Source organism: uncultured Stenotrophomonas sp., assembly GCF_913778665.1.
GTDB lineage: Bacteria > Pseudomonadota > Gammaproteobacteria > Xanthomonadales > Xanthomonadaceae > Stenotrophomonas.
Map to the genome: position 1 here is coordinate 54,245 of NZ_CAJYVQ010000002.1, position 57,671 is coordinate 111,915.

The window sequence follows — 57,671 nt, forward strand, 5'->3', positions numbered from 1 at the left end:
GCAGTGACGCTTTTGACCTGACTGAACGCAGATGCGGTCGATCACAGTTCCTGATCTTCATTCGCGTCAACTATTGAATTCACACGACCCGCGCAGGCCATATGGCCAGACCCGGCAAACCCGGGCGTGCTGCATCAACGCTGTTCACATCATTCAAGGAGCGACGCAATGTTGTCCAGATCGATTGGCAAAGCGGCAGGTGGCCTGGTGTTGGGTTTGTCGGTGGCAGCGGCCGCGCACGCGGCACCGTTGTTCGAGCCGGTCACGGTGATCAGCCGGGCATCCGCTAACAGTGAGCCCGCACTCGGCAAGCTGCTGGCCACGCCGTCCACGGCGACGGTACAGGAAGTGCGTGTCGACGCCGCGGCTACGGCGCAACCGCAGCTGGAGTTCGAGCTGCTCGGCAAGCGCGTGCAGGCGGTGCGCAGCAAGGTCGAAGCTCTGCCCGATGGCGGCAGCATCTGGTACGGCCAGTTCCGCTCGCCGTCCGACCGGCTGACCGCGACCACCTCCAGCGGCCAGGACGATCCAGGCAATTCGCTGATCCTGGTGCGCTCGGGCGACACGATCACCGGTTCGATCCGCAAGGACGGCAAGCTGTATCGCCTGCGTCCGCTGGGCAACCGCCACGTACTGGTGGAAGTGGACGAATCGCGGATGCCGGCCGATCATCCGGCCGACTACAACCAGCTGCCGAAGATCCCGATGGGCGACAACGACCACATCGGCATCGCGCAGGCTTCGTCGGGCACGCCGGCGACCATCCGCGTGCTGGTGGTGGCGACCAACGCTGCGGTGTCAGCCTACGGCGGCAACATGCAGTCGCTGGTGCAGCTGGCGGTGGCTGAGTCCAACCAGGGCTACGTCAACAGCAACGTCGGCATCACCTTGCAGCTGGCCGGCTACGAGACCACCAGCTACAGCGAGTCGGGCAGCTTCGATACCGATCTGGCGCGCTTCCGTGGCACCAGTGATGGCTACATGGACAGCATCCATACCAGCCGCAACAGCACCGCAGCCGACGTCGGCGTACTGCTGATCAACAACGCCGCGTACTGCGGCCTGGCCTCTGGCATCGGCTCGAACGCCTCGACCGCGTTCGCTGCGGTGTACTGGGACTGCGCGACCGGCTATTACTCGTTCGCCCACGAGATCGGCCACCTGCAGAGCGCACGGCATGACATCGCCACCGACTCGAGCACGTCGCCCTACGCCTATGGCCATGGCTACCGCTATGAACCGGCCACCGGCACCGGCTGGCGCACGATCATGGCCTACAACTGCACCCGCAGCTGCCCGCGCCTGAACTACTGGTCCAACCCCAACATCAGCTACAACGGCATCCCGATGGGCAATGCCAGTACGGCCGACAACCAACGCGTGCTGGTCAACACCAAGGCCACCATCGCGGCATTCCGCTGAGGCCGGTTGCCGACGAGGGTCGGCGTCTGCCCGGGCACGTGTACCTGCCCGGGTAGATGCCAATCCTGGTTGGCACCCTGCGATCCATCATTCGCGGGCGAGGGCATCCAGTGACCAGCCGTTGGCGTCCACGCGCAGCACCGAGCCCTGTTCGTACCAGTCACCCAGCACGATGCGGGTGCAGGCGCGACCGCCGGCCTGCAGTGTGTGCACCGCCGGACGATGGGTGTGGCCGTGGATCATGGTGTCTACGCCGTGACGCACGAAGGTGGCGTCGACTTCGGCCGGGGCCACGTCGGTGACGGTCTCGAACTGCGCACGATCGCCCTGTTTCATTTCCGACTGGCGGGCCTGGCTGGCTTCGCGCGCCTTCTGTGCGAAGGCGATGCGCGCGGCCAGCGGCTGCGACAGGAACTGCGCCTGGAACACCGGGTCGCGCGTCTGCGCGCGGAACTGCTGGTAAGGAACATCGTCGGTGCACAGCAGGTCGCCGTGCTGCAGCAGCACCGGGCGGCCATACAGTTCGATCAGGCACGGGTCGGGCAGGATGCGCAGGCCGGCGCGGCGCGCGTAGTCCTCGCCGAGCAGGAAATCGCGGTTGCCACGGATGAAATACACCGGCACGCCGCTGTCGGACAGCACCTTCAATGCATCGGCCACCGCATCGGCGGCGGGCGAGGGCGTGTCATCGCCAATCCAGGCTTCGAACAGGTCGCCGAGGATGTACAGCGCATCGGCGCCGGGCGCCTGCTCACGCAGGAAGCGCAGGAACAGGTCGGTGATCTCCGGACGGCTGGGGTCCAGGTGCAGGTCGGAAATGAACAACGTGGTCATGCCTGCATTCTAGGGCATCAACGATGACGGTAGCGCCGCAGGAATCGCAGGGGTCAGGTCGCTCCGAAGGAAAAGGGATCTGACCCTGGGGGGCTACACCGGCAGCGGCAACCAGGCCAGGCTGGCCGACGCCAGACCGATGGCGATGCCGGTGGCGGCCAGCACGTCGCTGGGGTAATGCAGGCCCAACACGATACGCGACAGCGCCACGCCCACCGTGAACGGCACCAGCAGCGGCGCCAGCCACGGGTAGTACGCCAGCGCGACGATGGTGAACGACACCGCATGCAGGGTGTGGCCGGAGGGGAAGCTGAATTCATCCAGCGGTGCCACCCAGGCACGGATGCGCAGGTCGGCCGCATAGGGACGCGGGCGCCGGGCCCAGCGCTTGAGGCCCTTGTACAGCAGCAGCGCGGCCAAGCCGGTAGCGGCCATGTGCACGGAGGCGCGCAGGCCATCGAAGCCATCGAGCAGCACCAGCGCGCCCATCAGCACATACCAGAACACGCCATCACCGAGCCGGCTGATCACCGAGAACAGGCGGCGCACGCGGCGGCGGCGGCAGTAGTGGTTGGCGCGCCGGCACAGGCGCGCTTCGCGGTCGGCCAGCAGCTCAAGCCGCGTGGTGCGCATGGCCGCGCCTCCGCGACTGGGCCAGCTCGGCCAGCAGCGCATCGAACTGCGCCACCACCTGCTGCGGGTGCAGGCGTTTCATCGCGCGTGCGGCGTTGCTGCCCAGCAGGTGGCGCTGCGCGTCGTCGGCGGCCAGCTGCACGGCGGCGTCAATGAACTGCTCATCGGTATCCACGGCGGCGCCGTTTTCGCCGTTGCGCAGGTATTCGCGGGCAGCGCCGTAATCGAAGGCCACCGTGACCACACCGCTGGCCATGCTTTCCAGAGTCACGTTGCCGAACGTCTCGCTGCGGCTGGGGAACAGGAACAGATCGCCGCTGGCAAAGTGTCGGGCAAGTGCATCGCCGCGTTGGATGCCACAGAAGATGAAGTCGGGATTCTCATGCGCCAGCTTTTCGCGGGCCGGGCCATCGCCCACCCAGACGAAGCGTGCCTTCGGCCGGATCTGCTGCAGGCGCCGGAATGCCTTCACCGCCAGGCCGAGGTTCTTCTCGGCGGCGATGCGGCCGACGTAGATCGCGACCAGGCCATTGCCATCCACGCCCCATTCATCGCGCAGTGCGGGATCGCGCCGGTCCGGATCGAACTGCTGGCTGTCGACCGCCCGCGCCAGCAGGCGCACGCGCTCGAAGCCCTGCTCGCCGAGGAACTGTTGCAGCTCGCGGGTGGGAACCAGGGTTGCGTCGGCCTGGTTGTGGAAGCGGCGCATCCAGCGCATCGCCGCGGCCTGCAGCCAGGCCACGCCGTAGTCGGGCAGGTATTCGTCGAAGCGGGTGTGGAAACCACTGGCAACCGGAATGCCGAGGCGGCGCGCGGTGCGCAGCGCCGACCAGCCCAGCGGGCCTTCGGTGGCGACGTAGACCGCATCCGGGCGCTGCTGCTGCCAGTGGCGGCCAAGCCGGATCGGCGCTGGCAGGCCGAAACGCAGGCCGGGATAGCGCGGCAGGCCCGCGCCGGGCACCAGCAGGGTGCCGGGTGCCGACTCCAGTGCTTCGCTGGCCTGGCGTGGCCGGATCAGGTCGATCTCGTGGCCGGATGCACGCAGTCCCTGCTCCAGGCCCTGCACGGTGAGGGCAACGCCGTTCACTTCCGGCGGGTAGGTCTCGGTGACGATGGCATAGCGCATGGCGGGCCTCCCGGTTTCCGGCATGCTCGGCGCTGGCGATGTAGCCGATATGACCACTTTGCGACCGCCAGATGACGCAGGCCGGGCCGGGCCCCACCACCGCCCATAAGAGCGATGGCGGGGGCCTCGCGCCGCCTGCCTGGATCAGAAGCGCTACTGGTATTTCATGTAGATGAAACGGCCGATGTCGAAACCGCCGTAGCAGGCGAAGTTCGAACTCGGCTGGCTGTACATGACCGGCCCCTGGCGACCGAACACATTGTTGGCACCTATCGAAACCGTCGCGTCCCACGGCAGGTTGTAGCGCGCCTGCACATCGTGGAAGGTGACCGATCCGCGACGGTTGTAATCACGGGTACCGCTGAACCAGGGCGCATGCTAGCCCGGATGCGAGCATTCGTCCGGATAGTCGCCCGCATCGAGGCAGCGTTCCTTGAGCGCAGAAAAATAGCGCAGGTTCCAGCTCAGGCCGAAGTCGCCGCGCTCCCAGCCCACCGATGCGTTGGAGCGCACGCGGAAACCGATGCCGCCGTTGGTGGCGATGCCATTGCTCGGAATCGGCGGAACGTCGGCCTCATGGGTGGTCTTTTCTTCGGCGGCGACCACATAGGTGGTCTTCCAGTCGGCGCGATCGAGCGAATAGCTGCATCCACGGGCACTGCTGCAGCCGGGGCCCTTGAAGCCGACGATGCGCCCCCATTGGCCGACCGAGGTGGATGTTCGAACCTGGTGAAGGCCTGCCGGGAGATATATGGGAAAGGGCTGGCAACGCGTGCGGCGACTGTGACGCTTCTGCACAAAGCGGAGTCGAATCAATCGATTGTTCTTGCATGTGTGGCTGCGTCGCATGCGGAGTACCGGGCCGCCGCCTGGATTGGATGCGTCAGCGTGAACGTGAAAAGCGATAGCCAGCGCGAAAACAAAAAACCACGGCCCCGAAGGGCCGTGGTCGTGGCGCTTCAACAGCGCGGATGGATCAGAAGCGCTGGGTGTCAGCTCAGGCCACGAACGGGCGGAACTGGATGCCCAGGCCGGCGATGCCGTCGGTTTCGCCGATCAGGTCGGCACGCAGCAGCGGACGAGCGTCGATGAAAGTCTGCGGCACGATCAGCGACAGCCGGTTGTCGTCGGCGGTCAATTCCAGAGCCGGCAGCGGCGCGTCTTCGTGCGCGCGATTGAGCAGCACCGCCAGGCGCAGCAGCGCGGCCAGCCGGCGCGCGGTCAGCAGCAGGCGCTCGGGCAGGGCATCGAAGGCGGTCTTGGTGACGCTGCGGCGATGGCTGCGTACCAGCGCGGCCAGCATCTGCTGCTCCTGCCGCGAGAAGCCGGCGATGTCTGAATTCTCCAACACGTAGCTGCCGTGCACGTGGTAGCCACTGTGCGCGATCATCAGGCCGAGCTCGTGCAGGCGTGCGGCCCACCCCAGCATGCGGGCATCGTCGGCATCCAGCTTCCAGCGTTCCTGCACCTGCTCCAGCAGCGACAGCGCGGTGTCCTGCACGCGGTCGGCCTGCAGCGTGTCGATGCCATAGCGCTGGGTGAGCGCGGCCACCGATTCGTCGCGCAGGTCGTTCTCGCCGGCACGGCCGACGATGTCGTAGAGGATGCCTTCGCGCATCGCCGCCTTGCTGACCAGCAGCTTCTGCAGGCCCAGCGCCTGGAAGGCGGCCTCCAGCACCAGGATGCCGCCGGCGATGATCGGGCGGCGATCGCTGGACAGGCCCGGCAGCTGGATGTCGTCGATCTTCTTGGCTTTCAGGAGTTCGTCGCGCAGCTGCGGCAAGGCTTCGGCGGTGATCGCGCCCTTGCTCAGCTTCATCGTCGCGCAGATCTCGCTGATCGCCTTGTGCGTGCCCGATGAGCCGAGCGCTTCCTGCCAGCCCAGCGCACGGTACTTGCTGGCGAAGGGCTGGAACTCGCGGCCGATCTCGGCCAGCGCGTCCTTCCAGCGCTTCCTGCTCAGCTTGCCGCCCGGGAAGAAGCGCCGGGTGCTGGCGATGCAGCCGGCCTGCAGGCTCTCGCGCTCCAGGGTCTGCATGCCCATGCCGATGATGAACTCGGTCGAGCCGCCGCCGATATCGATCACCAGGCGGCGCTGGCCTGGCTTGGGCGGCTGCGCGTGGGCCACGCCGAGGTAGATCAGGCGCGCTTCTTCGCGGCCGCTGACCACTTCAATGGCATGCCCCAGCGCGGTCTCGGCCGGAACCAGGAACGACTGCGGCGAGCGCAGCTGGCGCACGGTATTGGTGGCCAGCGCACGTACCCGGTGCGGCGGCACGTTGCGGATGCGCTGGCCGAAACGGGCCAGGCACTCCAGCGCGCGCTGTCGGGCGGCGGAGGACAGGCCGCCTTTGCCGTCCAGGCCATCGGCCATGCGCACCGTCTCGCGCAGGCGGTCGATCACCCGCAGCTGGCCGAGCGTGTAGCGCGCGATGACCATGTGGAAGCTGTTGGAGCCAAGGTCGATGGCGGCCAGCAGGTCGCCATCCTGCAATGCGGGCGGAGTCGTGGTGGTATGCGGCATGGGCGAATGTTAGCCGAAGGGGCGGTGTGCTCGTCACCGCGTGGCCTTCACATTTTGGAAGAGGGGAGTGCGCCAGGGCTGCGCCCTGCACCTGCCGAATCAACGGCAACGGCAAAAGCGGGCTATCCGTAGGATGGCGGGGTGGGTCCGGGTTCGGGAGACGCCGTGAATCCGCCCAGGGAGGCTTGGTCGCGCTTGCTCGTATGCGCTGTCCTGCGCACACGGCAAGACCGGGGTTGGGCGTCCTGCCCAACCCGCCCGAGGGATGCCTCGGGCCCATGGTGCTCACCCCCCGCAACCGGACCCACTCCGCTTTCGACAGATTTCTGCGATCTGATGGTGGGTGCCGACCGTTGGTCGGCACTGATCCAATCCCGACCAGAATCGGTGCCTGCTGCTCTTGGTAGGTGCCGACCCTGGTCGACACACCCGGTCACAGTCCCTGCATCAATGCCATCTGCGCGGAATGCGGCGCTTCGTCGTGGGCCGGTGTGCGCTTGTGGTACACGCCGTCGGCATCCAGTTCCCAGGCGTTGAGGTTGTCGTCCAGGTAGTTCTGCAGCACCTCGCGGTAGACCCGCTTGGCCAGTTCCGGATCGAGGATCGGGAAGCAGGTCTCGACCCGGCGCAGCAGGTTGCGCTCCAGCCAGTCGGCGCTGGCGCAGTACATCTCCGGCGCGCCGTCGTTGCCGAACCAGTAGACGCGGCTGTGTTCCAGGAAGCGGCCGACGATCGAGCGTACGCGGATGTTGTCCGAGACCCCCGGCACGCCCGGGCGCAGGGTGCAGGCGCCGCGGATGATCAGGTCGATCTGCACGCCGGCCTGCGACGCTGCATACAGCGCGCGTACCACCTGCGGTTCGTTCAGGGCGTTCATCTTGGCGATGATCCGCGCCGGGCGCCCGGCTGCGGCGATGCGCGTCTCGCGCTCGATCCGGCCGAGGATGCCGGTGTGCAGGGTGAACGGCGACTGCAGCAGGCGCTTGAGCTTCATCTTCGAGGCCAGGCCGGACAGCTGCTGGAACAGCAGGTGCACATCGTTGCCGATGTCCGGATCGGCGGTGATCAGGCTGATATCGGTGTACGCGCGTGCGGTGCCGCTGTGGTAGTTGCCGGTGCCCAGGTGCACGTAGCGGCGCAGCTTGCGGCCCTCGCGGCGCACGATCAGCAGCATCTTGGCGTGGGTCTTGTAACCGACCACGCCGTACACCACCTGCACGCCGGCTTCCTGCAGGCGATCGGCCAGGCCCAGGTTGGCCTCTTCGTCGAAGCGCGCGCGCAACTCGACCACCACGGTCACGTCCTTGCCGTTGCGCGCGGCCTGGATCAGTGCATCGACAATGAGCGAGTCCTTGCCGGTGCGGTACAGGGTCTGCTTGATCGCCAGCACGTTCGGATCGATCGCCGCCTGCCGGATCAGCTCCAGCACCGCGGTGAAGGCATCGAACGGGTGGTGCAGCAGCAGGTCCTGGCGTGCGGCTGTCTCGAAGATGCCGTCGCTGTCGCGCAGGGTGCGCGGGGTCATCGGCGGATACTTCAGGTCCGGCTGCGCGATCAGGTCGTACAACTGGATGATGCGGTTGAGGTTGACCGGGCCGTCGATGCGGTACACCGCATTCTCGGTCAGGCCGAAGTTCTGCAGCAGGGTGCGCACGATCTCGCGCGGCATGTCGTGGGCGATTTCCAGCCGCACCGCTGGCCGGTAGCCGCGGTCGACCAGTTCGTCGCGCAGCGCCAGCGCCAGGTTCTCCACCTCTTCCTCGTCCACCACCAGTTCGGAATTGCGGGTGACGCGGAACTGGTAGGCGCCCTGGACTTCCATGCCGGGGAACAGCTCATCGACGAAGGTGGACAGCACCGACGACAGGAATACGAAGTTCTGCGATCCGCCGAGCTTTTCGGGCAGCTGGATGATGCGCGGCAGCGAGCGCGGTGCGCGCACGATGGCCAGGTGCCCAGCGCGACCGAACGCATCGGTGCCCTTCAACACCACCACGATGTTCAGCGACTTGTTGAGGATCTTCGGGAACGGATGCACCGGATCCAGGCCCAGCGGCGACAGCACCGGCATGATCTCATTGCGGAAGTACGCGCGCAGCCAGCGCTTCTGGCGGTGGTTCCACGAATGGCGGCCGAGCACGCCGATGCCAGCGTCCATCAGCGCCGGCCGCAGCGTCTCGTTCCAGCAGCGGTACTGCTGGTCCACCAGTTCGGCGGCGCGGTCATGGATGGCATTGAGGATGGCCTGCGGGCTCATCCCGTCCGGCGCCGGTGGCAGGCCGAATTCCTGCGCATGGCGCACGGCAGCGGCACGGATCTCGAAGAACTCATCAAGGTTGGTGCAGGAGATGCACATGAAGCGCAGGCGCTCCAGCAGCGGCACCTGAGGGTCCATCGCCTGCGCCAGCACGCGGAAATTGAAATCCAGCTGCGACAGTTCGCGGTTGATGTAGAGCGCCGGGTCGCGCAGCGGATCGTTGTCCGGGCTCACGGGGAGGGGGAGGGATCCGAGGCTGCTCATGGCGTCATTCTTCGATGGAAGTCAGGGGGGCGGACTCACGCGGGCGCACGTGGTCGGCATCGAAATGGCAGGAGAACACCGAGCCCTTGCCTACCTCGCTTTCAATCTCCAGCCGTGCGTGGTGCAGGCCGAGGATGTGCTTGACGATGGACAGGCCCAGGCCGGTGCCGCCGCTTTCTCGCGAGCGGCTGCTGGAAACACGGTAGAAGCGTTCGGTCAGGCGCGGCAGGTGGGTGGCCGGAATGCCGTAACCGGAGTCGCGCACTGCCAGCACCGCGCCGTCGCCTTCGCGGCGGAATTCCACCGCGATGCGACCCCCTGCCGGCGTGTAGCGCACCGCGTTGGTGACCAGGTTGGAGAACGCGCTGTGCAGTTCCTTGGTCGAACCCTGCAGGTCAACACCGGCGAGGTCGTCGATGCTGATCTGGTGGCGGCCCTGGCTGTGCGCCTCGGCCTCGCGGCGCAGCGTGGCCAGCATCGGCTGCATCGCGACCGTCTCTTCCTCGCTGTGTTCCTGCGATTCGAGGCGCGACAGGGTCAGCAGGTCTTCCACCAGCTGGGCCATGCGTTGGCTCTGCTTGCGCATCTCTTCCAGCATCGGACCGGTGCCCGGGAAATCTTCCGGGTCCATCATGTCCAGGTAGCCGTGGACCACGGTGAGCGGCGTGCGCAGCTCGTGTGAAACATTGGCAACGAAGTCGCGGCGCACCTGTTCCAAGCGCAGCAGCTTGCTGACGTCGCGGGCGATCAGCAGCCAGTAGTCGGAAGAATAGGGAATCAGGCGCAGGTTCAGGCGGATCGCCGGATCGACCGGCGAGGGCACGTCCAGGATCGGCTCGGCGTTGCGGCCGCCGGCCAGCCAGTGGGCCAGCGGCATCGGCTGCAGGCGCTCGACCAGCGCTTCGCCGAGGTCACCCGGATGATGCAGGCCAAGCAGGGCGGTGGCCGCTTCGTTGAACCACTGCACGCGCTGGCTGTTGCGGTCCAGCACCACCACCGCGTCGGGCAGCGCGGCGGCGGCGGCGCGGTAGCTGCGCAGCATGTCCAGCAGGCGGCGCTTGCGCACGCGCATTTCCACCTGGTTGCGGTACAGCAGGCGGTCCAGTTCGTTCCAGACGCCGGTGCCTTCTTCGGCGGTGTCCCAGCGCTGGCGCGCGGTCAGGCGGCGCAGCACGCTGCGCAGGCGCCAGTAGTGCCAGGTCAGGGTGGCCAACGCGCCCAGTGCGATGCACATCCACAGATGACCCGTAAACAACCCCACCAGTCCGGAGAACAGCAGTACCGCGGCAACAGTGGCCAGGGTCTTCAACCAGGCAGAGCGGATGTGGCGGGGCATTGCGATCTCGTCGTTGAGGTGCGGCGGTTCACTGGGGTGAACCGAGGGTTATAGCAGAGTTGCCGGGGCCGGCACCCGCGGGGGGCGCGGCGCCGGCACGACGAGACTCAGGTGGCAGTGGAGAAGCGGTAGCCGGCCCCGCGTACGGTCTGCACCATGTTTTCGGCGTTGAACGGTTCCAGCGTCTTGCGCAGGCGGCGGATGTGCACGTCGATGGTGCGCTCTTCCACGTACACGCTGCCGCCCCATACGTGGTCCAGCAGCTGCGCGCGGGTATAGACGCGTTCGGGGTGGGTCATGAAGAAGTGCAGCAGGCGGTACTCGGTCGGGCCGATCGGCACCGGCTGGTCGTTGGCGAACACGCGATGGGCGGCGCCGTCGATGCGGATCGGGCCGACCGCCACGCTGCCGTCCTCGTCGTCCTCGCGGGCACGGCGCATCACCGCACGGATGCGGGCCAGCAGTTCGCGCGCCGAGAAGGGCTTGACCACGTAATCGTCGACACCGGCTTCGAGGCCACCGACGCGGTCATTCTCTTCGCCGCGGGCGGTCAGCATGATGATCGGCACTTCGCGGGTCAGCGTTTCCTTGCGCCAGCGGCGGGCCAGGTCCAGGCCGCTGGTGCCGGGCAGCATCCAGTCCAGCAGGATCAGGTCCGGGACGCGGTCGGCGATCGCGGTCTGGGCCTCGCGGGCGTCGCCGGCGTGGACCGGTTCGTAATCGCCCTTGCGCAGGGCGAAGGCGACCATTTCACGGATCGCGGGCTCGTCATCGACGATCAGGATGCGTTTCTGCACGAGGACACCGTAGGGCTCGGTTACTGGAGTGGTGCCAGTAGACTACGGTTTGATGACATGTTTGTGACTGCCTGGCCGGAAGCGGCTTGGATTGCCATCGACCGGTCATGCAGCACTCAGCGGCGGTCCAGGTCCGGGTCCTGCACGCCCTGGCGGCGCAGTTCCAGCACGGTGGGGGTGATCGCCTCGATGCGCGCATCCACTCGCGCCCGGCCAACGTAATCCAGCGCCGGGTTGCGCTTGAGTGCCTGCAGCTGCATCAGCGACTGCTCCGGGCGGCCGCTGAGAAAGGCCGCCTCGGCGTAGGCCTCGCTGGCGCGCACGCTGTCGCCCGCCAGCTCGCTGGCGCGGGCGAAGCGCTGCTGGAAGACCGGATCATTACCGCTTTGCGACAGCAGGGGCCGCAGCATGGCCTGTGCCCGCTGGCCGGCCTCGCGGGAGCCCTGTTCGTTCAGGATCTCGGCGTAGGTCAGCGCCACCGGGCGGCTGTTGGGGTGCTCACGCAGCAGCTGTTCGAAACGGCTGTTGGCCTGCGCGCCCAGTCCGGCACGCGATTCGGCCTCACCCAGGCCCAGCGCCAGCCACAGGTTATCCGGGCGGGTCTGCAGCAGGCCGGCCAGGGTCTGCCGGGCCTGCGCGGCAGCGCTGCGGCCGCCGCGCATTATCGCCAGCGCCTGGCCATAGCGCTGGGCATCGTTGAGACCGTCCTTCTGCCGCTTGGCCATGTCCGCGTATTCGCGCTCCAGCTCGGCGGTGGAATCGGCACTGAGCACCCGCAGGCGCTCGCGTGCCCACTCGAAGTCGCCGCTGGCGCCGCGGGCCAGCTGGCCAACCGGAATGCGCAGCACGCTGCTGGGCAGCAACGGGTTGTTTCCGCGCAGCAGCGGCTCGGCCAGGCCCGGATCGGCGGGATTCACCCGCTCCTTGCGTTCGCCGCTGGGGGTGCTGGTGGTCAGCAGCACCGTGTCCTTCTTCATCTGCTCGGCGCGGGCCTTGGCCTCGCTGATGCGGGTGATGTTGACCGGGTGGGTGCGCAGGAACTCCGGCACGCTGTAGCCGCCCTCGTTGCCGCGCATCGCCGCTGACATCCGCTCGAAGAAGCCGGCCATCGCATCCACGTCGTAGCCGCTGCGCGACAGGGTGCGGATGCCGAGACGGTCGGCCTCCGATTCGTTGGAGCGGGTGTAGTTGATCTGCCGCTGCTGCATCAGGCCCATGCCCGAGCTGATCGCGGCCATGGTGGCGTTGCCCGAGGAAGTACTGTTGCTGGCCTGGGCAGCCACCACCGCCGCCAGCATGCCCAGCAGGATCGGGATCTGGTCGCGCTGGGCGCGTTCGACCCCGCGCAGCACGTGCTGCTGGGTGACGTGGGCGATTTCGTGGGACAGCACTGCGGCCACCTCGTCCTCGCGCTCGGCGGTCAGTACTAGGCCGGCGTTGACCCCGATGTAGCCGCCCAGCGTGGCGAAGGCGTTGATCTGGCGGTCCTTCATCACGAAGAAGGTGTAGGGCTGGCGCGGCTGGTCGCTGTTGGAGCCGAGCCGGGTGCCGATGGTCTGCAGCCACTCATTGACCAGCGGATCGTCCAGCAGGTAGCCGTAGTTGCGCAGCTCGCGCAGCATCATCGCGCCGTACTCGGCCTGGCGGGCCGGCGTAAGCAGTTCCCCCGCGGACGAGCCGATGTCGGGCAGTTTTTCCTGGGCCTGGGCCTGGGCCAGCGGCATGGCCAGGGCCAGGGTGACGGCGGTGGACAGCAGCAGGGCTCGCAAGCAGGGGGTCCTCGGGCGGGGCACGCCCAGCGTGACAGGGCAGGGGGCAACCATTCGTTAATCCACAGTGTTGCGGCGGTGGCGTGGAAATTCCAGCGCACCGGTACCATATGTAGACCGTCGATCCATCGTGGAGTTTCCCGTGACAGCCCAGACCGCCGGCGGTGCCCCCGCCATCACCCTCTATTCCACCGCCGTCTGCCCGTACTGCGTGGCCGCCAAGAACTTCCTGAAGAGCAAGGGCCAGCAGTGGACCGAGGTCCGCATCGACCTGGACCCGGCCGAGCGCGAGAAGATGATGGCGCTGACCCGGCGCACCAGCGTGCCGCAGATCTTCGTCGGCGACGTCCATGTCGGCGGCTACGACGACATGATGGCCCTGCACCGTGAAGGCAAGCTCGAGCCGCTGCTGGCCGGGCAGGGCCAGGCATGAGCGCGGCCGACGACGCCAGCAAGGACCGCATCGCCGAATTCACCGAGTTCCGCAAGCGCATGAACGAGCGCATCCTGGGTGAACCCAACCAGGTGGTGCGCCGCTTCTTCGCGCTGGACACGCAGACCTACCAGGCCGGCGCGCTGGACGTGAAGACCAAGGAGCTGCTGGGCCTGGTGGCCTCGATGGTGCTGCGCTGCGACGACTGCATCAGCTACCACGTGGCCCAGTGCAAGGATGCCGGGGTGACCCGCGAAGAGTTCTTCGAGACCTTCTCGGTCGGTCTGGTGGTGGGCGGCTCGATCGTGATCCCGCATCTGCGCCGTGCGGTCGACTTCCTCGACCAGCTCGAAGGCGGCGCCGCCGCCCCCGAAGCGCACGAGCACTGAGGTAGCGCCGGGCCATGCCCGGCGGAGACCTGAACGAAAAGCCGCCGGGCATGGCCTGGCGCTACCGGATCACGGCCGCGCACCGGGGCATTTCCCGCGATCCAACCGCCCAAGAGCCCCTTCTTGTTGAAGGGGCGCGCCGACAGGCGGGGGTAGAGGAGGAATGCGCGGGAAATTATGCCTTTGCCGGGGTCAGGACCATGGTCTACTTGGGTAGCCGGGCCCGGCTAAGGCATAATTGCCGGTGAAACTTCCTTTGCGCCGGCGTTTCCGGGCACGTCCGGACGGCGTTTTTCCCCCTGTTCGGAACATCGATCAATGACGCAGAAAATTACGGTCATCCGCGGCGACGGCATTGGCCCGGAAATCATGGACGCCACCCTGTACGTGCTCGACCAGCTCAACGCTGGCCTGGAGTACGAAGACGCCGACGCTGGCCTGGTGGCCCTGGAAAAGCACGGCGACCTGATGCCGGCGGTGACCCTGGAATCGATCGCGCGCAACAAGGTGGCGCTGAAGAGCCCCCTGACCACCCCGGTCGGTGGCGGCTTCACCTCGATCAACGTCAGCCTGCGCCGTCACTTCGACCTGTACGCCAACGTGCGTCCGGCCCACACCTTCCCGAACACGAAGTCGCGTTTCGACAACGTCGACCTGATCACCGTTCGCGAGAACACCGAAGGTGCCTATCTGGCCGAAGGCCAGGAAGTGTCGGCCGATGGCGAGACCGCCTTCTCCGGCACCCGCATCACCCGCAAGGGCTCCGAGCGCATCGTGCGCTACGCCTTCGAGCTGGCCCGCAGCGTCGGCCGCAAGAAGGTCACCGCCGTACACAAGGCCAACATCATCAAGTCGACCTCGGGCCTGTTCCTGAACGTCGCCCGTGAAGTGGCCGCGCAGTACCCGGAGATCGAGTTCCAGGAAATGATCGTCGACAACTGCTGCATGCAGCTGGTGATGCGTCCGGAACAGTTCGACGTGATCGTTACCACCAACCTGTTCGGCGACATCATCTCCGACCTGTGCGCCGGCCTGGTCGGTGGCCTGGGCCTGGCCCCGGGTGCCAACATCGGCAAGGACGCGGCGATCTTCGAAGCCGTGCACGGTACCGCGCCGGACATCGCCGGCCAGGGCAAGGCCAATCCGTGCGCACTGCTGCTGGCAGCTGCGCAGATGCTGGACCATATCGGCCAGCCGGAAAACGCCGAGCGCCTGCGCAAGGCCATTGTGGCCACCATGGAAGCCAAGGATTCGCTGACCGGCGACCTCGGTGGCACCGGCACCACCATGAGCTTCGCCAAGGCCATCGCCAGCCGCCTGTAAGCGGCCGGCGTTCCCGCAGGAGATCGTCCTGACAGGCGATGTCCAGCCGGGGCCGCTCAGCGTTGAAGACGGGCCGTCCTTGTATGGCCCGTCTGCGTTTTCAACTGCGGGTTTTCATCGACAGGATTTTTTCAGATGCCTGAGGCGGCCGTGTGGGTCGTGGCGGCCGTTGCCGTCTATGCCATCGGCGTGGCGATCTACTTCACCTACTACTGGCCGTGGTCCCGGGCCCAACGTGCGCTGCGCCGCCTGCGCACGCTGGGGGTGCCACTCCGCAGCCTGCGGGAAAGCGAGGCGCGCGTTCTGCAGCTGATCGAGTTTCCGGCAGGATTGCCGGTGCACATGCTGGAAGGCCGCTGTGCGGAGTTCGTGATCAGAAGCAGGATCCAACCGGCCCAGCATGTGCAGACGCTGGCTGGCGTGCCGGTGAGGTATCCGCCAGGCCTTGCATCTGCCGTGCGCGCGGGCAGCAATACCGCCGAAGTAGTGCTGGGGCGCGACCACGCGATGATCGTGCGGCTCAATGGGGTCAAGCTGGCGTCTTAGCGGCGAGCCCTGTTCGACTGCGCACGGCCCGTCGAGCAGGCTCGACTCTGCTGTGCGTTATACGCACAGATCATGTGCCGGAAAATGGCTGGTTCGTGCGTCATCCGCACCACATCCTGTGCCCACTTTCCCTCGCACAGGAGTTGCCCTCATGAACCTTACCGCTTTCGGCCTGGCCAGCCTGATCGGCATGGCCACCACCGCCCCGGTCGCCGCGGCCGAGCCGACCCATCCCACCATCCGCCATATGGCCGGTGCGCCGTCGGTGGCCTCGGTTGAGGCCAACAGGACCGCCGTGCTGGTGATCGACTTCCAGAACGAGTACTTCAATGCCAGCGCCGCGCCCGGTTTCAGCGGGGGCCGCATGGTCATTCCCGATGGGGTGGTCGCGCTGCGACAGGCCAAGCGGGTGGTCGAGTTCGCCGACGCCCATGGCATCCGCGTGATCCATGTGCAGCACGTGCTGCCGGCCGGCGCGCCGCTGTTCGCGCAGGGCAGCGTCAATGCCGACTTCCACCGCGACCTGCAGCCGCGCAGCGGCGAAACCGTGGTGCAGAAGGACAACGTCAGCGTGTTCGCGGGTGCCTCGGCCGCCGTGCTGGACAAGGCGCTGAAGGACGCCGGCATCGATACTCTGATCGTGACCGGCCTGCAGACCCATGCCTGCGTGGTCGGCGCTGCCCGTGATGCCGCCGCTGCCCCGCGCGGCTACCGGGTGATCGTGGCCAGCGATGCCACCGCCAGCCGTGACCTGGATCTGGCTGGCGGCCAGCGCATCGGCCATCGTGCGTTGCATGAAGCATCGCTGGCGCAGATCGAAGATGCGTTCGGTGAGGTCCTCAGCACCGATGCGATCCTGGCGCTGCCGGTCCGCAAGGCCGGCAACGGCGCTTGATAAGCTGGCGGGGCCCGCAGCTGGCGGGCCTCGCCGCAGGAGCCGTGCCCGATGGATCACCTTGCCACGTTGCGGGCGCTGCGCGCGATTGTCGAAACGGGCAGTTTCACCGCCGCCGCCGAGCGGTTGGGGACCACCCATTCGGCCATGTCACGGCAGCTGCGACAGCTGGAAGAGCACCTGCAGGTCCGCCTGCTTGATCGCAACAGCCGCCGCATGTCGCTCACCGAGGCCGGGCGCGACTACTACCGTGAGGCTGTGAGCCTGCTTGACCGCCTTGAGGCGGCCGACGACCGCGCCCGCGCCGGCCAGGCGCAGCCCAGCGGACGCCTGCGCATCAGCGTGCCGCAGGTGGTGGCCAGTCAGGAGTTGCCGCACTGGTTGCCGGGTTTCCTGGCGCGTTACCCGCAGGTGTCGCTGGACCTGTCAGCCGATGACCAGCTGGTAGACGTGGTGGGCGGTGGGTTCGATCTTGCGCTGCGCATCGCGCCGTCGCTGCCGGACAGCCAGCTGGTGGCACGCGAACTGGCCCGCTGTCCACGCATCCTGGTGGCTGCCCCCGCCTATCTGGCCCAGCACGGCCTGCCGCGGCAGGCGCCGGATCTGCAGCAGCACACGCTGCTGGGCTTCAGCCCCACCGCGGCCAGTGCGCCCTGGCACCTGCAAGGGCCGCGAGGGGCCACGGCCAGTATCGAGGCCGGGCAGCGCATGCGCGTAGATGCCACGCCGGCACTGCATGCGGCCGTGCTGGCGGGCATGGGCATCAGTCTGTTTACTGCGTTGACCGTGCAGGAGGATCTACGCGCCGGTCGCCTTATCCACGTACTGCCAACCTGGCATGGCGGACAGCGCTGCTACTTCGCCCTGTATCCGCACGCGCGTGCGCTGGCGCCCAAGGTGCGAGCGCTGGTGGAGTACCTGGCCACGCACTACGCTGCGTGGCGAAGCGCGTGAACTTCAGCCGGGACGGAACATGGGGAAGCGCTATCCGGCGCTGACCCGGAAATAATCGGCCGGGCCGCCACCGCGCAGGATCGGGTTGGCCGCAGCGGTGTCGTAGATGCCATTGACCAGCAGCCGCGCATCGATATGCACCGCCACCACCTCGCCCAGCACCAGCCAGCCGTTGGTGTCCTGGCCGGCGGCATCGCGCAGCCGCACGATCTGGGTGCAGCGGCATTCCATGCTGACCGGACTCTGTGCCACGCGCGGCGGGCGCACCTGGGTGGAGGCCAGTGGGGCCAGCCCGGCCAATGCGAACTCGTCGACGTCTGGCGGCACCGCGCGACAACTCTCGTTCATCGCTTCGGCCAGCTCGAACGTGGCCAGGTTCCAGACGAACTCGCCCGTGGCCTCGATGTTGTGCAGCGAATCCTTGCGGCCCTGGCTGGAGAAGCCAATGATCGGCGGCGTGTAGTTGAAGGCGTTGAAGAAACTGTAGGGCGCCAGGTTCAGCACACCCGCCGCGTCGCAGCTGGAAATCCAGCCGATCGGGCGCGGCCCGATGATCGCGTTGAACGGGTCATGCGGCAGGCGGTGGCCGTCGGCCGGGCGATAGCTGTGGAAGGTGAGCGGCATGGGGATCTTGTTCCATAGGGTCGGGCTTGCTCGACTGGATCGGCATCAGTCTGCCTGAAGCAGTCGGGCAAGCCCGACTCTACGAAAAAGCCGCGACCCTTGCGGATCGCGGCTTGTCGTTCACGGCCCTGAAGGGCTCAGCGCTGCTGGATCTTCGACAGCAGGCGCAGGAACTCCACATACAGCCAGACCAGGGTCACCATCAGGCCGAAGGCGCCATACCACTCCATGTACTTCGGTGCGCGCTGGGCCACGCCGGTTTCGATGAAGTCGAAGTCGAGCACCAGGTTCAGCGCGGCCACCACCACCACGAACAGGCTGAAAGCGATGCCCAGCCAGCTGGCGTCATGGATCACCGGCACGTTGACGTTGAAGAAGCCGAGCACGAACGAGGCCAGGTAGAGCAGGGCGATGCCGCCGGTGGCGGCGACCACGCCCATCTTGAAGTTCTCGGTGGCCTTGATCACGCCGCTGCGGTACGCGATCAGCAGCGCGGCAAGCGTGCCGAAGGTCAGCAGCACCGCCTGGAACACGATGCCCGGGTACTTCATGTTGAACAGCGCCGAGACCGCGCCCAGGAACAGGCCTTCGACCAGCGCGTACATCGGCGCGGTGACCGGCGACCATTCCTTCTTGAAGATGGTGATCAGGGCCAGCACAAGGCCGCCGATCGCGCCACCCATGGCGTACAGGCCGGCACCGCCGGCGATCTGGCCGTACTCGTCGACCGACTGGTTCCAGGCGAACGCTGCGGTCAGCACCGTCAACAGCAGCAGGATGCCGGTCTTGTTGGCGGTGCCGTTGAGGGTCATCACCTGGTCGGGGCTGGACACCACCGAGCCGCTGGCGAGGTCGAGGAAGGTCGACTCGGAAAGAGCCGGGTTGCCGCTGCGCATGCGTTTTCTCCGTGCGAATGAGGGGCTGGACGGCCATCCGGCCGATGACAGCGAGCATAGCCGATGACCGCGCATGGCGCCGTGGCAGGCAGGTAGCCCGCGTCGGCTGCGTTGACAGTTCGCGATGCGCTTGGCGACAATGACCAACTCCCCGGGCCTGGCCCGAGGGGATTGCAGGACCGGGGTATAGCGCAGTCTGGTAGCGCGCCTGCTTTGGGAGCAGGATGTCGGGGGTTCGAATCCCTCTACCCCGACCAATCCCACATCACGTCGGATTGGACGCCGTTCCGGTTCGGGCGCCCGTAGCTCAACTGGATAGAGCACCGGCCTTCTAAGCCGGCGGTTACAGGTTCGATTCCTGTCGGGCGCGCCATTGGCGAAGCATCGGGGTCGTATCGGCGGGTGTGAAGAAGTGCTTGCAAAAGCGCAAGGACTCCACCAGAATATCGGACTCGCTTCGGCGGACCGGAACTTCGGTGACAGTCCCCAGGCAACGTGTTCAAGCTCCCGTGCTGGCGGTATCGGCGGGGGGCGAAAGTTTCAGTGGTGGCTGTAGCTCAGTTGGTTAGAGTACCGGATTGTGATTCCGGTGGTCGGGGGTTCGAATCCCCTCAGCCACCCCACTGATTCAACCGCATCGGCGCAGCCGAAACGGTATTGCAATAAACAGAAAGCACGCTACACTGTGCGTCTGAGTTTCACGGGCCGTTAGCTCAGTTGGTAGAGCAGTTGACTCTTAATCAATAGGTCCAAGGTTCGAATCCTTGACGGCCCACCAAGACGGAAGCCACCTGGTACGCCAGGTGGCTTTTTTCTTATAAGTGTGACTTGTTCGTTTTGATCGATCACGCGCAGCAGAGTCTTGTTTTCAGGGGCCTGCGGCGGTAGCGGGATCGCAGTGCTGGTTTCAACGATGTTGAAAAAAGTGCTTGCGCCCACCGAGCGGATCGGGTCATAATTCGCGCCCCGATTTCGGGCTGTTAGCTCAGTTGGTAGAGCAGTTGACTCTTAATCAATAGGTCCAAGGTTCGAATCCTTGACAGCCCACCAGACGAAAGCCACTTGGTCAGCCAAGTGGCTTTTTTCTTGCCTGTGGCCAGGCTGAGGGTGCAGAGCCGGTAGATCCTCGCCATGCGTGGAGAAGAGAGAGACCGCATCCGCGCACGGCGTGGATCTGCTGAAGCGGTGATGAAACCAGGGTCATACGCGTCATCAGTGTTTTCAATGCTGTGCGCTGCTTCTCACCGCCTCGTGTCCTGCATTGCACCCAATGGTTCTTCCGCGCCGATGGCGCATGCACGAAGGAGAATCTGATGGCCGATATCAACCGACGCGTTTCATGGTTGCTGGTTCCGCTCGCGCTGGTGGCGCTTGCTGCCTGCAGCCCGCCCGGTGACCGCGCGCAGACCGTGCAGCGCGACGCCGATGTGCAGCACAGTCCCGCACGTCCGGTCGGTGAGGCGATGCAGATGCAGCCGGCGGCGCCGGCTGGTGGCGTGGCCCAGCCCGGAGCGGCGCACCTGGGCCGGACCGACGGCGGTGGCATCGAGATCCGCAGAGTGGACGGAACAGGCGGGCAGGGGGCAGACGCAGGGCCCGTCGCACCCCAGCAGCACTGATTCCGGGCTGTCCCGGGCGGCTGCCGGTCGCCCGGGACAGTAGATTCAGCTTTGTGCAGGCCTTTCGCTTCCGGGCGCTGCCTGCGACAATGAAGGCCTGTGCCGGCCACGCGAAAGTGGCGGAATTGGTAGACGCCCTGGATTTAGGTTCCAGTGCCGCAAGGCGTGGGGGTTCGAGTCCCCCCTTTCGCACCAGTGCCGGCCTGTCCCCCGCCCTGACGGGCCCGCTGCACCCTTGACCGGCACGCGCTGGCAGTGCAGGCCGAATTGGGCGAAACTAAAGGGCTGCGGCAAGCAGGCGCGTCCCAGACGTCGTGTCCTTACAACCGTTTCATTCCAATCATCGAGCCGGGGGCCTGGGCCACCGGTGGCAGGAGTCAACATGCAAGCTTCGATCGAATCCACCGGCAACCTGGAACGCCGCCTGAGCTTCTCGCTGCCGGAAGACCGTCTGCAGAGCCACATCGTCGGCCGCCTGGGCGAAATCGCCCGTACCACCCGCATCAAGGGTTTCCGTCCGGGCAAGGTGCCGGCCAAGGTGATCGAGCAGCGCTTTGGTGCGCAGGTCCGTGGCGAGGCGCTGGACGGCCTGCTGCGCGAAACCTTCGACGCGGCCGTGCGTGAGCACGACCTGCGCATCGTCGGCAGCCCGCGCATCGACAAGGGCGACGAGGGTGAGTTCTCGTTCGTGGCCACCGTGGAAGTGGTGCCGGACTTCGGCGACATCGACGTCAGCAAGCTGACCGTGGTGCGCCACAGTGCCGAGATCACCGACGCCGACATCGACCAGATGATCGAAAACCTGCAGAACCAGCGTCGTACCTGGGCCCCGGTCAGCCGTGGCGCGCAGGACGGCGACCTGGTCGCGGTGGAAACCTGGTCGCAGGCCGGCGAAGAGCGCCTGCCGGCCGAAGGCACCGAGAAGGGTTCGATCGTGCTCGGCCAGGGCATGATGTTCGACACCATCGAAAAGGGCCTGGTCGGCCTGGCCAAGGGCGAAGAGAAGACCCTGGACGTCGAGTTCCCGGCGGACTGGCGCGTGCCGGTGCTGGCCGGCAAGACCGTGCAGGTCACCGTCAAGGTCGCCGAAGTGTCCGAGCCGGTCGTGCCGGCGGTCGACGAAGCCTTCATCAAGAGCTTCGGCGTGAAGGGCGGCGACGTCGAGCAGTTCCGCAGCGACATCCGCGCCAACCTGGAGCGTGAGCTGAAGGGCGCGCTGATGAACCGCCTGCGCCGCGAAGTCGGCGAGCAGCTGATCGCCGCGTACTCCTCGGTGGAAATGCCGCCGCGCCTGGTGGAGAACGAAGCCCGCGCCATGCTGGCCCAGCAGGTCGAGCAGATCCGCCGCAATGGCCAGAACGTCGGCGAAATCCCGGCCGATGCCCATGAAGGCTTCAAGGACGCTGCCGCCAAGCGCGTGCTGGTCGGCCTGCTGGTCGGCGAAGTGGCCCGCATCAACGACCTGCGCCTGGAAGCCAAGCGCCTGAACGAAACGATGCGCTTGATCGCTTCGACCTACGAAGAGCCGGAGCAGGTCATTGAGATGTACCGCAACGACCCCCAGCTGATGTCTGGCCTGCAGAACCGTGTGATGGAAGAGCAGGTGATCGACTGGATCGCCGAGCGTGCCCAGCACACCGAAGAGAAGCTGTCGTTCCAGGACGCGATCCGCCAGTAAGCCCGGGCGGATCACCGGATGCCCCGCGTCTGTCCCGGCGCGGGGTTGTTTCCCCCCAAGATAGGTACCTCACGTAATGGACAACCGAACCAAAGCCCTGAACCTGGTTCCGATGGTGGTCGAGCAGACCAGCCGCGGCGAGCGTGCCTACGACATCTATTCGCGCCTGTTGAAGGAGCGCCTGATCTTCCTCGTGGGCCCGATCGACGATCACATGGCCAACGTGGTGGTGGCGCAGTTGCTGTTCCTGGAATCGGAAAACCCGGAAAAGGACATCAACATCTACATCAACTCGCCGGGTGGCGTGGTCACCGCCGGCATGGCGATCTACGACACCATGCAGTACATCAAGCCGAATGTGAGCACCACCTGCATCGGCCAGGCCGCCTCGATGGGCGCCCTGCTGCTGGCTGCGGGCGAAGCGGGCAAGCGCTATGCGCTGCCGAACTCGCGCGTGATGATCCACCAGCCGCTGGGCGGCTACCAGGGCCAGGCCACCGACATCGACATCCACGCGCGTGAGATCCTGACCCTGCGTTCGCGCCTGAACGAGGTGCTGGCCAAGCACACCGGCCAGTCGCTGGAGACGATCGCCCGTGACACCGAGCGCGACAACTTCAAGAGCGCCTTCGAGGCGCAGGCCTACGGTCTGGTCGACCAGGTCCTGGAGCGTCGTCCGGATGAGTCGATCCAGGCCGGCTGACCGGCCTTCACGGGGCCATGGAGGCCTCGTTCCTGCAGGGTCGGGCGGGACTGGTGTCCCCTCGGCCCTGTGCTATTCTCGAATCGAACCCCCGTTCAGCGGGTGGGGTAACTGGGTAAGCGAAGCATGAGCGAAGACCGCCAAGGTCGTTCCACGGACACCGGCAAGATCCTCTACTGCTCTTTCTGCGGCAAGAGCCAGCATGAAGTGCGCAAGCTGATTGCGGGTCCGAGCGTGTTCATCTGTGATGAATGCGTGGAGCTGTGCAACGACATCATCCGCGAGGAACTTGAGGAAAAGGCGCAGTCGGCGCGCAGTTCGCTGCCGAAGCCGCGCGAGATCCTCGAGGTGCTCGACCAGTACGTGATCGGCCAGAACCGCGCCAAGCGGACGTTGGCCGTGGCCGTCTACAACCACTACAAGCGCATCGAGAGCCGGCAGAAGAACGACGACGTCGAACTGGCGAAGTCGAACATCCTGCTGGTCGGCCCGACCGGCTCGGGCAAGACCCTGCTGGCCGAGACCCTGGCCCGCCTGCTCAACGTGCCGTTCACCATGGCCGACGCCACCACGCTGACCGAAGCCGGTTACGTGGGCGAGGACGTGGAGAACATCATCCAGAAGCTGCTGCAGAAGTGCGACTACGACGTCGAGAAGGCACAGCAGGGCATCGTCTACATCGATGAAATCGACAAGATCTCGCGCAAGAGCGAGAACCCGTCGATCACTCGCGATGTGTCCGGCGAAGGCGTGCAGCAGGCACTGCTGAAGCTGATCGAAGGCACCGTGGCCAGCGTTCCGCCGCAGGGCGGCCGCAAGCATCCGCAGCAGGAATTCCTGCAGGTGGACACCAAGAACATCCTGTTCATCTGTGGCGGCGCGTTTGCCGGGCTGGACAAGGTGATCCAGGCCCGTTCCACCGACGTCGGCAGCATCGGCTTCGGCGCCAAGGTCAAGAGCAGCGAGCGCAAGCAGGAAGTGGGCAAGGTGCTGGCCGAAGTCGAGCCGGAGGACCTGATCAAGTTCGGCCTGATCCCCGAGTTCGTCGGCCGCCTGCCGGTGGTGGCGACCCTGGAGGAGCTGGACGAGCCGGCCCTGATCAAGATCCTGACCGAGCCGAAGAACGCCATCACCAAGCAGTTCAAGAAGCTGTTCGAGATGGAGAACGTCGAGCTGGAGTTCCGTCCGGACGCGTTGTCGGCCATTGCCCGCAAGGCGCTCAAGCGCAAGACCGGTGCCCGTGGCCTGCGCACCATCGTCGAATCGGTCCTGCTGGACACCATGTACGACCTGCCGTCGCAGGAAAACGTCAGCAAGGTGGTGGTGGACGAGTCGGTGATCGAGCACAAGTCCGAGCCGTACCTGATCTACCAGACCCCGGCGGCCCCTGAACAGAAGGCCGCAGGCGCTGAGTGATTCTTCCAGGTTGTTGATTGGAAAGGATTTTCAACGAACGCCTTGCATCTGAAAGCCGATGGCCCCATAACGGGGCCATCGGCTTTTTTTGTCTCCGGAAGATGCCCTCCCGGAGGCGGTTTTCCCCTTCCCTGGAGCCCCCATGGCCCGTTCCCCAAGTGAAACCCTCGACCTGCCGGTCCTGCCGCTGCGCGACGTAGTGGTGTTCCCGCACATGGTCATCCCGCTGTTCGTCGGCCGTGACAAGTCCATGCACGCGCTCGAACAGGCAATGGAAGCGGACAAGCGCATCCTGCTGCTGGCGCAGAAGTCGGCCGAGACCGACGACCCGCATGCGGCCGACCTCTACCAGGTCGGTACGCTGGCGCAGGTGCTGCAGCTGCTGAAGCTGCCTGACGGCACCATCAAGGTGCTGGTCGAAGGCCTGTCGCGCGTGCAGGTCACCCACGTCGACGAGCGCAACGGCTCCCTGCACGGCCAGGCCGTGGAGATCGATGCCATCGACGATCGCGAAGCACGCGAGGTCGAGGCGATCGCCCGCTCGCTGATGTCGCTGTTCGAGCAGTACGTCAAGACCAACCGCAAGCTGCCGCCGGAACTGCTGCAGACGCTGTCTGGCATCGATGAGCCGGCGCGCCTGGCCGACACCATCGCCGCGCATATCAGCGTGCGCCTGGCCGACAAGCAGCGCTTGCTGGAAACGCTGGCCGTGAGCGACCGCCTGGAGATGCTGGTCGGCCTGGTCGATGGCGAGATCGACGTGCAGCAGATGGAGAAGCGCATCCGCGGCCGCGTGAAGTCGCAGATGGAAAAGAGCCAGCGCGAGTACTACCTCAACGAACAGATGAAGGCCATCCAGAAGGAACTGGGTGACCTCGACGACGCGCCGGGCGAGCTGGAAGAGCTGGCGCGCAAGATCGCCGAAGCCGGCATGCCGAAGGCCGTGGAAGCCAAGGCACGCAACGAACTGAACAAGCTCAAGCAGATGTCGCCGATGTCGGCCGAAGCGGCGGTGGTGCGCAACTACCTGGAATGGCTGCTGGGCGTGCCGTGGAAGAAGCGCAGCAAGGTGCGCAAGGACCTGAAGGTCGCGCAGGACACCCTGGACGCCGATCACTACGGTCTGGAGAAGGTCAAGGAACGCATCCTTGAATACCTGGCCGTGCAGTCGCGCGTGAAGCAGATGAAGGGGCCGATCCTGTGCCTGGTCGGGCCGCCGGGCGTGGGCAAGACCTCGCTGGGCCAGTCCATCGCCAAGGCCACCAACCGCAAGTTCGTGCGCATGTCGCTGGGCGGCGTGCGCGACGAGGCCGAAATCCGTGGCCACCGCCGCACCTATGTCGGTTCCATGCCGGGCCGCATTGTGCAGAACCTCAACAAGGTCGGCAGCAAGAACCCGCTGTTCGTGCTCGACGAGATCGACAAGATGTCGATGGACTTCCGTGGCGATCCGTCCTCGGCGCTGCTGGAAGTGCTCGACCCGGAACAGAACAACGCGTTCAACGACCATTACCTGGAAGTGGACCTGGACCTGTCCGAAGTGATGTTCGTGGCCACCTCGAACTCGCTCAACATTCCAGGCCCGCTGCTGGACCGCATGGAAGTGATCCGTATCCCCGGCTACACCGAGGATGAGAAGCTCAACATCGCCACCCGCTACCTGGTGCCCAAGCAGATCAAGGCCAACGGACTGCAGCCGGAAGAGCTGGAGATCGGCAGTGATGCCATCCAGGACATCGTGCGCTACTACACGCGCGAATCGGGTGTACGCAACCTGGAACGCGAGATCGCTAAGATCTGCCGCAAGGTGGTGAAGGAGATCGCACTGGCCGGCCCGCAGCCGGTGAAGGCGAAGAAGGGCGCGAAGAAGAAGGCACTGGTGAGCGTGTCCGGCAAGAACCTGGACAAGTACCTGGGCGTGCGTCGCTTCGACTTCGGCCGTGCCGAGGAAGAGAACGAGATCGGCCTGGTCACCGGCCTGGCCTGGACCGAAGTCGGTGGCGATCTGCTGCAGATCGAATCGACGCTGGTGCCGGGCAAGGGGCAGCTGATCCTGACTGGCCAGCTCGGCAACGTGATGAAGGAATCGGCGTCGGCGGCGCTGTCGGTGGTGCGTTCGCGCGCGGTCGGCTTCGGCATCGACAGCGAGTTCCTGCAGAAGCACGACGTACACCTGCATGTGCCGGACGGTGCCACGCCGAAGGACGGCCCGAGCGCTGGCGCGGCGATGGTCACCTCGCTGGTGTCGATGCTGACCCGGGTGCCGGTGCGTGCCGACGTGGCGATGACCGGCGAGATCACCCTGCGTGGCCGCGTCACCGCTATCGGTGGCCTGAAGGAAAAGCTGCTGGCTGCACTGCGTGGCGGCATCCGCACGGTCATCATCCCGGAAGAGAACCGCAAGGACCTGGCCGATATTCCGGCCAATGTCACCCGCGATCTGAAGATCGTGCCGGTGAAGTACATTGAAGAGGTCCTGGACCTGGCGCTGGAACGTCCGTTGGCACCCACGAAGGCGCGCAAGAGTGCGCAGCGTGTCACGGTGCGCGGCAAGGCCAAACCGAGTGGAAGCGCGCGCGTCAAGCATTGACGCGCGCTGTCCAATGGCCCGAAACCCGCGTCGTTGCTGGCTTTCCAGCTTGCGTGGGGGTAGGGCCACTGGTATAAAAGCAGCACTCGCGAATGAGTGATCGCTGTCAGCGATGACTGAATCGGCGAACCGTTTCCACATGGCGGCCGCATGCAGAAGGCATGCGGTTGCTTCCCTGTCGAATATGCGGAACCCACCGCCAAAGGAGTTGTAGAGAATGAACAAGACCGAATTGATCGATGCCGTTGCTGAAGCTGCCGACCTGACCAAGGCCGAGTCCAGCCGCGCTGTCGATGCCGTCGTTGCTGCCGTCACCAAGGCGCTGAAGGACGGCGATGCGGTCACTCTGGTTGGCTTCGGTACCTTCCAGGTCCGCGACCGTGCTGCCCGCACCGGCCGCAACCCGAAGACCGGCGACACCATCAAGATCGCTGCTTCGAAGAATCCGTCGTTCAAGGCTGGTAAGGCCCTGAAGGATGCTGTAAACTAAGCGGCTCGCTGGGGTGCTTAGCTCAGCGGTAGAGCGTCTCCTTTACACGGAGAGGGTCGGGGGTTCGAAACCCTCAGCACCCACCACAGCACCGCGGTAAAAGTTTGAGTGTGGAGCGGTAGTTCAGCTGGTTAGAATGCTGGCCTGTCACGCCGGAGGTCGCGGGTTCGAGTCCCGTCCGCTCCGCCAACTCTTAAAGCCCTCGGCGCAAGCCGGGGGCTTTTTCTTTGTGCCGCCGCGAAGCGGTGCGCAGGCCGCGCCGCTGCTGCTTTTGGTCCCTGCGGCGAAGCGGGTTACACTGCCGGGCTCGCCAATCAGGCCTTGTGATTCCTCACCATGCTGCAGAAACTCCGCGACAAGACCTCAGGCTGGATCGTCACCGTGATCCTGGGGCTGCTGATGATTCCGTTCCTGTTCGTGATCGACAACAGCTACCTCGGTGGCGTTGGCGCACAGAACGTGGCCAAGGTTTCCGCGCCGCCGACCTGGTGGCGTTCGGCACCGTCGTGGTGGCCGGTGCGCATGTTGTGGCAGCACCATGAGATCAGTGCGCAGGAGTTCCGCACCCGCTTCGAGCAGGAGCGCATGCGCGAGCGCCAGCAGCAGGGCGAGAACTTCGACCCGCGCGCGTTCGAAAGCACCGAGAACAAGCTGGCCGTGCTCGATCAGCTGATCGACGAGCAGGTCGTGCGCCTGGTCGGTGAGCAGGCGGGCGTGGTGATCGGCGATGGCGCCGTGCGCGAATACATCACCACCATCCCGGCCTTCCTCGATTCGAACGGCAAGTTCAACGAGAACAACTACCGGCTGGCGCTGGCCGGTGGCAATCCGCCGCGCACCCCGACCCAGTTCCAGGAACTGGTGCGCGAGAGCCTGCAGCAGTCAGTGATCCCGTCGGGCCTGCAGAACTCCGGCTTCGTCACCCAGGCCGAGACCGAGCGCCTGCTGAAGCTGCTGGGCGAAACCCGCGACGTCGAACTGGCCGCGCTGCCGGAAGTGCCGGCCGATACCGCGCCGGTCACCGACGCGCAGATCAAGCAGTGGTATGACAGCCACGGCAAGGATTTCCGCCAGGCCGAAAGCGTGTCGCTGGAATACGTCGAGATCAACGGTGCCACCCTGCCGGCACCGACCGCGGCGGACGAAGCCACCCTGCGCAAGCGCTATGAAGACGAGAAGGCGAAGTTCACCTCGCCGGAGCAGCGCCAGGCTGCGCACATCCTGATCACCGGCGACGGTGCCGAAGCCAAGGCCAACAAGATTGCCGCCGAGGCCAAGGCGGCGGGCGCTGATTTTGCCGCGCTTGCCAAGGCCAACTCGGAAGATCCGGGCTCGAAGGACCAGGGCGGTGACCTGGGCTGGGTCGAGCGTGGCGCGATGGTCAAGCCGTTCGAGGACGCCCTGTTCGCCGCCAAGGCAGGCGAGGTGATCGGCCCGGTCAAGACCGACTTCGGTTACCACATCATCAAGGTCGCTGCGGTGCGCGGCGGTCAGGGCAAGTCGTTCGAGGAAGTGCGTGACACGCTGGCCGCCGAACAGCTGAAGGCCGACGGTGAGCGTGGCTTCAACGAGCTCGCCGGCCGCTTGGTCGATGCCATCAACAAGAGCCCGAGCGATCTGGCTGCTGCCGCCAAGGAAGTGAACCTGCCGCTGCAGACCCTGGGCCCGATCACCCGTGCGACCGCCAGTGGCATCGCCACCGATCCGGCTGTGCTGCGTGCTGCCTTCTCCGAAGTGCTGGTGCAGGACGGTACCGCCAGCGATCCGATCGCCCTGGGCGGCGCGACCAACCACAGCGTGGTGATCCGCGTGGCCGCGCACACCCCGGAACAGGCGCTGCCGCTGGACAAGGCGCGTGAGCAGGTGATCGCCGCGATCCGTGCCGACCGCCAGCGCCAGGCCAGCGACAAGGCCGCCGACGCCGTGCTGGCCAAGCTCAAGGCAGGCGCCACCCTGCAGTCGCTGGCGGCCAGCGAGAAGCTGCAGCTGAGCCCGATGCCGGGCCTGCCGCGCAGCCAGCCAGTGCCGACCCCGGAAATCAACCGTGCGATCTTCAGCGCGCCGGTGCCGGCCGAGGGCAAGCCGAGCTACGGCAAGGTCGACGTCAACGGCCATGCGCTGCTGTTCGCGGTGAACAAGGTCAACCCGGGCGACATCAAGGAAGTGACTGCCGAGCAGCAGAAGCAGCTGAAGGATCAGCTGAGCCAGATCGATGGCATGGCTGCAGCCAAGGCCTACATCGAGGCGATGCGCAAGAAGTTCGTGGTGCAGACCACCGAGGCGAACCTGTAACTCCTGCGGCGAGCAGGAACGAAAAGGCCCGGCATTGCCGGGCCTTTTTTGTGGCTGCGCTTGCTCGACTGCACGGCGGTGTTCCCCGGGCAAGAAAAAAGCCGAGCGTAGGCTCGGCTCTTCAGGCAACACTTGGCGTGCGCGTCAGTCTTCGACGCGCAGTACCGCGCCCGGCTTCAGCACGCTGCTGCCGCTCAGGCCATTCAGCGACAGCAGGGCCTTCACCGGCATGCCGTAGCGGCGGGCGATGGTCCAGGCCGACTCGCCATCACGCACGGTGTGGCGGCGGCTGCGCGGGCGGTCGGCGATCGCGGCAACGGTCTTGGCGACCTGCGGCGTGGGTACGGCAGCGGCCACCGGTGCAGCGCTGGCGACCCATGCGGTCGCCGCATCCGTTACCGTCGCATTGGCGGCCGAGACCGGCGCCAGCACCCGGGTGGTGCCCGCGGCGCGGCCACCGGAGGCCAGCGCCGGATTGAGCCGGGCGATCCGGGCAGGGTCCAGGGCGCGCTGTGCGGCCCACTGCTGGACGCTGGTGCCGGCCGGCAGGGTGTGGTCCTTCAGCACAGGCACGGTGCGGTCCAGCGAGGCCATCACGCCCGGCTGGTCTTCCACGTCTTCCAGCACGCAGGCCAGGGCATGCAGCTTCTCGACGTAGGCGTGGGTAACCGGCGACAGGCCGGGCAGCGCCGAGGGCTTGGCGTTCTGCGCGTTCATGCCGGCCTTGCGCATCGACTGCAGAACGCGATACTCGCCGGCGTTGTAGGCCATGGTGGCCAGGCGCCAGTCGCCGCCGAACATGCCGTGCAGGGTCTTCAGGTAACGCACCGCGGCCTGGGTCGAATCCACCGCCGACAGGCGCCCGTCGTAGCCATTGACCATCGGCACGCGGTGGTTGCGCGCGGTGGTGGCGATGAACTGCCACAGGCCGGTCGGGCCGCTGCCATTGCGGGCATTGGGCCGGTAGCCGCTTTCCACGAACGGAATCAGCGCGAATTCGGTGGGCAGGTTGGCCTTGCGCAGCTCCTCGACCACGTAGCCGAACAGCACCAGCGCATCGTCATCCTGGTTGGCCAGGCGCGACGGGGCGTGGGCGAACTGCTTCTGCCAGCGGGGGCTGGTCGCCTCGGCGTCGCAGCTGGGCTCGGCCAAGCCGTCGCGGAAGCGGGTGAAGATCTCCTGGCCGTTGCGCACCGAGGCGGCCGGCAGCGCAGCCGCGTCCAGCGGCAGCGCGGCGGCGGCGGTCAGGTTCTGACTGATGCCGACGCCCAGCGACTGCGCGCCCGCGGTTCCGGCCAGCCCCAGGGCAAGGCCCAGGGCCAGCGGCAGACTTCGGCGCATCATGCGCGGAAGCCGTCTTTCCAATGCCGGAGACCGGCCATCACGTCGACGTCGTCCACGACGTCACGGCCCAGGTGTACCGACACCGACGCACGGATCGGCGCCGCGTGCACACGCAGGAAGGGATTGCAGTCGAATTCGTTGGCCAGGGTTACCGGCAGGGTGGAACGGTCATCGCGGCGCATGGCCAAAGCCTCCTCTTGGCGCTGCCACAGGGCAGCGTTGGCGGGGTCGACATGCCGCGCGAAGACGGCATTTGACACGGTGTACTCGTGGGCGCAACAAAGCAGCAGTTGCGCGGGCAAGGTACCCAGCTTGCGCATCGATGCCAGAAGCTGGGACGGCGTACCTTCGAACAGACGTCCACAGCCCAGGCTGAACAACGAATCTCCGCTGAAAAGATGTTCAGCTGTGTGAAACGCGATGTGGCTGCGGGTATGCCCGGGCACGGATAGTACGTGGAACATCTGGCCCAGTGCCTGAACGCGTTCACCTTCGCCTACCCGTTCGGTTGCGGTGGGGATGCGTTCTTCCACAGGCGCGATCACCCGCGCATCGGGAAAACGCGCCTGCAGGGCCGGCACGCCACCGATATGGTCGTCGTGGTGGTGGGTGAGCAGGATCGTGTCCACGCGCAGGCCCTGGTCGGCCAGCGCGAGTACCGGCGCGGCGTCACCGGGATCGATGACCACGGCGGCGCCATCGTCGTCGATCAGCGTCCAGATGTAGTTATCCGCAAATGCGGGCAGGGCAGTCAGTCGCATAGAATTGGACCATGCCCGCGCTGCTGAGCACCCGTCAAGCGACCCAGGCCCCGTGGTTCGACAGTGAACCGGCGGCGGCCTTGCGCGTTCTGGAGCGTCAGTTGCTGTTGCCGCAGCTGTCGGCATTGCCAGCACAACCGTGGTTGTGGATCGCGCCGAGTGCAGCTTGGCTGCAGGATGTGCAGCTGGGCGGGCGTGGCCTGCGCCTGTTCCGCCAGGGCCCGGGCTATACCGGTGATACCCGTTGCGCGCTGCCGTTGCCGCTGGCCAATGAGAGCGTCAACGCCATCGTGCTGCAGCATGTCACCGCCGCTGATGCCGACCTGTTGCTGGACGAGTGCGAGCGCGTGCTGATGCCTGGGGGGCACCTGTGGTTGAGCAGCCTCAATCCGTTCAGCCCCTACCGCACGCGCTGGCGCCAGCATGGGCTGGTGGTGCGCACGCCGCAGCGGATCCGCCTGCTGCTCGGCCGCCACGGCCTGGAGTGCGACGATATGCGGTACCTCGGCCCGCTGTGGCGGGGCGCCGGCAGCCGCGGTCCCGGGGGCTGGGCACCTCTTCGCGCGGCCTGCCTGTTCCATGCGGAAAAACGCACGCTGGCCCTGCCCGGGCCGAAACCGTTGCCGGTGCCGGTGCGCTGGCGCGGCACCGTAGTTACCTGATCTGGAGTTGTATTGAAAACCATCGAAATCCACACCGACGGTTCCTGCCTGGGCAATCCCGGCCCCGGCGGCTGGGCGGCCTTGCTGCGTTACAAGGGGCATGAGCGCGAACTGAGTGGTGGCGAAGCGCATACCACCAACAACCGGATGGAGCTGATGGCGGCCATTTCGGCCCTGGAAATGCTGACCGAGCCGTGCAACATCGTGCTCTATACCGATTCGCAGTACGTGCGGCAGGGCCTGACGCAGTGGATGGCCGGCTGGATCCGCAAGAACTGGAAGACCGCAGGCGGCGACACGGTGAAGAACCGCGAACTGTGGGAGCGCCTGCACGCGGCGACGCTGCGGCACCAGATCGACTGGCGTTGGGTGAAGGGCCACTCCGGCGACCCTGACAACGAGCGGGTCGACACCCTGGCCCGCAACGCGGCGATCCAGATCCGCGACTCCAGCCCGGTAAACTGAGCCCATGCGTCAGATCATCCTTGATACCGAAACCACCGGCCTGGAGTGGCGAAAGGGCAACCGCATCGTCGAAATCGGCTGCGTGGAGCTGTTCAAGCGCCGCCCGACCGGCAACAACTACCACCAGTACATCAAGCCGGACTGCGAGTTCGAACAGGGCGCGCAGGAAGTCACCGGGCTGACCCTGGAGTTCCTCGACGACAAGCCCGCCTTCGCGCAGATCGCCGACGAGTTCCTGGCGTTCATCGACGGCGCCGAGCTGATCATCCACAACGCCGCGTTCGATCTCGGCTTCCTCGACAACGAGCTTTCGTTGCTGGGGCCGCAGTACGGGAAGATCACCGACCGCTGTACGGTGATCGATACCCTGGCGATGGCGCGCGAGCGCTTCCCGGGGCAGCGCAATTCGCTGGATGCGTTGTGCAAGCGGTTGGGCGTGGACAATTCGCACCGCGCGCTGCACGGCGGCCTGCTTGATGCGCAGATCCTGGGCGATGTGTATATCGCGCTGACCTCGGGCCAGGAAGAAATCGGCTTCGGGCTGGGCGGTGATGACACGAGTGGCAACGGTGCGGCGCTGCAGGCGTTCGATATGAGTGCGCTGCTGCCGCGACCGCGGGTGGTGGCCACGGCGTCGGAACAGGAAGCGCATGCTGCCCGCCTGGAACGCCTGCGCAAGAAGGCCGGCCACGCCTTGTGGGATGGGCCGAAGGTGGAAGAGCCGGCCAGCGCGTAATCGTTCGGGGGGGGCCGGCCAGCGGCCGGCACTACCGCATCCACGCATGGCGTGGATTTACCGGTCAATGGCAGCGCACCAGGATCACGCTGATGTTGTCACGGCCACCGCCGTCGAGCGCGGCGGCGACCAGCGTGTCCACGCATTCCTGCGCGCTGGCGTCCTCCAGGGCCAACGTGCGGGCAATGCCGCGATCATCGACTTCTTCGGTCAGGCCGTCGCTGCACAGCAGCAGCTGCATGCCCGGGCGCAGTTCGCCGCTGGTGGTGGCCACGTTCAGATGGGCAGGATCAGTGACGCCCAGCGCCTGGGTGACCACGTTGCGATGCGGATGCGCGCGCGCCTGCTCGGCAGTCAGGGTGCCCTGCGCGACCAGTTCCTGCACCACGCTGTGGTCCTGGCTGAGCTGGGCCAGTTGGCCATCGCGCCACAGGTAGGCGCGGCTGTCGCCAACCCAGGCCACTTCATAGCGGTTGCCCTGTACGCGCGCGGCGACCACGGTGGTGCCCATCGGCAGGGTGTCGTTGCGCCGGCGCGAGGCGCGGATGATTTCTTCGTCGGCGGTGCGGATGGCCTGCGCCAGCAGCGCACCGCGCCGGATCTCGCGCACGATGGTCTCGCGGGCGAGCGCGCTGGCCACCTCGCCGCAGGCGTGGCCGCCCATGCCGTCAGCCACCAGCCACAGCGCCAGCTCGCTGTCACCGTAATAGGTGTCCTCGTTGAGCTCGCGGCGCATGCCGGGGTGGGTGAGGTGTCCGAATTCGATCATGGTGGGCAACGGGCGGGGTCGTGCGGGGGAGACAGGCATCATCGGGTGGGCGCAAGCATCCGGCAAGGCATCCACCCGGGAAATTTTCACGTCATTGGCCGGAATGACTTGTCGTCGGCCTCACTTCCTCGTATGATGCGCGTCCCCGGTCCGCCGGGGACCACCCGGAGAGGTGGCAGAGTGGTTGAATGTACCTGACTCGAAATCAGGCAGGCGTTTATAGCGCCTCGGGGGTTCGAATCCCCCCCTCTCCGCCAGATAAAGAAAAAAGCCGCCCAATGGGCGGCTTTTTTCTTTATCTGGCGCGGGACGCGACGCGCGTGGCCGCGTCGCCCACACGTTGCGCAGCAACGCGTGGGCCCGTTCCTTTGCCTGCCTCTCCCCGCCCCTGTCGGGGCAGCCCCTCAACAGAGGGGCTTGCTCCACCCGACGATTCCATGTCACGCCTGTGGGCCATCCCCATGCCCTGTGCGAATGGCGCGTGCTCAGAACGTATAGCCCAGCCCCAGCTGGATGCCGTTCTGGGTCTGGCCGTCACGACGTTCGCCCACGTAGTCGACCATCACTGACAAGCGCGAGCTGGCGCGGCTGGTGACGCCAAGGTTCCAGGCCAGTACCTGTTCGCCGACGGCCTGGCTGCTGGCACCGAACAGCAGATCCGGGGCGGCGGTGAATCCGCTGCTGTAGCGGGCCTGGGTATCGCCGAGTTCCTTCTGCCAGACCACGCGCGCACGAGGGGTGATGCGCTCGCCGTTGTTGTCTTCGAAGGTCTTGAGTAGCTGCAGGCCGGCACCGACGCGGATGCTCTCCAGGCTGCCGCTGCGGCCGACCAGGGCAGCGGCCTGCTGGCCTTCATTGAACCGCGTGGCCGAGGCGCGCGCGTAGTCAATCACCGGCAGCAGCGGCTGGATCACTAAACCGTTGCCGGTGGTGAACGAGAACGCATGCTCCACGCGTGCGGAAATTGCGTCGTTGCTGTACTTGGCACGCGGCGGTCCCTGCAGGCCTTCGATGCCCTCGATACTGCGTCGGGTATCGTGGCGCAGGTCGGTGTAGCGGACGGCGGCGGACAAATAGCCGCGCGAATACAGGGCATCCATGTAGGCGCCGACATCCAGCGCGCGGATATCACCCGTGAATCCTGCGCCTTCGCTGGCCCTGGTCGACATGTCGGCCGCTGCAACGCTGACGCCGAGGGTCACATGGTCGTCTGCCAGGCGGGTATCGGCGCCGAGCACGATACCGCCGACGGTGTGGCTCAGGCCGACGACGCCATCGTCAGCGTCGATCCGGCCGTGGCTGGCGAAACCGCGCGCCCAGAGGCCGCGATTGCGCCCTGCATCGTTGCTGTCGGCATCTGCTTCTACCGGTGCGACCAGATGCATCGCCAGCTGGTTGAACAGGCGATTGCCGATCATCACCGATTGCGCCGAGGCCGCCTGCGCGGCCCGTGCTGCCAGGCCACCGGCATCGCCACCGCTGCGCGAAGCGGCCTGATGCTGCTGCACGACAGTGCCGATGCTGCCGATCAATGCGTTGTCGGCCAGGCGCAGGCTGGCGTGCGCGTCACCGCGCAAGGCTCCCGCCTGGCGCGTGATGTCATCGCGGTCAGCAAACTGCAGGGCGCCGAGCAGTCCGCTCATCGACGGCGTGCGCTGCGCGGCCGCCTGCTGCAGCGCGATGCCCAGGCCGTCGCCGGATTGCGCATTGCCGAACAGCCGGGTGTCGTCGAACGAGGGATTGGCGGTCACCCAGATGCCGCTGCCGGTCTGGTTGACCGTGAAGCTGAGCAGGGAATTGTGGCGGGGGCGGAACACCGCGCCGGGCGCGGTGAGATCGACCGCACTGCCGGCCTCTCCACTGCGCTCGACGTACTGGAAGCGGCCCTCGATGAAGTCTGATACCGGCGCTGCGCGGGTCAGGGACTCGGGCGTGGCGCTACGGCACCACAGGCCGGCGTACTCCCCGTTCGACGGGCCGCAGGGGGCGACGGGCAGCTGCAGGGCGCTGGAATCCACCTGGGTCCCGACCAGGTGGTTCTGCTGCCCCGACGGGAAGAACGCCTGCTTGACGTCCAGTGTCAGCCTGGCGCTGGGGGCAATGCTCAGCACGGCGCGGTTGATGTTGCCGAGCAGGTTGTAGTCACCCGCCTGCGGGTCTTCATCGACCAGGAAGTAGCGGGCTTCTTCCAGCGTCAGTGCCGGCGCGGTGCGCTGGCTGTCGACCTGGAAAGCCAGGTTCGCGCCGTCGTTGAGGTTGATGTAGCGGCCCTTGCCGATCCGCAGGCGCTCGCTGGTGAACACGTCGTCGCCACCCGGCGCCAGCGCTTCCAGCGAGTACGGGCGCATGACGATCCCGGACGGTGCGAGCGTGCCGCCGTCGTTGATGTCGACCGTGGCGTTCAATGAGCCGTTGCCGGTCAGCACGCCGCCGCGTTCGATCACGGTCAGGCTGCGCAGTGCGCCCTGCTGCAGTTCGATGCGCCCACCATTGCGGGCGCCGATGGCTTCGGCGTGGTGGATCCAGCCATTCTGCTGCAGGCGCAGAGTGCCACCATCGGCCACCACATACTGCGCGGCCGAGGCGGTATCCAGCGACCAGACGCCGCCCTTGCCGATGCCGATCACACCGAAGGCGTCGTCCAGCCGGATGTCCGGGGCCGATTGCTGGAAGTAGCGCAGGTTGGCCAGCGCATTGGTGTAGCGCCCGCGCACAGCCAGGTTCGGATTGAGGTCTCCGCTCACTTCCTTGTCGATGGAAAGCACGTCGCCGGGCTGGACGTAACCGGTTTCGGTAACGACCCGATCGCTGTAGAAGCTCACGCCGGGGTAGGCAGTGCAGTTGCCCGCCGCACTCTGGTCGCGGGTCGGGCAGAAGCGCGTGGCCACGGCCATCGCGTTCGGATCGAAGTAGCGCAGGAAGCCCGACTGCTGGGTCAGTTCATAGTGCGCCTGAACGATGCGCGCTTCGATCACCGCGAAGTCGGTCGGGCCGAACATGTCCTTGTAGTACTTGATGTACTTGTCCTGCCCCGGATACGGGGTAGGACCATTGGGGCCCGATTCGCCATGGATGCCCAGTACCGTCTGCGTGTAGTTGCCGTGCGCCGGCAGCAGGCCGAACTGCGTCACCTTGCGCTTGACGCCGGCAACGAAGGCGTCGGCGCAGGCCGAGTAGCAGCCGCCGTCGAGCACGGTGTCCAGCCCATGCTGGCGGATGATCGCGCCCATGCCCACGCCGCCGGAGGCGGCTCCGCCCGGCGAGTTGCGGAACACCACCTGGCGCAGCGGCGTGCCACGGGCCTGCGCGGCCAGGGCATACGCTTCCAGCGTCTGCGGATCGGTCGCCAGTACGTTGCCGGTGTAGTAGAGCGTGTCTCCATTCACATGGAAGGCACTGGCATGGGCCTGCGGCGCGGCAGCGAAGCCGAGCAGTGCTGCAACAAGGGCGCTGCCGAGCACGGTGGCGCGGCGGGTGGGGAGGGTGGGGTATCGATGCATGCGGAATTCCACGGAAAGGAGTCGAGGGCGGCAGGCCGCCTCTCCAGGTCGCTAACGCAGCTGCAGGAGGTTCTCCCCCAGTCATCGGGCTCGGGCGCCCGTGCAGGCGCCGGGGCGGAGCATTCGCGCCGCGCGGGTTACCATGTGCGCATCACTTGCTGGAGTCTTCCCCCATGAGCGCTGAAATCCTCGTCCCCGTGTCCTTCGGCGAGCTGCTGGACAAGATCTCGATCCTGCAGATCAAGTCCGAGCGCATCAGCGACGAGGGCAAGCTGGCCAATGTGCGCAGGGAGCTGTCGGCGCTGGATCAGACCTGGATGGCACACCCGGCGGCGGTGAAGGACATCGCCAAGCTGCGTGCCGAGCTGAAGGCGGTCAACGAGCAGCTGTGGGATATCGAGGACGACATTCGCCTGAAGGAGAAGGCGCAGGCATTCGACCAGGGTTTCGTCGACCTGGCGCGCAGCGTCTACCTGCGCAACGATGAGCGCGCGCGCATCAAGAAGGCGATCAATCTGGCGCTGGGTTCAGCGTACGTGGAAGAGAAGTCGTACCAGGATTACGCGCCGCGCGCGTAATCCCCGGCCGCCCGCAACGGTAGATCCACGCCATGCGTGGATGAAACCGCCGGGCGCAAGCCAGCGCCCGGCGCGCCCGTCACCCCAGGTGATCGGCCACGTAGCGTTCGAACGCGGCAATGCCGTCCTCGACGGTGATCAGTTCCATCACGTCGTCGAACTCGATCTTGGTGCCCCACTTCAGGTCGTCGGCCTGCTTGCCCAGGTACTTGCGTGCGGCATCGTCGTAGCGGTCCACGCAGTAGCGGCGGTCCGAGTACGGGCCGCTGCGGTGTGGGTTGCTGGCGGCATGCAGGCCCAGCACCTTGGCGCCCATCGCGTTGGCGATGTGCATCGGGCCCGAGTCCGGGGTCATCACCAGGTTGGCGCGGGCCAGCAGGGCCGGCAGCTGCTTGAGCGTGTCCTTGCCGACCAGATCCAGTGCGGGGGTCTGCAGCTGCGCCTGGATGGCATCGGCCATGCTGCGCTCCAGCTCACTGCGGCCGCCGCACAGCACCACCTGCCAGCCGCGCTGGACGGCATGGTTGGCCACGGCGGCGTAGCGGTCGGCGTACCAGTTGCGGCGCACGTGGCTGGAGCACGGCGAGATCATCAGCACCGGCCGGTCATCGTCCTGCCACTGCGCGGCGGCCCACTCATAGGCGGAGGGCGGTACCGCCAGGTCCCAGCTGACCTCGGTCTGGCGCAGCCCCAGTGGTTCGCAGAAACTGCCGATCGCATCGAGCACATGGATGCCAGGGCGGTCGGGAATGCGCTCGTTGATGAAGAGCCCGTGCAGGTCCTTGGAGCGGCTGCGGTCGTAGCCGATGCGGCGCTCGGCCGGAATGAAGGCCGACAGCAGGTTGGCGCGGAACGCGACCTGCATCTGCAGCAGCGCTTCGAAGCGCCCTGGTGGCAGCTGCTTGCGCAGTTCCTTGACGCCGGCCATGCCGCTCTTCTTGTCGTAGGCATGGAAGGTGACGCCGGGCAGGCCGTCGAGCAGTTTCTGCCCGACCTTGTCGATGATCCAGTGGATCGGCGTATCCGGGCGCGCGGCCTGCAGGGTGCGCACCAGGGGCACCACGTGGGTGACATCGCCGAGTGCGGACAGGCGCAGGAGGCACAAGGAGGAGGACGCTGATGCCATGTGTTGTTAGACTCAATGAAATGGTCGCATTCGACGCCAATGAAGCGCTGACGCCATGCCGCGAGGGTCGCGGCATCGGGGCCATTCTGTTCGACCGCGAGCGGCTGCGGCAAGCCGACGTCGGCCTGTTCTCGCCCCAGCACTGGGGCAGCAAGGCCCGGCCGGTCGGCGAGGGTGGTCGTGGCAGCGCCTGGTTCATCGATGCGCCGTTCGGCGCCAGCGTGCTGCGCCACTACCTGCGCGGTGGACTGGCGGCCAGGATCAGCCATGACCAGTACCTCTGGCGCGGCTCGGACCGGACCCGCAGTTTTGCTGAATTCCGGCTGATGCGCGCACTGCGCGAGAAGAAGCTGCCGGTACCACGGCCGATCGCCGCGTTCTACATGCGCGAGGGCCTGCGCTACCGCGCCGCCATCCTGATGGAGCGGATCGAGGGCGTGCGCTCGCTGGCCGACCGCGCATTGGTCGCAGGGCGCGGCGCCCCGTGGGAGGAGACCGGACGGCTGATCGCCCGCTTCCACCGTGCCGGGCTGGACCATGCCGACCTCAACGCGCACAACATCCTGTTCGACGGCAACGGCCACGGCTGGCTGATCGACTTCGATCGCGGGGTGATCCGCATTCCGGCCACCGCCTGGCGCGAGCGCAACCTGAAGCGTTTGCTGCGTTCGCTGATCAAGCTGCGCGGCGAGCGCAGCGTGGAAGACGTGCAGAAGGACTACGCGCGGCTGCGCCGCGCCTATGACATGGCCTGGAACCGGGGCACCTGATGGACTGGTCGTTGCGTTTCCTCGGCGTCGGCAATGCGTCGGCGGTCGAGCTGGGTTCGCCGATGTCGGTGATCGAACGCGATGGCCGGCCCTGGCTGACCATCGATTGTGGCGGTGAAGGCCTGACCGCATTCAAGGCCCATTACGGGCACATGCCGCAGGCGCTGTTCGTCACCCATGTGCACCTGGACCACGTGGCCGGCTTCGAGCGGCTGTTCGTGGATACCTTCTTCGGCGCGCAGCGGCGCGGCAAGGTGCGCCTGTACGTGCCGGCCACGGTGGTGCCGCTGCTGCACAAGCGCATCGGCGACTACCCGAATGTGCTGGCCGAGGGCGGTGCCAACTTCTGGGATGCCTTCCAGCTGATCGTGGTCGGCGAGGCGTTCTGGCACGAGGGCGTGCGGCTGGAGGTCTTCCCGGTACGCCATCACTGGCCGGAGACGGCCTACGGCCTGCGCCTGCAGGGCGCGCTGACCTGGAGCGGCGATACCCGCCCAATTCCGGAGATGCTGGCCCGCTTCGCCAGCGACAATGAGCTGATCGCCCACGACTGCGGCCTGCACGGCAACCCGTCGCATACCGGCGTGGACGATCTGGAGCGTGAGTACAGCGCCGAGCTGCAGGCGCGGATGATGCTGTACCACTATGCCAGCGTGGCCGATGGTGCGGCGCTGGCCGCGCGCGGGCACCGTGTCGCGCAGCCGGGGCAGTGCGTGCCGCTGGCCAGCCCGACGGCGCCGCACGTGCTGGTGCAGGATCCGCCGTGAGCGGCACCGGCCAGCCCGCCGACGCGGCGCTGGCCGCTGAACTGGAGGCGCTGGAGCGCGCGCTGCACGCGCCGCAGGTGCGCACCGACCGTGAGCGCTTGGCTGCATTGCTGGACGAGGAGTTCAGCGAGATCGGCAGTTCCGGGCAGTGTCATGGCCGTGCGGCCGCGCTGGCGGAGATCCCGCTGGAGCGGGCGCAGGTGAGGATCGAGTCGGATCAGTACGCGGTGCGGCTGGTGGCCGATGGCCTGGTACAGGTGCGCTACCGCAGCCGCTATCACGTCGATGGGCAGGCGCAGCGCTGGGTGCTGCGCAGTTCGCTGTGGCGCCGGCACGCGCAGGGGTGGCGGATGCTGTTCCACCAGGGCACGCCCGAAGCAAGCTAGCGCTGGGCCATGCCGGGCGAAGCACGCGAAGCCGGGGTCACATCCCTTTGGCATGCAAAAGGATCTGACCCCAGTGCAGAAAAAGGCGATGGCCCCGCCGGCTGACCTCGGCGCCCGCGTCGATCGATACCGTTGCTGCCTTCCGGCCCTGGCGGGGTTTTCGACCTAGCGTCGCGAGGGGCCGACGGGGCCACCATAGAGACGTTGGCCGCCCGGAGGGCGGCCCGTTCACGGATCAGGGGAAGCAGCGCGCGATGCGCCAGAGACCACAGCCGGACTGCACATCGGTTGTCCGACGGCAGACGCGCATTCTAGCGCAGGCGGGACCACCGACGCCAGCTTCACGCACTGAATCGGCTGTAACCCATTCCCGGCCGGGGCGGCGAGGCATTGCTCCCGTTGCTAGAATGCCGGCCAGGAGGAACGGCCTCCCCCACATCGGGAATCAAAGACCAGGACGGCCTGGCCCTACCAAAAGGAGGGCCATCATGGCCTGGATCTATCTGTTGTTCGCCGGCCTGCTGGAAATCGTCTGGGCCGTGTCCATGAAGCAGTCCGAAGGCTTCACCCGGCTCACCCCCACCGTGGTCACCGTCTTCGGCATGATCGCCAGCTTCTGGCTGCTGGCCGTAGCCATGCGCACCCTGCCGCTGGGCACCGCCTACACGATCTGGACCGGCATCGGTGCGGTCGGTGCTTTCGTGGTCGGCATCGTGTTCCTGGGCGAACAGATCAGCCCGATGCGGATCGGCGCGGCGGTACTTATCGTTTTTGGCCTGGTTTTGATGAAACTCTCCAGCACCTGAGGGTTTATCCGCGTCGGGTTATCTACGCCAGGCCGGTTTGCCGTGAATAGGTAATGCGCATTTTCGGCAAGATAGATTTATTCACCTATTTTATTTGACGTACGTCATGAAAATTATCTGGGTGATTCACGCGGCACTGTCGGCATCCGTCGCACAGTGCCGCCATTCGTCAAGCGAAACCGGGGAGTTTTCGCCCTGACGGGTACGCCGACGCGCCGCTCTTTCGTGCGCGATCGTTTGAAGATGTGAAGATTTTCCGAAGTGAATGCCGTAGGCCTTGTTTCCGTGATGGAACAGGGATGGGCGGCATCGTCTTCAAAAAACTTAACTGCCGTGCCATCCGGTCTTTTCATGGAGATTTGCCGATGAACCGCATTTACCGTCTGGTTTTCAATCGCGCCCTCGGCGTAATGCAGGTTGCTTCGGAGGTCACCCAGAATCCCGGCGGAAGTGCCACCCCCCCGGCAAGATTGCCGCGATTGCGCGCGCACCAGCTGGCGGTCGCATTGGCGGCCACGCTGGCCAGCGGTTCGGCGCTTGCGGCGTGCAATACCGCCGGCAGCACCATCACCTGCCCAACCGGCTCCACGACCACTTCACTGGCCAACGGCACCAATGGCGTGACCCTGGATATCCTGACCGGTGCCCAGCTCAGCGTGCCGCCGGTGGTGGGTGGCGCTGCGGTGACCCTTAGCGGCAACGGCATTACCGTGAACAACCAGGGCACGGTCGATCCCACCATCAGCGGTGGCCTGAGCCTGGCGGCGTCGGGCATGGTGCTGGGTAACGCGACGGTCGGCGGCAACGCCATCAACGTGAACAATCTGTCCGGCGGTTCGATCAACGGCCTGGTCAATATCGCCTCCCTGCTCGGTTTCGGCGGACAGGCGCTGGTGGTGCAGAACGCTGCGGGTGGCACCAGCACGGTCGTCAACAGTGGCTCGGTAAGCATGTCGATCTTCGGCGCGGGTCTGTTCACCGCCGCCGATGCCCCGGCCATCCTCAGTTATGGTGGCGCGCAGACCCAGTTCACCAACACCGGCAACATCACCGGCCGCGTCGGCTTTGCCGGTTCCGCCTCGGCGACCAATGGCAACACCTTCCTCAATGCAGGCACGATCAATGGCAGCGTGCACCTGGGCAACTCGACTGCAGGCAATACGTTCACTGCGGTGTCCGGTTCCAGCGTCAACAACGCTGGCGTGGGCATCGCCGGGACCGTCGCTACCGTCAGCGTGAATCTGGCGGCGGCGGGCCAGGTCGATGGCGGCTCGGCGAGCAACAACAGCCTGGTGCTGCAGAACAGTCCCACGGGGCCCGGTTCCGGCACCGGCGGCGCGCCGACCACGGTGGGTTGGAACCAGTACGTCAATTTCCAGCGGCTGACCGTCAACAGCGGTACCTGGAACCTGCAGGGGGCGTGGGCGGGCGCGGGTACGACCACGCTCAACGATGGCCTGGTCAACTTCAACAATGCGTCTGCGTTCGGCAGCGGCCTGTTCACCGCCAACGGCGGCGCGATCGCGGCCAGCACCACTGGCCTGACGCTGGGCAACAACTTCGGCCTGACAGGAAACCTGCAGCTGTCGGGAACAAACGCATTCGGCCTGGGCGGGGTGCTGTCCGGCGCCGGCGGGCTGACCGTCAGCAACACCAGCGTGGTGACACTGGGCGGCGCCAATCTGTTCAGTGGCGGCGTCAACCTCACTGCCGGCGGCCTGCTGCTGGGCAATGCCGGTGCGCTCGGCAGCGGCATCCTGACCGTCGGTGGCAGCGCCTCACTGGATACCACTGCCGGCTTCGGCGTGGCCAACAACCTGGTGATCAACGGCGGCGGCACGCTGAACCTGCTGGGCAACAACCCGTTGTCATGGAATGGCGCGATTTCCGGTGCTGGCAACCTGGTCAAGAACGGAGCCAGCACCCTTACCTTGAACGGTGCCAACTCGCTGACCGGCAACTTCAGCCTTGCCGGGGGCTCGCTCGCGCTCGGCGCGGGCGGCAGCCTGTCACCCACGGCTGCGATGACGCTGGGCGTTGGCACCACGCTGGACCTGACGGCAGCGGCCAACCAGACCATCGGTTCGCTGGCTGGCCTCGGCGGCGCGGTGAATCTGGGCAGCCGCACTCTGACCTTGGGCGGGCTGGGCAACACCAGCTACAGCGGCACGTTTGGCGCCGGCACCGGTGGCCTGATCAAGCAGGGCACCGGTGTGCAGACTCTTTCCGGTGTCAACGGTCTCAGCGGCGGCGTCGCGCTCAATGCCGGCGGACTGCTGCTGGGCAACGCGGCAGCGTTGGGCAGCGGCACGCTGTCCGTCGGCGGCAATGCGACGCTGGATGGCACGACCGGGTTGGCGTTGACCAATGCCGTCAATCTCGGTGCCGGAGCCAGCCTGAATCTGCTGGGCAATCAGGCGCTCACCTTCAACGGCGTGATGGGTGGCGCTGGCGGCCTGATCAAGAATGGCGCGGCAACACTGACGCTCAACGGTGCCAATACGTTCGGTGGTGGGCTGGCATTCAATACCGGCAGCCTGGTGCTGGGCAATGGCAGCGCGCTGGGAACCGGTGCCCTGAACGTCGGTGGAGCCGTGACCCTCGACGGCAGCTCGGCGTTGAGTGTGGGCAACACCATCAACCTCGGTGCAGGCGGCTCGCTCGGCATTCTGGGAGGCAACGCACTGACGCTGGGCGGTGTCATCGGCGGCGCTGGCAGCCTGGTGAAGAATGGCGCGGCGACGCTGACCCTGACCGGCGCCAATACCTACACCGGCGGCACCGCCATCAACGCAGGAACACTGGCGATCGGTGCCGGTGGCAGTCTCGCCACTGGCGGCAGCGTCAACCTCGGTGGCATCGGCGCCACGTTCGACATCTCCGCGGCGGGCAACCAGACCGTGGGTGCGCTCAGCGGCGTGCTCGGCTCGACCGTGGCGCTGGGCGGAAACACGCTCACCTTCGGTGATGCGGCCAACCAGACCCTGGCGAGCGCGGTCTCCGGCGCCGGTGGCCTGGTCAAGCAGGGCGCCGGCACGCAGACGCTGTCCGGCGCCAATACCTTCAGCGGCGGCCTGAACCTTGCCGCGGGTGGGCTGCTGCTGGGCAACAACGGCGCTCTCGGTACCGGTGCACTGACCGTCAGTGGCAACGGATCGCTCGATGGCACTGCGGCGTTGAATCTGACCAATGCGGTGAACCTGACCGGTACGCTGAACCTGCTGGGCGGGCAGAACGTGACGCTGGGCGGCGTGGTCGCCGGCACCGGCAGCCTGGTCAAGAACGGCACCTCGCTGCTGGCGTTGAACGGCAACAACACGTTCAGTGGTGGCCTCACGCTCAACGCAGGCAGCCTGCTGCTGGGCAACAGCAGCGCACTCGGCACCGGCGCGTTGAGCATCGGTGGTACGGTCTCGCTGGATGGCAGCGCCCCCCTGAATCTGGCCAACAACGTTGCACTGGGTGCTGGTGCATTGCTTGCACTGCCGGGCACCCAGGCAATCACCTTGGGCGGGGTGGTGTCCGGCGCCGGTGGGCTGGTGAAGAACGGTGCCACGCTGCTGACCCTCAATGGCGCCAACACCTTCGGTGGCGGGTTGACCGTCAACGGCGGCGGCCTGCTGCTCGGCAATGCCGGTGCGTTGGGCACCGGCCCACTGTCGGTGGGTGCCAATACCACCCTGGATAGTACGGTTGCACTCAACCTGGCCAACAACGTCAACCTCGGTACCGGTGCAGTACTCGACCTGCTGGGCAACCAGAACGCGTCGCTGGGCGGTGTCATCAGTGGCACCGGTGGCCTGGTCAAGAACGGTACGGCAACACTGGCGTTGAATGGTCCGAATACGTTCAGTGGCGGGGTTGGCCTGAACGCTGGCGTGCTGCAGCTTGGCAATGCGCTGGCCCTGGGTACCGGTGCACTGGATGTGGGGGGCAACGCCTCGCTGGATGCAGCCACGGCACTCACCGTGGGCAACACCGTCGGCCTGGCGGCCGGTGCCAACCTCACGGTACTTGGCAGCAATGACCTGACGCTCAGTGGGCCGGTATTCGGTGTTGGCGGGTTGATCAAGGACGGCGCGGCACGGTTGACCCTGAGCGGTGCCAACCTCTACACCGGTGGCACCACCATCAACAACGGCACGCTGGCATTGGGCGCAGGCGGCAGCCTCGCTGCAGGCGGTGATGTCACCCTCGGCAATGCCGGTGCAGGTTTCGATATTTCCGGCGCCAGCGGCAACCAGACCATTGCCGCGCTGAACGGCGTCGCCGGAACCGCGCTGACGCTGGGCGGCAATACGCTGACTTTCGGCACCAATGCCAACGCCACGTTTGATGGCGTGATCAGTGGCACGGGTGGCTTGGTCAAGACCAGTACCGGCATCCAGACCTTGTCCGGTGCCAACACGTTCAGCGGTGGCCTGGCGCTCAATGGCGGCGGGCTGGTGCTGGGCAACGCCGATGCGCTGGGGACCGGCGCGCTCGGTGTGGGTGGCACGGTCAGTCTCGACAATACGGTGGCGCTGAACCTTGCCAACGCGGTGAACTTCGGTGCCGGTACGCAGCTGACCCTGGGCGGCAGCAATGACGTCACCCTGGGTGGCGTGCTGAGCGGCAACGGCAGCCTGGTCAAGAACGGCACTGGCCTGCTGACCCTCAACAACACCAACACCTTCGGTGGCGGCCTGACCTTGAACGGCGGCAGTCTGGTGGTGGGCGCCAATGGCGCGCTGGGTACCGGCGCTTTGGCGGTGAACAACAGTGCCTCGCTGGATGCCGGCGCTGCGGTGACGCTGGGCAACGCGGTGAACCTGGGATCGGGCGTGGCACTGACCGTGCCGGGCAGCAACGCACTGGCCCTGGGCGGCATCGTGTCCGGCAATGGCAGCCTGATCAAGAATGGCGCCGCCACGCTGACGCTGGCAGGCGCCAACACCTACAGCGGTGGTACCACCATCAATGCCGGTACGCTGGCGTTGAGTGCGGGCGGCAGCCTTGCCGCCGCCGGCGACGTCACTCTCGGCAATGCCGGTGCAAGCTTCGACATCTCCGGTGCCACCAGCAACCAGACCATTGGTGCGCTCAACGGCGTGGCCGGAACCACGCTGACGCTGGGTGGCAATTCGCTGACCTTCGGCACCGCGACCAGTGGCGCCTTCGACGGCGTGATCAGCGGTGGTGGCGGGCTGGTGAAGGTCGGCACCGGGGTGCAGACCCTGTCCGGTGCCAACACATTCGGGGGCGGCGTGACGCTCAATGCCGGCGGGCTGGTGCTGGGCAATGACGCGGCGCTGGGTACCGGCGCACTGACCGTCGGTGGCGCGGCCACGCTGGATACCACCGCGCTGGCGACGCTGGCCAACAACGTTGTGCTCAATGCCGGGCTGACCGTGCTGGGCACCAATGCGATCACCCTCAACGGTGTGCTCTCCGGCACCGGCAGCCTGACCAAGAATGGTGGTGCAACGCTGACCTTGAACGGCATCAATACCTACACCGGTGGCACCAACGTCAACGCCGGTACGCTGGCGCTCGGCGCCGGTGCCAGCCTGGCCGCCAGCGGTACCGTCAATCTCGCCAGCGGCGCCACGCTGGACCTGTCGGCCGGCAACGGTACGCAGGTGTTCGGCACGCTGGTCGGCAACGGTACGGTCAACCTCGGGGCCAACAACATCGAAGTGGGCAGCGCCGCCAATGGCACCTTCAGTGGTTCGATTGCCGGCACCGGTGGCCTGACCAAGGTCGGTAGCGGTACCGAAACGCTGACCGGTACCAACACCTATACCGGTGGCACCACCATCAACGCCGGTACGCTGGCGATCGGTCCTGGCGGCAGCCTCGCCGCGAACGGTGCGGTGAACGTGGCCGCGGCCGGTGCCGGCTTCGACATCTCGGCGTCCGGCGCCAACCAGGCCATCGGTTCGCTGTCCGGCGTGACCGGCTCGCTGGTCAGCCTCGGTGCCCACTCGCTGATCCTCGGCGGCCCTGACAGCAGCACCTTCAATGGCGTGATTTCCGGTACCGGTGGACTGGTCAAGAACGGCACGGGCATCCTCACCCTCGGCGGCGCCAACCTGTTCAGTGGTGGCCTCGCATTGAACAGTGGCGGCTTGGTGGTCGGCAACAACAGCGCGCTGGGTACGGGGGCGCTGGACGTGGGCGCCGACGCGACGCTGGACAGCAGCCTTGCAGTGACCCTCGGCAACGCCATCAACCTCTCTGCGGGCAACAACCTCACCCTGCTCGGCAGCAATGCGCTGACCCTGGGCGGCACCATCGGCGGTGGCGGTGGCCTGGTGAAGAGCGGCGCGGCCACGGTGACCCTGACCGGCGCCAATACCTACACCGGCGGTACCACCATCAACAACGGCACGCTGGCGGTCGGTGCCGGTGGCAGCCTGGCGTCCACCGGTGCGGTGAACCTGGCCGGTGCCGGCACGCTGGATATCTCCGGCGGCGGCAACCAGAGCATCGGTTCGCTGGCTGGCGTAGCCGGCAGCACCGTGGCGCTGGGCGGCAACTCGCTGACGCTGGGCGGGGTCGCCGACAGCACGTACAACGGCGTGATCAACGGCAGCGGCGGGCTGATCAAGAATGGCGCAGGCGTGCAGACGCTGACCGGTGCCAATACCTTCAGTGGTGGCGTCGCACTCAACGCCGGTGGCCTGGTGGTCGGCAACAATGCCGCGCTCGGGACCGGTGCGGTGACCGTGGCTGGCAATGCCACGCTCGATTCCAACAGCGCGATCACGCTGGGCAACAACTTCGTTCTCAATGCCGGCCTGACCGTGCTGGGCAGCAATGATCTGACCCTCAACGGCAACCTGAGCGGCACTGGCTTCCTGACCAAGGAGGGCCTGGCCACGCTGACCTTGAATGGCACCAACACCTACACCGGCGGCACCAACATCAACGCCGGCACGCTGGCGCTGGGCGCCGGGGCCAGCCTGCATGCCAATGGCATCGTCAACCTGGCCACCGGCGCGACCTTCGATCTGTCCGCCGGTGCCGGTACGCAGCAGTTCGGCACGCTGATTGGCAACGGCACGGTGAATCTGGGCGCGAACACACTGACCATCGGTGATGCCACCAACGGTACCTTCTCCGGATCAGTGGCGGGCACCGGCGGACTGATCAAGGAGGGCGCCGGCACCCAGACCCTGACCGGCACCAACACCTTCACCGGCGGTACCACCATCAACGCCGGCACGCTGGCGATCGGCGCCGGCGGCAGCTTGGCGGCGACGGGGGCGGTCACCCTGGCCAATGCCGGCACCGCGTTCGATATTTCCGCAGGCGGCAACCAGAGCATCGGCTCGCTGGAGGGCGTGGCAGGTTCGAACGTGTCCCTCGGCGGCAACACGTTGACCTTGGGCGGCATCGGCAACACCGCGTTCAATGGCAGCATCGACGGCACCGGTGGGCTGATCAAGAACGGCGCAGGCGTGCAGACGCTGGGCGTTGCGAGCACCTTCAGCGGCGGCGTCACCCTCAATGCCGGCGGACTGGTCGTCGGCAATGGTGCCGCGCTCGGCACGGGCGCGTTGACCGTGGCCGGCAACGGCTCGCTGGATGCCAATGCGGCGCTGACCCTGGCCAATGATGTTGTGCTGGGCGCCGGTGCGACGCTGGATGTGCTGGGCAGCAGCGACCTGATCCTGGACGGTGCGGTTTCCGGTGCGGGCGGTCTGACCAAGGATGGCGCGGCCACCCTGACCCTGGCCGGCGCCAGCAGCTACACCGGCACCACCACCATCAACAGCGGCACGCTGGCGGTGGGCGCGGGCGGCAGCCTGTCCGGTGCCAGCACGGTGAACCTGGCTGGCACCGGCACGCTGGACATCAGCGCCGGTGGCAACCAGAGCATCGGCGGCCTGGCCGGTGTTGCCGGCAGCACGGTGGCGCTGGGTGGTGCAACGCTGACCACCGGCGGCAACAACGCCAGCACCACGTTTGCCGGCATCCTTGGTGGTACCGGCGGCCTGGTGCAGGGCGGCACCGGCACGCTGACCCTGAGTGGCGATAACACCTACACTGGTGGCACCACCATCAACGGTGGCAGCACGCTGCAGATCGGCAACGGCGGCAGCACTGGTTCGGTGCTGGGTGACATCACCAACAACGGCAGCCTGGTCTACAACCTCGGCAGTACGGCAACGGTGAGTGGCGTGGTCAGCGGCAGCGGTGGCCTGACCCAGGCCGGCAGCGGCACGCTGGTGCTGACCGGCAACAACACCTACACCGGCGGTACCACCATCAATGCCGGCGGCACGCTGCAGGTCGGCAATGGCGGTGCGACCGGTGCGATCGTCGGTGACATCACCAACAACGGCGCGCTGGTCTCCAACGTGGCCGGCAACACGGCGCTGGATGGCATCATCAGCGGCAGCGGCAGCCTGACCCAAGCCGGCGCCGGTACGTTGACCCTGACCGGCAACAACACCTACACCGGTGGTACCACCATCAATGCCGGTGGCACGCTGCAGGTGGGCAATGGCGGTGCGACCGGTGCGATCACCGGCAACGTCGCCAACAACGGCAGCCTGGTGTTCGACGTGGCCGGCAACACCACGGTCGGTGGCGCCATCAGTGGCACCGGCGCGCTGACCCAGGCCGGTGCTGGCGTGCTGACCCTGGTCGGCAACAACACCTATACCGGCGGCACCACCATCAATACCGGTGGCACGCTGCAGGTCGGCAATGGCGGCGCCACCGGTTCGATTGCCGGTGACATCACCAACAATGGCGCGCTGATCTCCAGCGTGGCCGGCAACACGCAGCTGGGCGGCACCATCAGCGGCACGGGCGCGCTGACCCAGGCCGGCAGCGGCACGCTGCTGCTGACTGGTACCAACACCTACAGCGGTGGCACCACCATCAACGCCGGTGGCACGCTGCAGCTGGGCAATGGCGGCGCGACTGGCTCGATCGTCGGTGACATCACCAACAACGGTGCGCTGGTGTCCAACGTGGCCGGCACTACCACGCTGGGCGGCACCATCAGCGGCAGCGGCAGCCTGGCCCAGGCCGGCAGTGGCACGCTGACCCTGACCGGCAACAATACCTACAGCGGTGGCACCACCATCAACACCGGTGGCACCCTGCAGGTCGGCAACGGTGGCGCGACCGGCGCGATTGCCGGCAACGTCACCAACAACGGCAGCCTGGTGTTCAACGTCGGCGGCAACACCACCGTCGGCGGCACCATCAGCGGTAGCGGTGGCCTGACCCAGGCCGGCAGCGGCACGCTGATCCTGGGCGGCAACAACACCTATACCGGTGGCACCACCATCAACACCGGGGGCACGTTGCAGGTCGGCAATGGCGGTGCCAGCGGTGCCATCACCGGCAATGTCAGCAACAACGGCAGCCTGGTGTTCAAGGTCGGTGGCAACACCACGGTCGGCGGCACCATCAGCGGCAGCGGTGGCCTGACCCAGGCCGGCACCGGCACCCTCACCCTCACCGGCAACAACACCTACACCGGCGGCACCACGATCAATGCCGGCGGTACCGTGCAGGTCGGAAACGGCGGTGCCAGCGGCTCGATCACCGGCAACATCACCAACAATGGTGGCCTGATCATCAACACCAGTGGCACCACCACGCTGGGCGGCAGCATCAGCGGCGACGGCAGCATCGTCCAGGCCGGCCCGGGTGGCCTGAACCTGGGCGGCAACAGCGGTGGCTTCAGCGGCACCGGCCAGGTCACCGGTGGCGGCCTGAATGTCACCGGCACCATCGGTGGCCAGTGGACCATCGGCAGCGGCACCACGCTGTCCGGCACCGGCACCATCGGTGGCACCGGCGGTGGCGTGACCGTATCCAGCGGCGGCGTACTGTCGCCTGGCAATGGGCAGGGCAACGGCAGTGGCGCCGGCAACGGCACCGGTACGATCACCGTGGGCGGCAACCTGACCCTGGCGCCGGGCAGCACGCTGGGCATCGATCTGGGCGCCACCGGCAGTGATACCGTGCAGGTCGGTGGCAGCGCGACGGTGGGCGGCAGCACTGTGCGGGTGAACACCATTTCGCCCAGCACCAGCTACCAGCAGGGCCAGCAGTACACGGTGGTCAACGCGGCCAGTGGGATAAGCGGGCAGTTCGCTTCCGCGACTTCGCCGTCGGCGTTCCTGACCATCACCCCGGTCTACACCGCCAATACCGCCAACCTGAAGATCGACGTGGCGCAGACCGCGGCATTCACTTCGGTGGCCAACAGCCGCAACCAGTACAACACTGCGGCCGCGCTGAGCAGCCTGCCGCAGAGTGGTCCGGCGCTGGGCCTGTACAACACGGTGCTGATCTATGACGCGGCCACCGCGCGCAGCGCGTTCGACCAGTTGTCCGGTGAAGTGCATGCGGCCAGCCGTGCGGTGCTGCTGTACGACAACTACCTGGAAGAAGGCATCCGCCAGCGCCTGGGCAGTGAACTGCCGACCGTGCGTGGCGAGCGCGCCTCGGCCTGGCTTGCCGGCAGTGGCAAGGTGTTCAAGCAGGATGGCGATGGCAACGGGGATGAGATCCGCGCCAACCGCAATGCGCTGATGGCCGGTGTCGATTGGCAGCTGGGCGAGCACGTGGTGCTGGGCGCGGCGGCCGGCAATGAACGCCTGGATACGCGCCTGTACGATCGCAGCTCGCGCGCCCGTCTACGCGGCAACACTTTCGGCCTGTATGCGCAGGGTGAGTGGAACAACGGCTTCGCGGTGGGTGGCAGCGTGTCGCGCGGTGATTACCGCACGCGTACCACCCGTGAAGTGCCGCTGCTGGGCCAGACCCTGTACAGCCGCCAGGATGCGGACGTGACCATTGCCCAGGTCGAAGGCAGCTGGACCTGGAGCCACGGCCGCACCCAACTGCAGCCGTACGTGCAGTTCACCAAGCACTGGGTCGACCGCGATCGTGCGGTCGAGCAGGGCGGTACCGCCGCGCTGGTGCTGGAAGGTGGCAAGGACACGCTCAATGTGAGCACCGTGGGCGTGCGTGGCCGCTGGGATGTGGGCAGCGGCGAGCGCTTCCCGGCGCAGCTGACGGTTGGCCTGGGGTGGCAGCACGCGTCGGGTGATACCGACGTAGCCAGCCGCAACCGCTTCGCGGTCGGTGGCGATGCCTTCGATGTCTACAGCGCGGTGATGGCACGCAACGCGCTGGTCAGCCAGGTCGGCGTGGCGGTGGGCCTGGGTCGCAACAGCCAGCTGTCGATGTTCGTGCAGGGCCAGCATGGCGATGGTCGCCGCGATGTCGGCGGGCAGATCAACCTGCGCATGGGCTTCTGAGGGGAGTAGGGCAGCAAGGGATCCACGCGCGGCGTGGATCCGGGCCGGGGCGGAGGGCTACACCCTCCGCTCCATCTCCACCGCGTCGATCCCGGCGCCGTGGCCATCGGCTACCACCCGTGTCACCTCGAACCCCAGACCGGCGTAGAACCCCTGGGTGTGCTGGCTGGTGCTGAGCGTGATGCGGGTGATGGACGGATCTGCTTCAGCCTGGTGCAGGCGTGCCAGCGCCAGTTCACGGCCGATGCCGCGCCGGTGCAGCGCGCGCTCGACCATGCCCCAGCAGAAGCCGGCGCTCCCATCGCCGCAGCGCAACAGGCCACCACAGGCCACGATGCTGCCATCGCGCTCGATGACCTGGAATGCACTGTCCGTGGCCTGTTCGCACAGGAAGCGTTCAAAGTCGCTGCGCTCTTCGGGCGCGAAATAGGTGGGTACGTTGCTGTCGAAGATCGACAGGCAGGCGCTGGCATCGGCGGGGCGGTAGAGGCGGAGTGTCATGCACCCACGATAGACGATCGTCAGTAGATCCACGCCATGCGTGGATTCGCTGCCGACATACCCTGCATGTTCCCGCCTACGCCGAAATGCCGGCCAGCACTGCGTACATCACCACGAAGCTGACCAGGAACAGGTACACGCCACCGATGAGCAGATAGCGCAGCACGGTCAGCGCCTTGTTGCCGCCGTACACGCGCTGCTGCATCCACAGCAGGTAGACCGGAACCGCCAGCCACAGCAGTGCGTACAGCCACTGGCTGACCGCGGCAAAGGTGGGCGAGGCGAAGGCGGTGCCCAGGCCGGCGATGAGGAAGGTGGCCAGCAGCACCATCATCAGCCAGCAATGGCTGTATAGCGCCACCACCAGGTGTTCCAGGTAGCCCATCGGCCGCGGGATGTAGGCGATGCGCAGCACCAGCGCGAACACCGGCATCAGGAAGAACAGGGCGCCCGGCAGCGCGGTGAGGATCGCCTGCATGTAGAGGTCGGCCTTGCCACCCATGCGCTGGATGTTGACGTTGCCGTTCTGCAGGCGCTTGTTGAGCCATCGGTTGGCGAACTGCGGCCAGCCCTTGAGCACGATGGGATTGCTGTCCGCATCCCAGGGTTTGCCGTTGATGCTGTAGTTGAAGAAGGTGCCATAGCCGCCCGTGGCGGTTTCAGCAGGGGCCGCAGTGCCGGTGCCATCGAGCTCTGCCTTGCGCTGTGCGGCGGCGGCATTCACCGCAGCGCGCGCCATGGCGAAGCCGGCGTTGCCGCTGGCCGGTGAGCTGGCCTGCTGGCGCTCGATCATCGCCACCTGTTCCGCGCGCGCGGCTTCGACCTGTTCAACCGTGGTGGCCTTGGCGTACACCGAATCGCGCCCGCCGCCCACACCGAAATCGTCGACGTGCACGAACAGCTTGCCGACGAAGAACGTGAATAGCGTGAGGATCACGAACAACCGCAGCGGCTGCACATAGCCCACCCGGCGACCCTTGAGGTAGTTCAGCGCAATGCGGCCCGGGATCCACAGATCGCGCAGCGTGCGGAAGATGCGTCCGTCCAGGTGCCAGAACGATTCGAACACTTCCTCGATGGCGTGGCCGACATGCTTGAGCGGGTTGTGCGCCGATTGCCCGCAGCGATGGCAGTAGTGGCCGTGCAGGGCGGTGTCGCAGTTCTCGCAGGCGGCGTGCGCGTTGTCGGTCGAGCTCATGAGCGATGGGCCACGCGTCGGATTGAAGGCGCCTACGATAGCGAATTTTCAGGTTTCGTTCAGTTTTGTTTGAAGGCCGCGGGAGTGTGGAAGGCGACCAGGCGTATCCACGCACGGCGTGGATCTACTGAAGGAACAAGCCCCTCTGTTGAGTGGCTTCCCCGACAGGGGCGGGGAGAGGCCGGCAAAGGGAGGGCCCGTTCGTTGCGCAGCAACGCATGGGGCGAAGCGCGCGCAGCGCACTTCGCGTCCCGCGCCAGATAAATAAAAAAGGCCACCCGAAGGGCGGCCTTTTTTATTTATCTGGCGGAGAGAGGGGGAAACAGTACCTTGACCGTCCCGCCTAGCTCCGGAGGCGTCCACAAACCGGATTTGTGTCCTGTGGTGTGTCCTGGATGCTACCCAAGTTCGCACTATGATGCGAGCAGGGGGGCGGCCTGGAGTTGGTCGGATTGGGCCGTCCTAAAGATCCCCGCAGGCGAGCCGCTATCTATGAGGGCCTCTAATCAATGGGTATCTTTAGCTGGCGTCCTTGACCCGGCGGAGTTCTCGGTCGATGAGACGAGGCCGGTCTATGCTTGGCAACAGAGGGGTGGACTAGAAGGAAATACCGGAATGCAATTTCGGATGTGGTCAGCAGGAGTGCTTTTTCTAGGGTCGTATGCCCCGCTGGCCTTTGTACTGGCGGCGCAAGACATCAAAAAGGCGCTTTGGGGAGAACCCGTATGTGGTTGGAGAGGACAGTTTGATTGCGAACTACAGATCTTCGAGCACCCTTGGGCATCCTTGGCTGCAATATTGGTTACATCAGCCGCACTGTGGCTGACGATGTATTCCATGAAGGCTGTCCGACTGAAGAGCGAAGCTGAGGTTCTGTCCGCGAAGCCCGTTCCGAATGACCTGATTAATTATGTTTTCCCCTACGTTGTGTCATTCATGGGGTTGAGTTACGGAGATCCACAGAAGTTGGCGGGATTCTTCGTTTTTCTTGTGCTCTTGTTTTTGATTACGTATAGGTCGGGGCAGATTCTGATGAACCCCGTATTGATTGCTTTCGGCTGGCGACTGTATGAGGTTGATATTGCTGTCGGTGGGAAACAGGTCCGTAAGACCGTGCGCGCGCTGAAGCAAGGAAAGCTGTTGCCTGGCAAGCAGCTTATTGAGGATGTTCAGGAAGTATATTTGATGGGGGACCCATGAGCGATTTGGCATTGAAAAGCCTCAAGGCATTTGACCTCGCCGGGTCAAACGTGTTCCTTTGGGTGTTTAAGAGGAGCGCTGGCACCAAGAAATTCAAGGCGTACTACATCAAGACGGATCCAGTCCTGGATAACGCTCTCAAGGGTTTTGCGGAAAATGAGAGGGCCCGAATTAACGAGTGGATTCCATATGGGCATCTCTCTCAGCCCACCGATGATGGATGCCTGACTATTGCTGTGGGTGATACCGACTTTCAGGTTCTAAAGGATCTCGTTGACGAGCCGGAGTCTGACCATGCGACTAATGATCTTAAGAAGCTCAAGGGCGCTGTCGGCTACTTGGTGAAGTTTGTAAAGGGCGGGCAGACTCTCTACGCCACGCGGCGCACTCCGATGACGTGGAAGCCGATATATATAAAGAAAAATGTAATTAATGCCATTTTTAAGAACGGTCAGTTGTCGGCCGTAGCGGGTGATGAGTTCACTCTTGAGCCCCGATTTGACATCTTTGCCTTGGATGGTGTTCTTTTGGTGTCGAACAAGAAGGGCTTTGAGTCAATGATGCAGTATCGAGCCGGTTATGCTCAGGCGTTCGAAAAGCTGAAGTTGGAACCTGCCTTCTCCGCTCTCTTTACTGACATGCAACCGCTGTTGGACTATGTTGGCGAGAATGGAACGCATCTAAAGAGGATGACGGTTATTCAGGATAAGAATCTCTATTCCAATCCAAAATATTTGAAGGCGCTCAAGACTGTTGCGACGAAGCGGAAGTGGGGCGTCGCTTTCGATAAGGCGGGGAAAATTATCCCGACCGAAGAGACCGCCAAGGTCATCATGACATTGCTGTTGGATCACCGTCTTGTTAGTGAAATCACCGATATCATGTATGACGTTCCTGATGGAATTCCGGTCAAATGATGTAGTGAGTTAATAGTTTGTTGACGATTTTATTGGGTGGCCTACTATGTTTAGAGGAGGCCCTTTTATATGAAAAAGAATTGTATTGAATCGTGG

General features: G+C 65.9%; 42 protein-coding genes, 9 tRNA genes, 1 other RNA gene and 1 pseudogene. 34 read left to right on the plus strand and 19 right to left on the minus strand.

Annotated features, from left to right (window positions below):
- Positions 1-168 precede the first annotated feature (168 nt).
- Positions 169-1,422, plus strand: coding sequence for a zinc-dependent metalloprotease (locus QZ853_RS01035; RefSeq protein WP_295570025.1), 1,254 nt, complete (start codon positions 169-171; stop codon positions 1,420-1,422).
- A gap of 87 nt (positions 1,423-1,509) precedes the next feature.
- On the opposite strand, the gene lpxH is transcribed toward QZ853_RS01035, so the two are convergent.
- From lpxH to QZ853_RS01080, 9 genes and pseudogenes are all read right to left on the minus strand, one after another.
- Positions 1,510-2,256, minus strand: coding sequence for a UDP-2,3-diacylglucosamine diphosphatase (gene lpxH / locus QZ853_RS01040; protein WP_295570027.1), 747 nt, complete (start codon positions 2,254-2,256; stop codon positions 1,510-1,512).
- Between the two features lie 93 nt (positions 2,257-2,349).
- Positions 2,350-2,889 (minus strand): phosphatase PAP2 family protein, encoded by a 540-nt coding sequence (locus QZ853_RS01045; RefSeq protein WP_295570030.1) that lies wholly within the window; start codon positions 2,887-2,889, stop codon positions 2,350-2,352.
- A complete protein-coding gene (locus tag QZ853_RS01050) occupies positions 2,870-4,015 on the minus strand; it encodes a glycosyltransferase family 1 protein (RefSeq protein ID WP_295570032.1) in 1,146 nt (381 codons plus the stop codon). Before QZ853_RS01050 ends, QZ853_RS01045 begins: the two co-directional genes overlap by 20 nt.
- A 153-nt stretch (positions 4,016-4,168) precedes the next feature.
- Positions 4,169-4,642 (minus strand): annotated as a pseudogene (locus QZ853_RS01055) (TonB-dependent receptor); the annotation flags it as partial.
- Positions 4,643-5,012: 370 nt separating this feature from the next.
- Positions 5,013-6,539: an exopolyphosphatase gene (gene ppx, locus QZ853_RS01060; RefSeq protein ID WP_295570034.1), complete on the minus strand. Its 1,527-nt coding sequence runs from the start codon at positions 6,537-6,539 to the stop codon at positions 5,013-5,015.
- Between the two features lie 433 nt (positions 6,540-6,972).
- Positions 6,973-9,060: a polyphosphate kinase 1 gene (gene ppk1, locus QZ853_RS01065; RefSeq protein ID WP_295570035.1), complete on the minus strand. Its 2,088-nt coding sequence runs from the start codon at positions 9,058-9,060 to the stop codon at positions 6,973-6,975.
- A 4-nt stretch (positions 9,061-9,064) separates the two neighbouring features.
- Positions 9,065-10,396: a phosphate regulon sensor histidine kinase PhoR gene (gene phoR / locus QZ853_RS01070; protein WP_295570037.1), complete on the minus strand. Its 1,332-nt coding sequence runs from the start codon at positions 10,394-10,396 to the stop codon at positions 9,065-9,067.
- A gap of 107 nt (positions 10,397-10,503) precedes the next feature.
- Positions 10,504-11,193: a phosphate regulon transcriptional regulator PhoB gene (gene phoB / locus QZ853_RS01075; RefSeq protein ID WP_005408258.1), complete on the minus strand. Its 690-nt coding sequence runs from the start codon at positions 11,191-11,193 to the stop codon at positions 10,504-10,506.
- A 116-nt stretch (positions 11,194-11,309) separates the two neighbouring features.
- Entirely contained in the window at positions 11,310-13,016 is a 1,707-nt protein-coding gene (locus QZ853_RS01080; protein WP_295570039.1) for a M48 family metalloprotease, read from the minus strand.
- A gap of 88 nt (positions 13,017-13,104) precedes the next feature.
- On the opposite strand from QZ853_RS01080, the gene grxC reads away from it, so the two are divergent.
- From grxC to QZ853_RS01110, 6 genes are all read left to right on the plus strand, one after another.
- Entirely contained in the window at positions 13,105-13,395 is a 291-nt protein-coding gene (grxC, locus tag QZ853_RS01085) for a glutaredoxin 3 (protein ID WP_295570040.1), read from the plus strand.
- The gene (locus QZ853_RS01090) at positions 13,392-13,784 is read left to right on the plus strand and encodes a carboxymuconolactone decarboxylase family protein (RefSeq protein WP_295570042.1); all 393 of its coding nucleotides are present in this window, start codon (positions 13,392-13,394) and stop codon (positions 13,782-13,784) included. Before grxC ends, QZ853_RS01090 begins: the two co-directional genes overlap by 4 nt.
- Positions 13,785-14,102: 318 nt before the next feature.
- Positions 14,103-15,107: an isocitrate dehydrogenase gene (locus QZ853_RS01095; protein WP_295570043.1), complete on the plus strand. Its 1,005-nt coding sequence runs from the start codon at positions 14,103-14,105 to the stop codon at positions 15,105-15,107.
- Positions 15,108-15,242: 135 nt separating this feature from the next.
- Entirely contained in the window at positions 15,243-15,653 is a 411-nt protein-coding gene (locus QZ853_RS01100; RefSeq protein ID WP_295570044.1) for a hypothetical protein, read from the plus strand.
- A 151-nt stretch (positions 15,654-15,804) separates the two neighbouring features.
- A complete protein-coding gene (locus QZ853_RS01105; protein ID WP_295570046.1) occupies positions 15,805-16,548 on the plus strand; it encodes a cysteine hydrolase in 744 nt (247 codons plus the stop codon).
- A gap of 51 nt (positions 16,549-16,599) precedes the next feature.
- Entirely contained in the window at positions 16,600-17,502 is a 903-nt protein-coding gene (locus tag QZ853_RS01110; protein ID WP_295570048.1) for a LysR family transcriptional regulator, read from the plus strand.
- Positions 17,503-17,532: 30 nt separating this feature from the next.
- Here the strand turns inward: QZ853_RS01110 and QZ853_RS01115 are convergent, their stop codons facing one another.
- Positions 17,533-18,126 carry a flavin reductase family protein gene (locus QZ853_RS01115; protein WP_295570050.1) on the minus strand — a complete coding sequence of 198 codons (594 nt, stop codon included), beginning with the start codon at positions 18,124-18,126 and terminating at the stop codon, positions 17,533-17,535.
- Between the two features lie 137 nt (positions 18,127-18,263).
- Complete coding sequence (locus QZ853_RS01120) at positions 18,264-19,022, minus strand: Bax inhibitor-1/YccA family protein (protein WP_295570052.1); 759 nt, start codon at positions 19,020-19,022, stop codon at positions 18,264-18,266.
- A gap of 180 nt (positions 19,023-19,202) precedes the next feature.
- On the opposite strand from QZ853_RS01120, the gene QZ853_RS01125 reads away from it, so the two are divergent.
- The 15 genes from QZ853_RS01125 (at position 19,203) to QZ853_RS01195 (ending at position 29,810) form a co-directional block, all read left to right on the plus strand.
- Positions 19,203-19,279, plus strand: a tRNA-Pro gene (locus QZ853_RS01125).
- 39 nt (positions 19,280-19,318) lie between these two features.
- A tRNA-Arg gene (locus QZ853_RS01130) sits at positions 19,319-19,395 on the plus strand.
- Positions 19,396-19,568: 173 nt separating this feature from the next.
- Positions 19,569-19,645: transfer RNA gene (locus tag QZ853_RS01135), tRNA-His, on the plus strand.
- Between the two features lie 79 nt (positions 19,646-19,724).
- Positions 19,725-19,800: transfer RNA gene (locus QZ853_RS01140), tRNA-Lys, on the plus strand.
- A 196-nt stretch (positions 19,801-19,996) separates the two neighbouring features.
- Positions 19,997-20,072: transfer RNA gene (locus tag QZ853_RS01145), tRNA-Lys, on the plus strand.
- A 263-nt stretch (positions 20,073-20,335) separates the two neighbouring features.
- The gene (locus QZ853_RS01150) at positions 20,336-20,641 is read left to right on the plus strand and encodes a hypothetical protein (protein WP_295570053.1); all 306 of its coding nucleotides are present in this window, start codon (positions 20,336-20,338) and stop codon (positions 20,639-20,641) included.
- A 110-nt stretch (positions 20,642-20,751) separates the two neighbouring features.
- Positions 20,752-20,836 (plus strand) — tRNA-Leu (locus QZ853_RS01155).
- Between the two features lie 187 nt (positions 20,837-21,023).
- The gene (gene tig, locus QZ853_RS01160) at positions 21,024-22,319 is read left to right on the plus strand and encodes a trigger factor (RefSeq protein ID WP_100471436.1); all 1,296 of its coding nucleotides are present in this window, start codon (positions 21,024-21,026) and stop codon (positions 22,317-22,319) included.
- Between the two features lie 76 nt (positions 22,320-22,395).
- Positions 22,396-23,022 (plus strand): ATP-dependent Clp endopeptidase proteolytic subunit ClpP, encoded by a 627-nt coding sequence (clpP, locus tag QZ853_RS01165; protein WP_004146318.1) that lies wholly within the window; start codon positions 22,396-22,398, stop codon positions 23,020-23,022.
- A 126-nt stretch (positions 23,023-23,148) separates the two neighbouring features.
- The gene (gene clpX, locus QZ853_RS01170; protein WP_004154600.1) at positions 23,149-24,438 is read left to right on the plus strand and encodes an ATP-dependent Clp protease ATP-binding subunit ClpX; all 1,290 of its coding nucleotides are present in this window, start codon (positions 23,149-23,151) and stop codon (positions 24,436-24,438) included.
- Positions 24,439-24,580: 142 nt separating this feature from the next.
- On the plus strand, positions 24,581-27,028 hold the full coding sequence (gene lon / locus QZ853_RS01175) for an endopeptidase La (protein ID WP_295570056.1): 2,448 nt from the start codon (positions 24,581-24,583) through the stop codon (positions 27,026-27,028).
- Positions 27,029-27,245: 217 nt separating this feature from the next.
- On the plus strand, positions 27,246-27,518 hold the full coding sequence (locus QZ853_RS01180; protein ID WP_004146343.1) for an HU family DNA-binding protein: 273 nt from the start codon (positions 27,246-27,248) through the stop codon (positions 27,516-27,518).
- An 11-nt stretch (positions 27,519-27,529) separates the two neighbouring features.
- Positions 27,530-27,604 (plus strand) — tRNA-Val (locus QZ853_RS01185).
- A 26-nt stretch (positions 27,605-27,630) separates the two neighbouring features.
- Positions 27,631-27,707: transfer RNA gene (locus QZ853_RS01190), tRNA-Asp, on the plus strand.
- Between the two features lie 147 nt (positions 27,708-27,854).
- Complete coding sequence (locus tag QZ853_RS01195; RefSeq protein WP_295570058.1) at positions 27,855-29,810, plus strand: peptidyl-prolyl cis-trans isomerase; 1,956 nt, start codon at positions 27,855-27,857, stop codon at positions 29,808-29,810.
- Positions 29,811-29,954: 144 nt separating this feature from the next.
- Here QZ853_RS01195 and QZ853_RS01200 read toward each other — a convergent pair whose 3' ends face one another.
- Both QZ853_RS01200 and gloB read right to left on the minus strand, forming a co-directional pair.
- Entirely contained in the window at positions 29,955-31,154 is a 1,200-nt protein-coding gene (locus QZ853_RS01200; protein ID WP_295570059.1) for a lytic transglycosylase domain-containing protein, read from the minus strand.
- Complete coding sequence (gene gloB / locus QZ853_RS01205) at positions 31,151-31,915, minus strand: hydroxyacylglutathione hydrolase (RefSeq protein ID WP_295570061.1); 765 nt, start codon at positions 31,913-31,915, stop codon at positions 31,151-31,153. Before gloB ends, QZ853_RS01200 begins: the two co-directional genes overlap by 4 nt.
- Before the next feature lie 11 nt (positions 31,916-31,926).
- On the opposite strand from gloB, the gene QZ853_RS01210 reads away from it, so the two are divergent.
- The 3 genes from QZ853_RS01210 to dnaQ are packed head-to-tail and all read left to right on the plus strand — an operon-like array spanning position 31,927 to position 33,778.
- Positions 31,927-32,577: a hypothetical protein gene (locus QZ853_RS01210; RefSeq protein ID WP_295570063.1), complete on the plus strand. Its 651-nt coding sequence runs from the start codon at positions 31,927-31,929 to the stop codon at positions 32,575-32,577.
- Positions 32,578-32,589: 12 nt separating this feature from the next.
- Positions 32,590-33,042, plus strand: a complete 453-nt coding sequence (gene rnhA / locus QZ853_RS01215; RefSeq protein ID WP_295570065.1) for a ribonuclease HI — start codon at positions 32,590-32,592, stop codon at positions 33,040-33,042.
- A 4-nt stretch (positions 33,043-33,046) separates the two neighbouring features.
- A complete protein-coding gene (gene dnaQ / locus QZ853_RS01220; RefSeq protein WP_295570066.1) occupies positions 33,047-33,778 on the plus strand; it encodes a DNA polymerase III subunit epsilon in 732 nt (243 codons plus the stop codon).
- Between the two features lie 64 nt (positions 33,779-33,842).
- Here the strand turns inward: dnaQ and QZ853_RS01225 are convergent, their stop codons facing one another.
- Positions 33,843-34,547, minus strand: a complete 705-nt coding sequence (locus QZ853_RS01225; protein WP_295570068.1) for a PP2C family serine/threonine-protein phosphatase — start codon at positions 34,545-34,547, stop codon at positions 33,843-33,845.
- Between the two features lie 166 nt (positions 34,548-34,713).
- Between QZ853_RS01225 and QZ853_RS01230 the strand changes: the two genes are divergently transcribed.
- Positions 34,714-34,804 (plus strand) — tRNA-Ser (locus tag QZ853_RS01230).
- A gap of 228 nt (positions 34,805-35,032) precedes the next feature.
- On the opposite strand, the gene QZ853_RS01235 is transcribed toward QZ853_RS01230, so the two are convergent.
- Positions 35,033-38,047, minus strand: coding sequence for an autotransporter domain-containing protein (locus QZ853_RS01235; RefSeq protein WP_295570070.1), 3,015 nt, complete (start codon positions 38,045-38,047; stop codon positions 35,033-35,035).
- 173 nt (positions 38,048-38,220) lie between these two features.
- Between QZ853_RS01235 and QZ853_RS01240 the strand changes: the two genes are divergently transcribed.
- A complete protein-coding gene (locus QZ853_RS01240; RefSeq protein ID WP_295570072.1) occupies positions 38,221-38,625 on the plus strand; it encodes a DUF6165 family protein in 405 nt (134 codons plus the stop codon).
- 79 nt (positions 38,626-38,704) lie between these two features.
- Here QZ853_RS01240 and QZ853_RS01245 read toward each other — a convergent pair whose 3' ends face one another.
- Complete coding sequence (locus QZ853_RS01245; RefSeq protein WP_295570074.1) at positions 38,705-39,751, minus strand: glycosyltransferase family 9 protein; 1,047 nt, start codon at positions 39,749-39,751, stop codon at positions 38,705-38,707.
- A 20-nt stretch (positions 39,752-39,771) separates the two neighbouring features.
- On the opposite strand from QZ853_RS01245, the gene QZ853_RS01250 reads away from it, so the two are divergent.
- From QZ853_RS01250 to QZ853_RS01260, 3 genes are read left to right on the plus strand one after another with little or no spacing between them, the layout of a single operon-like run.
- Positions 39,772-40,521, plus strand: coding sequence for a 3-deoxy-D-manno-octulosonic acid kinase (locus tag QZ853_RS01250; protein WP_295570075.1), 750 nt, complete (start codon positions 39,772-39,774; stop codon positions 40,519-40,521).
- On the plus strand, positions 40,521-41,288 hold the full coding sequence (locus tag QZ853_RS01255) for an MBL fold metallo-hydrolase (RefSeq protein WP_295570077.1): 768 nt from the start codon (positions 40,521-40,523) through the stop codon (positions 41,286-41,288). Before QZ853_RS01250 ends, QZ853_RS01255 begins: the two co-directional genes overlap by 1 nt.
- Entirely contained in the window at positions 41,285-41,674 is a 390-nt protein-coding gene (locus QZ853_RS01260) for a DUF4440 domain-containing protein (RefSeq protein ID WP_295570079.1), read from the plus strand. Before QZ853_RS01255 ends, QZ853_RS01260 begins: the two co-directional genes overlap by 4 nt.
- 91 nt (positions 41,675-41,765) lie before the next feature.
- Here the strand turns inward: QZ853_RS01260 and ffs are convergent.
- Positions 41,766-41,862: signal recognition particle sRNA small type (gene ffs / locus QZ853_RS01265), an RNA gene on the minus strand.
- A gap of 300 nt (positions 41,863-42,162) precedes the next feature.
- Here ffs and sugE point away from each other — a divergent pair.
- Positions 42,163-42,480, plus strand: a complete 318-nt coding sequence (sugE, locus tag QZ853_RS01270) for a quaternary ammonium compound efflux SMR transporter SugE (protein ID WP_295570081.1) — start codon at positions 42,163-42,165, stop codon at positions 42,478-42,480.
- A gap of 365 nt (positions 42,481-42,845) precedes the next feature.
- Positions 42,846-53,759 (plus strand): autotransporter-associated beta strand repeat-containing protein, encoded by a 10,914-nt coding sequence (locus QZ853_RS01275; RefSeq protein ID WP_295570083.1) that lies wholly within the window; start codon positions 42,846-42,848, stop codon positions 53,757-53,759.
- A 57-nt stretch (positions 53,760-53,816) separates the two neighbouring features.
- Here the strand turns inward: QZ853_RS01275 and QZ853_RS01280 are convergent, their stop codons facing one another.
- Together QZ853_RS01280 and QZ853_RS01285 are read right to left on the minus strand one after the other, a co-directional pair.
- Positions 53,817-54,260 (minus strand): GNAT family N-acetyltransferase, encoded by a 444-nt coding sequence (locus tag QZ853_RS01280; RefSeq protein WP_295570085.1) that lies wholly within the window; start codon positions 54,258-54,260, stop codon positions 53,817-53,819.
- Between the two features lie 76 nt (positions 54,261-54,336).
- Complete coding sequence (locus QZ853_RS01285) at positions 54,337-55,458, minus strand: DUF3667 domain-containing protein (protein ID WP_295570087.1); 1,122 nt, start codon at positions 55,456-55,458, stop codon at positions 54,337-54,339.
- 615 nt (positions 55,459-56,073) lie between these two features.
- Between QZ853_RS01285 and QZ853_RS01290 the strand changes: the two genes are divergently transcribed.
- Complete coding sequence (locus tag QZ853_RS01290; protein ID WP_295570089.1) at positions 56,074-56,658, plus strand: hypothetical protein; 585 nt, start codon at positions 56,074-56,076, stop codon at positions 56,656-56,658.
- A complete protein-coding gene (locus QZ853_RS01295; protein ID WP_295570091.1) occupies positions 56,655-57,575 on the plus strand; it encodes a Kiwa anti-phage protein KwaB-like domain-containing protein in 921 nt (306 codons plus the stop codon). Before QZ853_RS01290 ends, QZ853_RS01295 begins: the two co-directional genes overlap by 4 nt.
- The last annotated feature ends 96 nt before the right edge of the window (positions 57,576-57,671 follow it).

Coding starts and splice junctions, on each gene's coding strand:
- QZ853_RS01180 (WP_004146343.1), top strand. CDS start 27,246: ATGAACAAGACCGAATTGATCGATGCCGTTGCTGAAGCTGCCGACCTG.
- QZ853_RS01245 (WP_295570074.1), bottom strand. CDS start 39,751: ATGGCATCAGCGTCCTCCTCCTTGTGCCTCCTGCGCCTGTCCGCACTC.
- ppk1 (WP_295570035.1), bottom strand. CDS start 9,060: ATGAGCAGCCTCGGATCCCTCCCCCTCCCCGTGAGCCCGGACAACGAT.
- QZ853_RS01235 (WP_295570070.1), bottom strand. CDS start 38,047: ATGCATCGATACCCCACCCTCCCCACCCGCCGCGCCACCGTGCTCGGC.
- QZ853_RS01150 (WP_295570053.1), top strand. CDS start 20,336: ATGGCCGATATCAACCGACGCGTTTCATGGTTGCTGGTTCCGCTCGCG.
- QZ853_RS01290 (WP_295570089.1), top strand. CDS start 56,074: ATGCAATTTCGGATGTGGTCAGCAGGAGTGCTTTTTCTAGGGTCGTAT.
- QZ853_RS01195 (WP_295570058.1), top strand. CDS start 27,855: ATGCTGCAGAAACTCCGCGACAAGACCTCAGGCTGGATCGTCACCGTG.
- QZ853_RS01285 (WP_295570087.1), bottom strand. CDS start 55,458: ATGAGCTCGACCGACAACGCGCACGCCGCCTGCGAGAACTGCGACACC.
- QZ853_RS01295 (WP_295570091.1), top strand. CDS start 56,655: ATGAGCGATTTGGCATTGAAAAGCCTCAAGGCATTTGACCTCGCCGGG.
- QZ853_RS01120 (WP_295570052.1), bottom strand. CDS start 19,022: ATGCGCAGCGGCAACCCGGCTCTTTCCGAGTCGACCTTCCTCGACCTC.
- QZ853_RS01250 (WP_295570075.1), top strand. CDS start 39,772: ATGGTCGCATTCGACGCCAATGAAGCGCTGACGCCATGCCGCGAGGGT.
- tig (WP_100471436.1), top strand. CDS start 21,024: ATGCAAGCTTCGATCGAATCCACCGGCAACCTGGAACGCCGCCTGAGC.
- QZ853_RS01255 (WP_295570077.1), top strand. CDS start 40,521: ATGGACTGGTCGTTGCGTTTCCTCGGCGTCGGCAATGCGTCGGCGGTC.
- QZ853_RS01110 (WP_295570048.1), top strand. CDS start 16,600: ATGGATCACCTTGCCACGTTGCGGGCGCTGCGCGCGATTGTCGAAACG.
- QZ853_RS01210 (WP_295570063.1), top strand. CDS start 31,927: ATGCCCGCGCTGCTGAGCACCCGTCAAGCGACCCAGGCCCCGTGGTTC.
- QZ853_RS01275 (WP_295570083.1), top strand. CDS start 42,846: ATGAACCGCATTTACCGTCTGGTTTTCAATCGCGCCCTCGGCGTAATG.
- QZ853_RS01280 (WP_295570085.1), bottom strand. CDS start 54,260: ATGACACTCCGCCTCTACCGCCCCGCCGATGCCAGCGCCTGCCTGTCG.
- gloB (WP_295570061.1), bottom strand. CDS start 31,915: ATGCGACTGACTGCCCTGCCCGCATTTGCGGATAACTACATCTGGACG.
- clpP (WP_004146318.1), top strand. CDS start 22,396: ATGGACAACCGAACCAAAGCCCTGAACCTGGTTCCGATGGTGGTCGAG.
- lpxH (WP_295570027.1), bottom strand. CDS start 2,256: ATGACCACGTTGTTCATTTCCGACCTGCACCTGGACCCCAGCCGTCCG.
- QZ853_RS01035 (WP_295570025.1), top strand. CDS start 169: ATGTTGTCCAGATCGATTGGCAAAGCGGCAGGTGGCCTGGTGTTGGGT.
- lon (WP_295570056.1), top strand. CDS start 24,581: ATGGCCCGTTCCCCAAGTGAAACCCTCGACCTGCCGGTCCTGCCGCTG.
- QZ853_RS01095 (WP_295570043.1), top strand. CDS start 14,103: ATGACGCAGAAAATTACGGTCATCCGCGGCGACGGCATTGGCCCGGAA.
- sugE (WP_295570081.1), top strand. CDS start 42,163: ATGGCCTGGATCTATCTGTTGTTCGCCGGCCTGCTGGAAATCGTCTGG.
- clpX (WP_004154600.1), top strand. CDS start 23,149: ATGAGCGAAGACCGCCAAGGTCGTTCCACGGACACCGGCAAGATCCTC.
- ppx (WP_295570034.1), bottom strand. CDS start 6,539: ATGCCGCATACCACCACGACTCCGCCCGCATTGCAGGATGGCGACCTG.
- QZ853_RS01080 (WP_295570039.1), bottom strand. CDS start 13,016: ATGGTTGCCCCCTGCCCTGTCACGCTGGGCGTGCCCCGCCCGAGGACC.
- dnaQ (WP_295570066.1), top strand. CDS start 33,047: ATGCGTCAGATCATCCTTGATACCGAAACCACCGGCCTGGAGTGGCGA.
- QZ853_RS01115 (WP_295570050.1), bottom strand. CDS start 18,126: ATGCCGCTCACCTTCCACAGCTATCGCCCGGCCGACGGCCACCGCCTG.
- QZ853_RS01105 (WP_295570046.1), top strand. CDS start 15,805: ATGAACCTTACCGCTTTCGGCCTGGCCAGCCTGATCGGCATGGCCACC.
- phoR (WP_295570037.1), bottom strand. CDS start 10,396: ATGCCCCGCCACATCCGCTCTGCCTGGTTGAAGACCCTGGCCACTGTT.
- QZ853_RS01240 (WP_295570072.1), top strand. CDS start 38,221: ATGAGCGCTGAAATCCTCGTCCCCGTGTCCTTCGGCGAGCTGCTGGAC.
- QZ853_RS01200 (WP_295570059.1), bottom strand. CDS start 31,154: ATGATGCGCCGAAGTCTGCCGCTGGCCCTGGGCCTTGCCCTGGGGCTG.
- QZ853_RS01225 (WP_295570068.1), bottom strand. CDS start 34,547: ATGATCGAATTCGGACACCTCACCCACCCCGGCATGCGCCGCGAGCTC.
- QZ853_RS01100 (WP_295570044.1), top strand. CDS start 15,243: ATGCCTGAGGCGGCCGTGTGGGTCGTGGCGGCCGTTGCCGTCTATGCC.
- QZ853_RS01090 (WP_295570042.1), top strand. CDS start 13,392: ATGAGCGCGGCCGACGACGCCAGCAAGGACCGCATCGCCGAATTCACC.
- QZ853_RS01050 (WP_295570032.1), bottom strand. CDS start 4,015: ATGCGCTATGCCATCGTCACCGAGACCTACCCGCCGGAAGTGAACGGC.
- QZ853_RS01045 (WP_295570030.1), bottom strand. CDS start 2,889: ATGCGCACCACGCGGCTTGAGCTGCTGGCCGACCGCGAAGCGCGCCTG.